Annotated in this window: 54 protein-coding genes; 26 read left to right on the top strand and 28 right to left on the bottom strand. The window is 69.2% G+C overall.

Annotated features, from left to right (window positions below):
* Positions 1–410: 410 nt before the first annotated feature.
* Complete coding sequence (purD, locus tag DQW50_RS13985) at positions 411–1,694, bottom strand: phosphoribosylamine--glycine ligase (protein WP_112079885.1); 1,284 nt, start codon at positions 1,692–1,694, stop codon at positions 411–413.
* 152 nt (positions 1,695–1,846) lie between these two features.
* On the opposite strand from purD, the gene DQW50_RS13990 reads away from it, so the two are divergent.
* The 4 genes from DQW50_RS13990 to DQW50_RS14005 all read left to right on the top strand — a co-directional run bounded on the left by DQW50_RS13990 (position 1,847) and on the right by DQW50_RS14005 (position 7,614).
* Complete coding sequence (locus DQW50_RS13990; protein ID WP_112079886.1) at positions 1,847–4,042, top strand: thioredoxin domain-containing protein; 2,196 nt, start codon at positions 1,847–1,849, stop codon at positions 4,040–4,042.
* 106 nt (positions 4,043–4,148) lie between these two features.
* Entirely contained in the window at positions 4,149–5,231 is a 1,083-nt protein-coding gene (locus DQW50_RS13995) for a geranylgeranyl reductase family protein (RefSeq protein WP_112079887.1), read from the top strand.
* Positions 5,232–5,308: 77 nt separating this feature from the next.
* The gene (locus tag DQW50_RS14000) at positions 5,309–6,322 is read left to right on the top strand and encodes a threonine/serine dehydratase (RefSeq protein ID WP_112079888.1); all 1,014 of its coding nucleotides are present in this window, start codon (positions 5,309–5,311) and stop codon (positions 6,320–6,322) included.
* A 53-nt stretch (positions 6,323–6,375) separates the two neighbouring features.
* The gene (locus DQW50_RS14005) at positions 6,376–7,614 is read left to right on the top strand and encodes a mandelate racemase/muconate lactonizing enzyme family protein (RefSeq protein ID WP_112079889.1); all 1,239 of its coding nucleotides are present in this window, start codon (positions 6,376–6,378) and stop codon (positions 7,612–7,614) included.
* Between the two features lie 55 nt (positions 7,615–7,669).
* Here the strand turns inward: DQW50_RS14005 and DQW50_RS14010 are convergent, their stop codons facing one another.
* The 3 genes from DQW50_RS14010 to DQW50_RS14020 form a co-directional block, all read right to left on the bottom strand.
* On the bottom strand, positions 7,670–8,464 hold the full coding sequence (locus DQW50_RS14010; protein WP_112079890.1) for a PHP domain-containing protein: 795 nt from the start codon (positions 8,462–8,464) through the stop codon (positions 7,670–7,672).
* A gap of 204 nt (positions 8,465–8,668) precedes the next feature.
* Complete coding sequence (locus DQW50_RS14015; protein WP_112079891.1) at positions 8,669–8,872, bottom strand: hypothetical protein; 204 nt, start codon at positions 8,870–8,872, stop codon at positions 8,669–8,671.
* A gap of 39 nt (positions 8,873–8,911) precedes the next feature.
* Complete coding sequence (locus DQW50_RS14020; RefSeq protein ID WP_241964439.1) at positions 8,912–9,256, bottom strand: co-chaperone YbbN; 345 nt, start codon at positions 9,254–9,256, stop codon at positions 8,912–8,914.
* A gap of 222 nt (positions 9,257–9,478) precedes the next feature.
* Between DQW50_RS14020 and DQW50_RS14025 the strand changes: the two genes are divergently transcribed.
* On the top strand, positions 9,479–11,533 hold the full coding sequence (locus DQW50_RS14025) for a glycoside hydrolase family 15 protein (protein WP_112079892.1): 2,055 nt from the start codon (positions 9,479–9,481) through the stop codon (positions 11,531–11,533).
* Between the two features lie 73 nt (positions 11,534–11,606).
* On the top strand, positions 11,607–12,023 hold the full coding sequence (locus DQW50_RS14030) for a DUF4112 domain-containing protein (protein WP_112079893.1): 417 nt from the start codon (positions 11,607–11,609) through the stop codon (positions 12,021–12,023).
* 85 nt (positions 12,024–12,108) lie between these two features.
* Here the strand turns inward: DQW50_RS14030 and DQW50_RS14035 are convergent, their stop codons facing one another.
* From DQW50_RS14035 to DQW50_RS14055, 5 genes are all read right to left on the bottom strand, one after another.
* On the bottom strand, positions 12,109–12,525 hold the full coding sequence (locus tag DQW50_RS14035) for a helix-turn-helix domain-containing protein (RefSeq protein WP_112079894.1): 417 nt from the start codon (positions 12,523–12,525) through the stop codon (positions 12,109–12,111).
* Positions 12,518–12,946 carry a helix-turn-helix domain-containing protein gene (locus DQW50_RS14040; protein ID WP_112079895.1) on the bottom strand — a complete coding sequence of 143 codons (429 nt, stop codon included), beginning with the start codon at positions 12,944–12,946 and terminating at the stop codon, positions 12,518–12,520. Before DQW50_RS14040 ends, DQW50_RS14035 begins: the two co-directional genes overlap by 8 nt.
* Positions 12,947–13,037: 91 nt before the next feature.
* Positions 13,038–15,551, bottom strand: coding sequence for a PAS domain S-box protein (locus DQW50_RS14045; protein ID WP_112079896.1), 2,514 nt, complete (start codon positions 15,549–15,551; stop codon positions 13,038–13,040).
* Between the two features lie 176 nt (positions 15,552–15,727).
* Positions 15,728–16,093 carry a DsrE family protein gene (locus tag DQW50_RS14050; RefSeq protein ID WP_112079897.1) on the bottom strand — a complete coding sequence of 122 codons (366 nt, stop codon included), beginning with the start codon at positions 16,091–16,093 and terminating at the stop codon, positions 15,728–15,730.
* Between the two features lie 212 nt (positions 16,094–16,305).
* Positions 16,306–17,712: an NAD(P)/FAD-dependent oxidoreductase gene (locus tag DQW50_RS14055; protein WP_112079898.1), complete on the bottom strand. Its 1,407-nt coding sequence runs from the start codon at positions 17,710–17,712 to the stop codon at positions 16,306–16,308.
* A gap of 315 nt (positions 17,713–18,027) precedes the next feature.
* On the opposite strand from DQW50_RS14055, the gene DQW50_RS14060 reads away from it, so the two are divergent.
* Positions 18,028–19,032, top strand: a complete 1,005-nt coding sequence (locus DQW50_RS14060) for an acetamidase/formamidase family protein (RefSeq protein ID WP_112079899.1) — start codon at positions 18,028–18,030, stop codon at positions 19,030–19,032.
* A gap of 185 nt (positions 19,033–19,217) precedes the next feature.
* Here the strand turns inward: DQW50_RS14060 and DQW50_RS14065 are convergent, their stop codons facing one another.
* From DQW50_RS14065 to DQW50_RS14085, 5 genes are all read right to left on the bottom strand, one after another.
* Positions 19,218–20,408, bottom strand: coding sequence for an MFS transporter (locus DQW50_RS14065; RefSeq protein ID WP_112079934.1), 1,191 nt, complete (start codon positions 20,406–20,408; stop codon positions 19,218–19,220).
* Positions 20,409–20,609: 201 nt separating this feature from the next.
* Positions 20,610–21,257 (bottom strand): hypothetical protein, encoded by a 648-nt coding sequence (locus DQW50_RS14070; RefSeq protein WP_112079900.1) that lies wholly within the window; start codon positions 21,255–21,257, stop codon positions 20,610–20,612.
* Positions 21,247–22,455, bottom strand: a complete 1,209-nt coding sequence (locus tag DQW50_RS14075) for a DUF3179 domain-containing protein (protein WP_112079901.1) — start codon at positions 22,453–22,455, stop codon at positions 21,247–21,249. The genes DQW50_RS14070 and DQW50_RS14075 overlap by 11 nt, the downstream gene beginning before the upstream one ends.
* A 53-nt stretch (positions 22,456–22,508) precedes the next feature.
* On the bottom strand, positions 22,509–23,063 hold the full coding sequence (locus tag DQW50_RS14080) for an MOSC domain-containing protein (protein WP_112079902.1): 555 nt from the start codon (positions 23,061–23,063) through the stop codon (positions 22,509–22,511).
* A 115-nt stretch (positions 23,064–23,178) separates the two neighbouring features.
* Positions 23,179–24,093, bottom strand: a complete 915-nt coding sequence (locus DQW50_RS14085) for a PLP-dependent cysteine synthase family protein (protein WP_112079903.1) — start codon at positions 24,091–24,093, stop codon at positions 23,179–23,181.
* Positions 24,094–24,267: 174 nt separating this feature from the next.
* On the opposite strand from DQW50_RS14085, the gene DQW50_RS14090 reads away from it, so the two are divergent.
* Positions 24,268–24,651 carry a thioredoxin gene (locus DQW50_RS14090; RefSeq protein ID WP_112079904.1) on the top strand — a complete coding sequence of 128 codons (384 nt, stop codon included), beginning with the start codon at positions 24,268–24,270 and terminating at the stop codon, positions 24,649–24,651.
* Positions 24,652–24,685: 34 nt separating this feature from the next.
* On the opposite strand, the gene DQW50_RS14095 is transcribed toward DQW50_RS14090, so the two are convergent.
* The 5 genes from DQW50_RS14095 to DQW50_RS14115 form a co-directional block, all read right to left on the bottom strand.
* Positions 24,686–25,384 carry a DICT sensory domain-containing protein gene (locus tag DQW50_RS14095; protein WP_112079905.1) on the bottom strand — a complete coding sequence of 233 codons (699 nt, stop codon included), beginning with the start codon at positions 25,382–25,384 and terminating at the stop codon, positions 24,686–24,688.
* Positions 25,385–25,406: 22 nt separating this feature from the next.
* Positions 25,407–25,796 carry an ArsR family transcriptional regulator gene (locus DQW50_RS14100; protein ID WP_241964440.1) on the bottom strand — a complete coding sequence of 130 codons (390 nt, stop codon included), beginning with the start codon at positions 25,794–25,796 and terminating at the stop codon, positions 25,407–25,409.
* Positions 25,797–25,910: 114 nt separating this feature from the next.
* Positions 25,911–26,438 carry a hypothetical protein gene (locus tag DQW50_RS14105; RefSeq protein WP_112079906.1) on the bottom strand — a complete coding sequence of 176 codons (528 nt, stop codon included), beginning with the start codon at positions 26,436–26,438 and terminating at the stop codon, positions 25,911–25,913.
* Positions 26,435–27,637, bottom strand: coding sequence for a glycosyl transferase family 2 (locus DQW50_RS14110; RefSeq protein ID WP_241964441.1), 1,203 nt, complete (start codon positions 27,635–27,637; stop codon positions 26,435–26,437). Before DQW50_RS14110 ends, DQW50_RS14105 begins: the two co-directional genes overlap by 4 nt.
* Before the next feature lie 124 nt (positions 27,638–27,761).
* Positions 27,762–28,934 (bottom strand): MFS transporter, encoded by a 1,173-nt coding sequence (locus DQW50_RS14115; protein ID WP_112079907.1) that lies wholly within the window; start codon positions 28,932–28,934, stop codon positions 27,762–27,764.
* Between the two features lie 200 nt (positions 28,935–29,134).
* Between DQW50_RS14115 and DQW50_RS18240 the strand changes: the two genes are divergently transcribed.
* On the top strand, positions 29,135–29,305 hold the full coding sequence (locus tag DQW50_RS18240) for an HVO_0758 family zinc finger protein (RefSeq protein ID WP_198664689.1): 171 nt from the start codon (positions 29,135–29,137) through the stop codon (positions 29,303–29,305).
* 52 nt (positions 29,306–29,357) lie between these two features.
* Here the strand turns inward: DQW50_RS18240 and DQW50_RS14120 are convergent, their stop codons facing one another.
* Positions 29,358–30,464, bottom strand: coding sequence for an aldo/keto reductase (locus DQW50_RS14120; RefSeq protein WP_112079908.1), 1,107 nt, complete (start codon positions 30,462–30,464; stop codon positions 29,358–29,360).
* Between the two features lie 341 nt (positions 30,465–30,805).
* Here DQW50_RS14120 and dacZ point away from each other — a divergent pair, with 341 nt between their 5' ends.
* The 5 genes from dacZ to DQW50_RS14145 all read left to right on the top strand — a co-directional run bounded on the left by dacZ (position 30,806) and on the right by DQW50_RS14145 (position 36,613).
* Positions 30,806–31,639 (top strand): diadenylate cyclase DacZ, encoded by an 834-nt coding sequence (dacZ, locus tag DQW50_RS14125; protein WP_112079909.1) that lies wholly within the window; start codon positions 30,806–30,808, stop codon positions 31,637–31,639.
* Entirely contained in the window at positions 31,639–32,481 is an 843-nt protein-coding gene (locus tag DQW50_RS14130) for a mechanosensitive ion channel domain-containing protein (protein WP_112079910.1), read from the top strand. The genes dacZ and DQW50_RS14130 overlap by 1 nt, the downstream gene beginning before the upstream one ends.
* A 117-nt stretch (positions 32,482–32,598) precedes the next feature.
* Positions 32,599–35,082: a DEAD/DEAH box helicase gene (locus tag DQW50_RS14135; protein WP_112079911.1), complete on the top strand. Its 2,484-nt coding sequence runs from the start codon at positions 32,599–32,601 to the stop codon at positions 35,080–35,082.
* A 55-nt stretch (positions 35,083–35,137) separates the two neighbouring features.
* Entirely contained in the window at positions 35,138–35,584 is a 447-nt protein-coding gene (locus DQW50_RS14140) for a phosphate-starvation-inducible PsiE family protein (protein ID WP_112079912.1), read from the top strand.
* 237 nt (positions 35,585–35,821) lie between these two features.
* Entirely contained in the window at positions 35,822–36,613 is a 792-nt protein-coding gene (locus DQW50_RS14145) for an SDR family oxidoreductase (protein WP_112079913.1), read from the top strand.
* A gap of 83 nt (positions 36,614–36,696) precedes the next feature.
* Here DQW50_RS14145 and DQW50_RS14150 read toward each other — a convergent pair whose 3' ends face one another.
* Positions 36,697–37,596, bottom strand: a complete 900-nt coding sequence (locus DQW50_RS14150) for a hypothetical protein (RefSeq protein ID WP_112079914.1) — start codon at positions 37,594–37,596, stop codon at positions 36,697–36,699.
* Positions 37,597–38,018: 422 nt separating this feature from the next.
* Here DQW50_RS14150 and DQW50_RS17910 point away from each other — a divergent pair, with 422 nt between their 5' ends.
* On the top strand, positions 38,019–38,186 hold the full coding sequence (locus DQW50_RS17910) for a hypothetical protein (protein WP_157964875.1): 168 nt from the start codon (positions 38,019–38,021) through the stop codon (positions 38,184–38,186).
* Between the two features lie 54 nt (positions 38,187–38,240).
* On the opposite strand, the gene DQW50_RS14155 is transcribed toward DQW50_RS17910, so the two are convergent.
* Together DQW50_RS14155 and DQW50_RS14160 are read right to left on the bottom strand one after the other, a co-directional pair.
* Complete coding sequence (locus tag DQW50_RS14155; RefSeq protein ID WP_112079915.1) at positions 38,241–38,813, bottom strand: hypothetical protein; 573 nt, start codon at positions 38,811–38,813, stop codon at positions 38,241–38,243.
* 6 nt (positions 38,814–38,819) lie between these two features.
* Positions 38,820–39,416 (bottom strand): hypothetical protein, encoded by a 597-nt coding sequence (locus DQW50_RS14160; protein ID WP_112079916.1) that lies wholly within the window; start codon positions 39,414–39,416, stop codon positions 38,820–38,822.
* 466 nt (positions 39,417–39,882) lie between these two features.
* Between DQW50_RS14160 and DQW50_RS14165 the strand changes: the two genes are divergently transcribed.
* The 3 genes from DQW50_RS14165 to DQW50_RS14175 all read left to right on the top strand — a co-directional run bounded on the left by DQW50_RS14165 (position 39,883) and on the right by DQW50_RS14175 (position 43,282).
* On the top strand, positions 39,883–40,458 hold the full coding sequence (locus DQW50_RS14165; protein WP_127341340.1) for a hypothetical protein: 576 nt from the start codon (positions 39,883–39,885) through the stop codon (positions 40,456–40,458).
* Between the two features lie 51 nt (positions 40,459–40,509).
* On the top strand, positions 40,510–42,000 hold the full coding sequence (locus DQW50_RS14170) for a deoxyribodipyrimidine photo-lyase (protein WP_112079918.1): 1,491 nt from the start codon (positions 40,510–40,512) through the stop codon (positions 41,998–42,000).
* 91 nt (positions 42,001–42,091) lie between these two features.
* Positions 42,092–43,282 carry a PLP-dependent aspartate aminotransferase family protein gene (locus DQW50_RS14175; protein ID WP_112079919.1) on the top strand — a complete coding sequence of 397 codons (1,191 nt, stop codon included), beginning with the start codon at positions 42,092–42,094 and terminating at the stop codon, positions 43,280–43,282.
* 54 nt (positions 43,283–43,336) lie between these two features.
* Here DQW50_RS14175 and DQW50_RS14180 read toward each other — a convergent pair whose 3' ends face one another.
* Positions 43,337–43,918: a nitrous oxide reductase accessory protein NosL gene (locus tag DQW50_RS14180; RefSeq protein WP_112079920.1), complete on the bottom strand. Its 582-nt coding sequence runs from the start codon at positions 43,916–43,918 to the stop codon at positions 43,337–43,339.
* A gap of 106 nt (positions 43,919–44,024) precedes the next feature.
* Here DQW50_RS14180 and DQW50_RS14185 point away from each other — a divergent pair, with 106 nt between their 5' ends.
* Genes DQW50_RS14185 through DQW50_RS14195 form a run of 3 tightly spaced genes read left to right on the top strand, consistent with a single transcriptional unit; the run spans position 44,025 to position 47,844 of the window.
* Positions 44,025–46,145 carry a NosD domain-containing protein gene (locus tag DQW50_RS14185; RefSeq protein WP_112079921.1) on the top strand — a complete coding sequence of 707 codons (2,121 nt, stop codon included), beginning with the start codon at positions 44,025–44,027 and terminating at the stop codon, positions 46,143–46,145.
* The gene (locus DQW50_RS14190; protein WP_112079922.1) at positions 46,142–46,945 is read left to right on the top strand and encodes an ABC transporter ATP-binding protein; all 804 of its coding nucleotides are present in this window, start codon (positions 46,142–46,144) and stop codon (positions 46,943–46,945) included. Before DQW50_RS14185 ends, DQW50_RS14190 begins: the two co-directional genes overlap by 4 nt.
* Complete coding sequence (locus tag DQW50_RS14195; protein ID WP_112079923.1) at positions 46,942–47,844, top strand: copper ABC transporter permease; 903 nt, start codon at positions 46,942–46,944, stop codon at positions 47,842–47,844. Before DQW50_RS14190 ends, DQW50_RS14195 begins: the two co-directional genes overlap by 4 nt.
* 5 nt (positions 47,845–47,849) lie before the next feature.
* On the opposite strand, the gene DQW50_RS14200 is transcribed toward DQW50_RS14195, so the two are convergent.
* The 3 genes from DQW50_RS14200 to DQW50_RS14210 form a co-directional block, all read right to left on the bottom strand.
* Positions 47,850–48,191, bottom strand: coding sequence for a hypothetical protein (locus DQW50_RS14200; RefSeq protein ID WP_112079924.1), 342 nt, complete (start codon positions 48,189–48,191; stop codon positions 47,850–47,852).
* A gap of 79 nt (positions 48,192–48,270) precedes the next feature.
* Complete coding sequence (locus tag DQW50_RS14205; RefSeq protein ID WP_112079925.1) at positions 48,271–49,065, bottom strand: MBL fold metallo-hydrolase; 795 nt, start codon at positions 49,063–49,065, stop codon at positions 48,271–48,273.
* Positions 49,066–49,122: 57 nt separating this feature from the next.
* Positions 49,123–49,554, bottom strand: coding sequence for a pyridoxamine 5'-phosphate oxidase family protein (locus DQW50_RS14210; protein ID WP_112079926.1), 432 nt, complete (start codon positions 49,552–49,554; stop codon positions 49,123–49,125).
* Between the two features lie 182 nt (positions 49,555–49,736).
* Here DQW50_RS14210 and DQW50_RS14215 point away from each other — a divergent pair, with 182 nt between their 5' ends.
* From DQW50_RS14215 to DQW50_RS14225, 3 genes are all read left to right on the top strand, one after another.
* Positions 49,737–50,240 (top strand): helix-turn-helix domain-containing protein, encoded by a 504-nt coding sequence (locus DQW50_RS14215; RefSeq protein ID WP_112079927.1) that lies wholly within the window; start codon positions 49,737–49,739, stop codon positions 50,238–50,240.
* Between the two features lie 90 nt (positions 50,241–50,330).
* Positions 50,331–51,194: a sulfite exporter TauE/SafE family protein gene (locus DQW50_RS14220; protein ID WP_112079928.1), complete on the top strand. Its 864-nt coding sequence runs from the start codon at positions 50,331–50,333 to the stop codon at positions 51,192–51,194.
* Positions 51,195–51,330: 136 nt separating this feature from the next.
* On the top strand, positions 51,331–52,029 hold the full coding sequence (locus tag DQW50_RS14225; protein WP_112079929.1) for an SCO family protein: 699 nt from the start codon (positions 51,331–51,333) through the stop codon (positions 52,027–52,029).
* 26 nt (positions 52,030–52,055) lie between these two features.
* Here DQW50_RS14225 and DQW50_RS14230 read toward each other — a convergent pair whose 3' ends face one another.
* The gene (locus tag DQW50_RS14230; protein ID WP_112079930.1) at positions 52,056–53,189 is read right to left on the bottom strand and encodes a serine hydrolase; all 1,134 of its coding nucleotides are present in this window, start codon (positions 53,187–53,189) and stop codon (positions 52,056–52,058) included.
* A gap of 133 nt (positions 53,190–53,322) precedes the next feature.
* On the opposite strand from DQW50_RS14230, the gene DQW50_RS14235 reads away from it, so the two are divergent.
* Positions 53,323–53,781 (top strand): pyridoxamine 5'-phosphate oxidase family protein, encoded by a 459-nt coding sequence (locus tag DQW50_RS14235; protein WP_112079931.1) that lies wholly within the window; start codon positions 53,323–53,325, stop codon positions 53,779–53,781.
* Positions 53,782–53,881: 100 nt separating this feature from the next.
* The gene (locus DQW50_RS14240) at positions 53,882–54,517 is read left to right on the top strand and encodes a DJ-1/PfpI family protein (RefSeq protein WP_112079932.1); all 636 of its coding nucleotides are present in this window, start codon (positions 53,882–53,884) and stop codon (positions 54,515–54,517) included.
* Positions 54,518–54,767: the final 250 nt, after the last annotated feature.

Consider the following 54,767-nt stretch of genomic DNA (forward strand, 5'->3'; position numbering starts at 1 on the left):
TCTCGATCTTGTGCTGGAGCGACGGGTAATCGCTCGGGTCCTCACCCTCGCCGTCGGTGTAATCGACCGTTACCGAGTCCGGGAAGTCTGCTGGCATACGTCTCCGTGACTCTCGACGGCAAGGAAAGTTAGTCCCTCGTTATCGGATCCGAGCGCGCGCCCCGCCGATTCTCATCGTGCGCCATCCCCGACGCCCATGGTGCGCCGTCCCCGACGCCCATGGTGCGCCGTCCCCGACGCCGGCGACGAGGGTTTAAACCCGATGGCGGGACCAGAGCCCCCACGACACGTCGACGGCTCACGGCAGGCCTGGGCGGGTGTGCGGTCGACCGCCGTGAGGAGACGATGACCGCCTGTTCGCCACGCGGCTTTCGCTCCAGTCTCGACTCCTCCCGTTCGGTCGCTCCGAGCTACTCCCGAAGCTCGGCCATGTGTTCGACGCGCTCCTCGAGCAGTTCCGGCGTTCCGATGTCGTGGCGGACCCGGACGCGGTCGCCGGCCGCCGACAGCGCTGTGTCCGCCTCGGCCTCGGCGGTTGCAATGGAGTCGCCGAGGCCGACCACCGCGAACGACCGCGACGTGGTGGTGTAGAGACCGTCCTCGCGCTCGTCGACGCTCGCGTAGTAGAGCAACGCGTCGCCGACGCTCTCCTCGTCGACCGCGATCTTCGCTCCGCTGTCCGGGTCGACCGGGTAGCCGTCGGGCACGGCGTACTTACACACCGTCGCCTCCCCCGAGAACTCGAGCGCCGGCAACGGCTCGTCGTCGCGAGCGGCGGTCAACACGTCGATGAAGGGCGTCTCGAGCACCGGTAGCGTGTTCATCGCCTCGGGATCGCCGAAGCGCGCGTTGAACTCGACGACCTTCGGCCCCTCGGCGGTCAACATGAACTGTCCGTAGAGGACGCCCTTGTAGTCGGGGAGGGCGCCGACGACGGCGTCGAGCACGTCGAGGGCGGCCTCGTAGTCACCCGGTTGCATGAACGGGAGCGAGGACCCGGTGTCCGAGTACGAGCCCATCCCGCCCGTGTTCGGCCCCTCGTCGCCTTCGTAGGCCCGTTTGTGGTCCTGGACGGCGGGCGTCGCCCGGAACTCGCCGTCGGCGACGAACGCCTGAATCGTGAACTCCTCGCCGACGAGCCGCTCCTCGAGGACGACCCGGTCGTAGTCGGCGTCGCGGAGGTACGCCTTCGCCTCCCCGGCGGTGACCTGGTCGCCGATCACCTTCACACCCTTGCCGCCGGTGAGGCCGGCGGGCTTCACCGCGAGGTCGCCGTCGTACTCGTCGATGTACGCGCAGGCGGCCCCCATGTCGTCGAACACCTCGAAGTCCGGACAGCCGGGCACGTCCGCCTCGCGCATAAACCGCCGCTGGTACGCCTTGTCCGTCTCCAGGCGGGCCTCCGACTCCCGGGGGCCGAACGCGTACACGCCGGCGTCGTCCAGGGCGTCCGCGACGCCGGCTTCGAGCGCCGACTCGGGGCCGATGACCGCGAGGTCCGCACCGATCTCGACCGCGAACGCGGTGATCGCGTCGGCGTCGGTCTCCTCGACCGTCTCGAAGCCGTCGGCGAGCCGGCGGATACCGGGGTTTCGGTTGCTCGCACAGGCGTACAGCGAACAGTCGTCGGCGAGCGCGCGGGCGATAGCGTGCTCACGGCCGCCGCCGCCGACGAGGAGTACGGTCTCCGTCATGCGCGACGGATATCCGCATAGGAGTGTAAGCCTTCCCCTCTCTGTTCGCCGTTCGATCCATCTCTATGGATCTGCTCGGTACGGCCCCGGTGTCGACTCGAGCAACGGTTCCGTACAGCGGGGTTTTTCCGGGACGCGATCCAACCCGGTCCATGTCACAGCCGACCGAACGGAACCGGCTCGCCGACGAGGCGAGCCCGTACCTCCAACAGCACGCCGACAACCCGGTGAACTGGCAGCCGTGGGACGACGAGGCGTTCGAGCGCGCCCACGAACACGACGTGCCGGTGTTCGTCTCCATCGGCTACTCCGCGTGTCACTGGTGTCACGTCATGGAGGAGGAGAGCTTCGCCGACGAGGAGACGGCGGCGCTACTCAACGAGTCGTTCGTCCCGGTCAAGGTCGACCGCGAGGAGCGTCCCGACGTCGACAGCACGTTCATGACGGTCTCACAGCTCGTCACGGGCGGCGGCGGCTGGCCGCTCTCGGCGTGGTGTACGCCGGACGGCAAACCGTTCTACGTCGGAACGTACTTCCCGCCGGAGCCGCGGGGGAATCACCCCTCGTTCCCCGGGTTGTGTCGCCGGATCGCCGACTCCTGGAGCGACCCCGAACAGCGCGCGGAGATGGAACGTCGCGCCGAGCAGTGGTCCGCGAGCGCGCGCGACGAGCTCGAGTCCGTCCCGAAGCCCGACGAGACGGTCGGGGATCGCGGCCCGCCCGGTTCGGAACTCCTCGAGGAGGCGGCCGCGACCGCGATTCGGAGCGTCGACGAGGAACACGGCGGGTTCGGCACGAGCGGACCGAAGTTCCCGATGCCGGGGCGGGTCGACCTCCTGTTGCGGGCGGCTGTGCGGGGTGGCCGCGAGGAACCCTTGCGGGCGGCCACGCGAACCCTCGACGGGATGGCAGGGGGCGGGATGTACGACCAGATAGGCGGTGGGTTCCACCGCTACGCCGTCGACCGCACTTGGACGATCCCTCACTTCGAGAAGATGCTGTACGACAACGCCGAGCTCCCGATGGTGTACCTCGACGCACATCGGTTCACCGACGACGCGGGGTACGCCCGCGTAGCCGCCGAGTCGCTGGCGTTCGTCGAACGCGAGCTTCGTCACCCCGAGGGTGGGTTCTTCAGTACCCTCGACGCCCGGAGCCCGCCACCCGCGAGCCGGGGCGGGGACGGTCCCGACGGTTCCACAGAGCGGATCGAGGGCGCGTTCTACGCGTGGACGCCCGAGGAGGTCGACGCCGTCTTGGACGAGCCGGCAGCATCCATCGCGCGATCCCGGTACGGGATCGAACCGGGTGGGAACTTCGAGCACGGAACGACGGTCCCGACGCTATCGGCCTCGATCGAGGATCTGGCGGCGGAACACGACCGTTCGCCCGCCGAGGTCCGGGAGGTCCTCGGGACCGCGCGGACGGCGCTGTTCGAGGCTCGCGAGGAGCGTCCCCGGCCCGCCCGAGACGAGAAGGTGCTGGCGTCGTGGAACGGCCGGGCGATATCGGCGTTCGCGGCCGCGGGAGCCGTGCTGGACGAGTCGTACGCCGATCTGGCTGTGGAGGCGCTCGAGTTCTGTCGCGATCGGTTGTACGACACCGAGGAGGGGCTACTCGACCGACGCTGGCTCGATGGCGACGTGGCCGGACCCGGATATCTCGACGACTACGCGTTCCTCGCGCGCGGCGCGTTCGACGTGTATTCCGCCACGGGTGACGTCGAGGCGCTCGCGTTCTCGCTGGAGCTGGCTGAGGCGCTCCTCGACGACTTCTACGACGCGGACGCGGGGACGATCTACTTCACCCGGGCGCCCGACACGGACGCCGACGGGACGGCGGGAGACGGGATGCTCTTCGCTCGGCCACAGGAATTCGCGGACCGCTCGCTCCCGTCGAGTCTGGGGGGCGCCGTCGAGATCCTCGCGATCCTCGACGGATTTCGGACGGACGACCGGTTCCGGTCGGTCGCCGAGACGGTCGTGGAGACCCATACAGATCGGATCCGCGCAAGCCCGCTCGAACACGTGTCCCTGGTCCGCGCGGCCGAACGCGTCGAGGGCGGCGGGATCGAGGTGACGATCGCGGCCGACGAAGTCCCGCCGCCGTGGCGGGAGGCCCTCGCGGGCCGGTACCTCCCGGGAGCGATCGTCACGAGGCGGCCGCCGACGTCCAACGGGCTCGACGGGTGGCTCGACCGTCTGGACCTCGCGGACGCGCCGCCGGTCTGGAAGGAACGCGACGCCGACGGCGACGAACCGACCGTCTACGTCTGTGAGGGGTTCGTCTGTTCGCCGCCCGCGACGGACATCGACGGCGCGCTCTCGTGGCTCGACGAACGGATGTGAGCCGGAGAGCGGAACGACCGAGCGTGTCGGGGACACGTCACGTCGGGCGGGGCGTCCGACGGGTTAGGGATCCGTTGTTTATATACCAGGACCGCCAACGCCGGGTATGTACGACTTCGTCGTCGTCGGTGCGGGCCCGCCGGGGTCGCGGTTCGCCCGCCGGGTTGCGGAGGAGGGATACGACGTGGTCGCGTTCGAGAAGGGGACGGTCGGCGAGCCGCTGGCCTGCTCCGGGCACGTCTCGACCGACCTCTGGGAGTACGTCCCCGAGGACGCGCGGGACGAGCTGTTCCAGAACGAGATATTCGGCGCGCGGTTTCACGTCGACGGGCCGGGGTCACAGCCGTACCGGTTCTATAAGCGCGAGGCGGTCTCGAACGCCATCGATCGGGTCGGGCTCGACCGCACGCTCGCCGAGTGTGCACGCGAGGCTGGCGCGGACGTCCGCGAGGGGCACACCGTCACCGGGATCGACGAGCGGGCGGACCGCGTCGTCGTCGAGGTCAGCGTCGCCGGCGGCGGGACCGAGACGGTCGAGGCGCGCATGGTCGCGGGGTGTGACGGGCCGACCTCGCGTGTGCGCCGCGACGTTGGGATCGACGAGCCAAACGAGCTCCTCCACGGCGTCCTGGCGTTCGACCCCGAGCCGGACGACCGCGACTACGTCGACGTCCACCTCACCGCGCCGCGCTTCTTCGCCTGGCGTATCCCGCGCGGCGACGCCGGCGTCGAGTATGGGCTGGCCGCGCCGCCCGGCGACGACGTGTCGGCTCGCTTCGATCGGCTGACCGACGCCTACGGGGCGGAGACCGAGGACTTCTGTTCGGGGGCCATCCCGATCGGCCCGCCCGACTCGGTGACGACCGACCGGGTCCTCCTTATCGGCGACGCCGCGGCCCAGACGAAGCCGTTCACCGGCGGCGGGATCCTCTACGGGATGACCGCCGCGGACGTCGCCGTCCGGACGGTCGACCCGACCGATCCGTCGACGCTCGCCGACTACGAGGCGGGGTGGCGCGAGGAGTTGGCGACCGAGATCCGCCTCGGGAAACTGATCCGGGCGTGTTACTCCCTGCCCGAGCCGGTCCAGCACCTCGGGTTGCGGGCGCTCTCGGGGGAGATCGGGGTCCACATGGACCGCCCGTCCTCGTTCCTCTCGCGGGAACACCTCCGGCGGTTGTTCTCCTAGCCCGTTCCGGGGGGGTCCCGGCGTGGCGAGCCGGCTGCCGCCGGAACCATTACTACGGACGGGGTGCTGGGCGACGTATGCCCGTATACGAACCCGTCGAATCCCCCGACGAGACGACAGTCTTCCCGTATCACGACCTGACAGCGCCGACGACGGCGGACGTCTACCGCGCCCGGAAGCGCATCGAAGCGTCCCTCCCGCGGACGCCGCTCGTGCGAAGCGAGCCGTTCTCGGCGGCGTTCGACGCCGACGTCTACCTGAAACGGGAGGACACGCTCCCGACGGGTGCGTTCAAGGTTCGGGGCGGGATGAACCTCGTCTCGGGGATCGACGAGTCGTTCGCCGATCCCGGCCTGATCGCGGCGAGCACCGGTAACCACGGCCAGTCGGTGGCGTACGCGGGCAGGGAGTTCGGGGTGCCGACGACGATCGTCGTCCCCGAGGACGCGAACCCGTCGAAGGTGACGGCGATGGAGCGGCTCGGCGCGGACGTCCGCCAGCACGGGGACGAGTTCGACGAGGCCCGGAAGCTCGCGGAGTCGCTGGCGATCGAGGAGGGGTACCGGTACGTCCACTCGGCGAACGAGCCGGACCTCATCGCGGGCGTCGCGACGGCGGGTCTCGAGGTGGTCGAGGACCTCCCCGAGATCGACTACCTGTTCTGTCCGGTCGGCGGCGGCTCGAGCGCGTCGGGCTACTCGCTTACCGTCGGGCGACTCACGGACGCGACGGTGGTCGGTGCGCAGTCGGAGGCCGCGCCGGCGATGTACCGAGCGTGGGAGGAGGGAAGCCTCGAGCCGCACGATCGGATGGAGACGTTCGCCGAGGGCATCTCGACGCGCGCCCCCTTCGCGTTGACGACCGAGATCCTCCGCGAGCACCTCGACGAGTTCAGGCTCGTGAGCGACGCGGCCCTCCGGGAGGGGATCCGCGACTTCTTCGCCGAAGAGACGATCGTCGCGGAGGGCGCCTCCGCCGCGAGCCTCGCGGCCATGCGGGGGATGGCGGACGAACTGACGGGACGGACGGTCGTCCTCCCGATATCGGGGCGGAACATGGACCCCGAACGGCTGTTGTCGATCCTGAAGTGACCGACGGCTGACGGAGGATAAACACTTACTATGATCCGAATTAAATCCCTAGTATGAGCCTAAATTACGAGTCGCTTCACGACCCGAACGCGGAGTACACGATGCGGGAGCTCTCCGCCGAGACGATGGACGTAACCCGGTCACGCGGCGGTGACCGTGACCTCGAGATCACGGACGTCCAGACCACGATGGTCGACGGGAACTTCCCGTGGACCCTCGTGCGCGTCTACACCGACGCGGGCGTGGTCGGCACCGGCGAGGCGTACTGGGGCGCGGGCGTGCCGGAGCTGATAGCGCGGATGAAGCCGTTCGTGATCGGCGAGAACCCGCTCGACATCGACCGCCTCTACGAGCACCTGATCCAGAAGATGTCGGGCGAGGGCTCCGTCGAGGGGGTCACCGTCACGGCCATCTCGGGGATCGAGGTGGCGCTTCACGACCTCGCGGGGAAGGTCCTCGAGGTTCCCGCCTACCAGCTACTCGGCGGGAAGTACCGCGACCGGATGCGCGTCTACTGTGACTGTCACACCGAGGAGGAGGCCGACCCCGAGGCGTGTGCCGACGAGGCCGAACGCGTCGTCGAGGAGCTCGGGTACGACGCGCTCAAGTTCGACCTCGACGTGCCGTCCGGGTTCGAGAAGGACCGCGCCAACCGGCACCTCCGACCGGGCGAGATCCGCCACAAGGCGGAGATCGTCGAGACGGTCACCGAACGTGTGAAAGACGAGGCCGACGTCTCCTTCGACTGTCACTGGACCTTCTCGGGCGGCTCCGCGAAGCGGCTCGCCGAGGCCATCGAGGAGTACGACGTCTGGTGGCTCGAGGACCCCGTGCCGCCGGAGAACCTGGAGGTTCAAGAGGAGGTCACGAAGTCGACGACGACTCCCATCGCGGTCGGCGAGAACCGCTACCGCGTCACCGAACTTCGACGGCTCATCGAGAACCAGGCGGTCGACATCGTCGCGCCCGACCTGCCGAAGGTCGGCGGGATGCGCGAAACGCGCAAGATAGCGGACGTGGCGAACCAGTACTACGTGCCGGTCGCGATGCACAACGTCGCCTCCCCGGTCGCGACGATGGCGGCCGCCCACGTCGGGGCGGCGATCCCGAACTCGCTTGCCGTCGAGTACCACTCCTACGAGCTCGGCTGGTGGGGCGACCTCGTCGAGGAGGAGGTCATCGAGGACGGGTACATCGAAGTCCCCGACCAGCCCGGACTCGGCGTCACCCTCGACATGGACGCCGTCGAGGAGCACATGGTCGACGGCGAGGAGTTGTTTGACGAAGCGTAGCGTCGTCAAGCTCGGAATTCTCCGATTTCCGGCGTCCGACTGAGCGGTAGCGAAGTCAGTCGCCCCGCGTCCCCGCGGTCGTGGCTTCGATCGCGACCGGGTCGAGCCCGCGCTCGGCGAGTTCCTCACGGATCCCGACCGCCCGCGGCTCGATCGAATCCGGCTCGTGGCTGTCTGTCCCGACCGTCACGCTCACGCCGCGGTCGACGAGCGCGTCGAGGAACGCCGGCGCGGGGTGGAACTCGCCGTAGTCGTCGAGGAGCCGGCCCGCGTTGACCTCCGGGACCGTCCGCGATCGCTCGAACGCCGCCGCGACCCGTTCGTAGTGGTCCGCCGTCGCGAACCCGCGAAGGTGCGGGTTCCGCTCGACCAGGTCGGGGTGTGCCGCGACCTCGAACAGCTCGGAGTCGACCAGCGCGACCAGCTTCTCGAAGTAGCGGTCGACGAGGTCGCGACGCTCCACCTCCGACCGGTCGGCGAAGTACGACCGGGCGTGGACGTTGACGCCCTCGAGGTCGTGGACGCTACCGATCGCGTAGTCGAAGCCGGCCTCCGCGAGGAAGCCCCCGATCGCCGCCTCGTGGTCGGGATGGTAGTCCATCTCGACGGCGTCGAAGACGGGGACGTCGACGCGTTCGCGGGCGACCGCGATCGCCTCTCGGCGTCGCCCGTAGGTCGCATCGAGGTTGAACCCGAGCAGTCGCTTCCGTCGTTCGGCGGTCCCGTCGGGGATCACGGAACAGTGGTCGGCGATCCCGACCCCGTCGAGACCGGCAGCCTCCGCCGCTGTGACCATCCGCTCCAGGAACGACCCGTCGGAGTAGGTGGAGTGGACGTGGTAATCGTACACACCGTGGGTCGGTCCGCGGGATTCACGTAGTTTGCGGTGGTCGAAGGCGGGCGGTCGTTCGACGTGATGGCGTCAGCGGATCGGGGGTCGGTGGCGAGTCGCTCGGTGAGGACGAGGGTGGTGGCGAGTCGCTCGGTGAGGACGAGGGCGGTGGCGAGGTGCTCGGCGAGGACGGGAGACGGGTATGGTCACGGGAGGGTGTCGTCACGGGGAGTGAACCGCCTCGGGGTCAAGCCCCGAGGCACTCGCCTTGCTTTCTCTGTAGAACGCCGGGATCACTTCTCTACGCAGGTCGGCGTCGGGGTCATCGGCGAACTCCGCGTCGACCCGGACGCGGGCGTCGTCGACGGCGGCCGCGACGTGCGGCGGGAGTTCGTACTCGTCGGTCACGGAGAGGTACGCGCGCATGAACGCGTCCGCGAGGCGGTCGGGGAACCGTGCCGTCTCCTACGCCAACGCCGCCCGTATCTCGTCCGCACCCGTGACGCCGACGAACCGCTCGACCTCCTCGCCGTCGCGGTATATCGCCACGGTGGGGATCGATCGGACGCTCGCCTCGGCTGCGAGTCCGGCGTGTTCGTCGGTGTCGACGCCGAGCACCGGGGCGTCGACGGTGCCCGCGAGCTCTTCGAGGATGGGCGTCTGCTGTTTACACGGCCCGCACCAGTCCGCGAAGTAGTCGACGACGACCCGCTCGTTCGCTGTGACGATCTCGCGGAACGACTCCGCGCTCTCCACGTCGACGATGCCGTTCGTGTCCGCACCGCCGCCGGAAACCGAGTCGGATGACATGGAGCTTCCTAGGCTCCGTGGAGGGATGTCCCTTCGCGAACCGCGAGGTAAGCGGGTTACCGTCCGGTCACCGCCGGGCAGTGCGCACGGGAGCGTCCCCCACGGGTTCCCCGGGCGGGTGGTGCCCCTGCGAGTGGTGTTCAGGCGGGAGGTGCCCCCGCGAGTGGTGCCGAGCGTACACGCCCGCCCCGGACTTATCAGCGTGGTAATCGTTTACTGCCCATGCCAGTCGAGTCGAACGCACCGTCGGTACCGAGCGACAAGGACGCGATCCTCAGCGCGCCGCGCGACGACGGTGCGAACGTCCTGTTGACGGCGAACAGCTACGACGACCCCGAACGCGGCCGTCACGGGGCGATCATCGAGGAGACGTCGGCGTTCCGGTCCGACATCGAGCTGTTCTACGACCTCCACACACTCGCGTGGAACGCCGACGAGGGACACACGCTGGACGCCCGCGACGACGCCGTCGCCGGTGACGTCTCGTACGCGTCGAGCCGTGTCCCCGAGATAACCCTCGAGAACCGCTTCGACGAGCCGGGGTCGACCGGGACCCTCACGCAACGGGTCGTCGCCAGCGTCGACACCTGCGGCCTCCTGATCCGCACCGACGCCGAGTTCGAGACGGTCGCGGAGCGGACCTTCTACACCGTCGCCGACCTCGGGATCCACGGTCACGACCACGAGGACCCCAACGCGGTCCAGGAGGCGTTCGTCACGGAGCGGGACGGCGCGGAGCTGGTGGTCGCGACGGACGGCGACCGGTGGCTGGCGATCGCACAGGACCGCCACGGAAAGCGCGGGTTCGACGGTCGCCGGATCGGTCACACCGGAGTCTCGACCGGCCCGGAACGGAGCGCGTGGGCCGACGTCTACGAGGGCAACGACGGCTTCGTCGCCGACGCCGAGCGGGCCGAGGGGAACCTCGACGTGGGCGTCGGGCTGTACGTCGGCGAGACCGACACGGCGTCGTGGCTCACGGGCGTCGGGTTCGGCTACGGCGAGGACGTGGCGGTCGAACACGCCCTGCGCCTCCTCGACCGGGGGTACGCAGCCGAACGGGAGTCGTTCGCGACGGCGTGGGAGGAGTGGCACGAGACGGTCTCGGACGGGCCGACCGACGACCCCGTAGCCGACGACCTCTACGAGCGGTCGTTGACGGCGATGAAGTGCGCACAGGACGGCTGTTGCGGCGTCATCGCCGGCGCGTTCAAGCCGAGCGATATGACGTACAAGTTCATCTGGCCGCGCGATCAGGTGATCATCACGCAGGCGCTGATCGCGGCCGGGGCCGAGCATGAGGCACGGCTCGCGCTCCGGTGGTTCGACGAGAACCAGATCACCGGCGACGTCGTCGACGACCGTGGGATCGACCGACACGGGACGTGGTGGCAGAACTACTACGTCACCGGCGAGCCCCACTGGCGGGCGCTCCAGCTCGATCAGGTGGGCGGCCCGATATACGCTCACTGGCTCGTCTGGCGGGAGACCGGCGACGACGACCTGCTCGAGACCCATTACGACATGTCGAAGCGAGCGGCGGAGTTCCTGCTCTCGTACGACAACGGCTACGGCTTCCCGGAGAAACACCAGGACCCGTGGGAGGAGATATGGGGTCACAGCACCGAGGGGACGGCCGCGGCGATCGCCGGCCTCCGTGCGATGGGCGAGCTCGCCGACGCGCGCGACGAGGATTCCTTCGCCGAGGAGTGTCGCGAGCGGGCCGCGGTGTGGGCGGACAACGTCGAGACGTACTGTTTCAAGCCGACGCCGTACGGCGACGCGCTCGTCACGGCGGACAGCCCGGAGACGCCGTCCGACCCGCCGGCCGACGCCCGACCGGACGCCGCGTCGTTCATGGCGGTCTGGCCGTGGAATGTCGTCGAACCCGAGGGCGACGCTGTCACCGCGACGCTCGCCGCCACCGACGACGAGGCGTGGGTCGCGGGCGACACGCCCTGCCTCGGTCGGTACCCCGGCGACCGCTACACGCCCACGGGGACCGTCGAGGACGGCGGCTGGCCGCTCTGTGAGGCGTACGCCGACGTCGCCCGCTGGCTCGGCGGAACCGACCCGGACGCCGTCGCGGACCACGTCTTCGAGGACGCCCACGAGTGGACGACGACCGCCGGCCTCCTCCCCGAGCGCGTCGACGGGAGCGGCGACGTCCGGTGGAACTCGAACCTCCAGTGGAGCCAGGCGACGTACCTGCTGCTCGTCGAGAACCACGTCCGCGACGAGGCGTTCGGGCTCGCGCCCGGCGGCCGCGCCGACTGAGACGTACCGACGCGCGTCGTCGCGTGCGACGCGTCGACACCACGGTTATCGGGCGGGGGCCCGTACGGAACCTATGACGGGTGAACGGGAGAGCGCCCTGCTGACCGAGTTCGACGAGCGGATAGAGCGCCTGCCGAGGTCGGTCGACCGGGCGGCGGTCGAGCGGATGCGGTTCGTGGCGTACGTCCTCGACGAGGGGATCCGCGTTCCGGGAGCGGACTACCGCATCGGTATCGATCCGTTGCTCGGCGTCCTCCCGGGCGCGGGCGACGTACTCAGCGGCGCGTTCTCACTGTACATCGTGCTCGAGGCGGCCCGCCTCGGCGTGTCCTACGCGACGCTGCTCAGAATGATCGCGAACGTCTCCGTGGACGTGATCGCGGGGACGGTCCCGGTCGCGGGCGACCTCTTCGACGCCGTCTGGAAGGCGAACAAGCGCAACTTCGAACTGGCGTTGGACGACCTCGCGACCGGAACACCCCGGAAGTAGCCGTCGGTGACGGGCTGTAGTCGAGGGCGAGCGGAGCCTTCCCGAGATTTCCCGGGCGCCGGCGCCGAGCCGAGCGGGAGGGTCCCTACTCCGACGCGGCCACGTCGAGCGCCGTCGACCGCCATCGGTCGACCGCCCGGGCGACGACGTCCTCGGTCGTGTGGTCCGAGACGACGGAGTACTGGTACACGTGCCCTCCGGAGTCGAGCAGTCGGCGCACTCGCGTCACGAGTCCGGCCTCCCGCAGCCGGTTCAACGACCGGTTCACGTTGCTACGGTCCCGGTCGAGGTGGTCGGCTAGTTCCCGGGTCGTCGAGCTCGGAACCTCGTCCACCGCGTCGTAGGTCCGGACGTCGGCGGCACCGAGCCCGAACACGGTCCGGAAGACGTCGTCCCGGGACGGCTCGGACACGGAGGGTTCCGTGCCACTGCCGCGCTCACCACGGAGCGTGAAGCCCCGGTCGATCGACCCCTCACGGGGCGGATCGGTGCGACTACTCATCGGCGACCTCCCCGCCGATCGCGCCCGAACGACGCAACGACGTTCGGGCGTCCGACCGAGCGATCGCCTCGCCGGCGAGGTGTTCGCGGCCCCAGCGAAGCATCGGGTCGAGGACCGCCTCGAGGTCGTGCCCGCGTTCGGTCAGGGTGTACCGGACCCGGACCGGCTTCTCGCTCACGACCTCGCGGTCGACGAGCCCCGCGTCCTGGAGCGTCGAGAGGCTGTCGGAGAGCATCTTGTTCGACACGTCGTCGATCGCTGAGCCGAGTTCGCTGAATGTGTGCGGTTCCCCGTTCAGCAACTGTGCGAGGATGACCGGGTGCCACTTGTGACCCAGGACGTCGGCGACCTCGATGAGGAGCCGTTGTGTCCGCTTGTGCGTGCCGTCGAGTCGGGATATCGGGATCGGTTCCGTGCTCATGGATACGTACTCGTGGGGCCTCGGTATGGTCACCCACGCTACGTGTCTCGGCCGGAGGGTACCGAGACACGTAGGTTCGCTCTCGATTCCGTCACGTCGACCCGTCGTCCACGAACGAAGAGACGAGGGCGCGTTCCGCCACGCGGAGGTGTTGGTGGAGCGTCGCGGAGGCGATATCGAGGCTCTCGGCGACCTCCTCGGCCGTGTGCTCCCGTGGCCAGTCGTAGTAGCCCTCCTCGTAGGCCGTCTCCAGCACCGACCGTTGTCGCTCGGTGAGGTCGACCGCGCCGTCGGCCGGGAACACGAGGTCCGCTCTGGGGGTCCGGGTCTGTCGCTTGGCGACCAACCCGACGTCGTCCCAGTGTTCGGCGAGCGCGTCGAGGACACGCGTGACGTCCTCGTCGCCCGGAACCCGGGCGATCAGCCTCGTTTCGCCGTCCACAGCGTACAGCGACACGAGACTGAAACCGACCTCGGCCAACAGCCGCGGCGGGGCACCGTCGACCGTTATCTCGACGAGACACGACCCGTCGCGACGCCCGACGAGCCGACATCCGCGAACCTCGGGATAGTCGTCGAGGAACGTTCGGATCGCCTCGAAGTCGTCGTGCGTGATCCGTACCTCGTAGGCGTATTCTCCCTCGCTGTCGCCGGCGCTCCCGAGGTGTTCACACCGGCAGTCGAACGCCGTAGAGAGGTCCGCGAGCGGGCTCGCAAAAGCGAACTCCAGTTCGACCGCGTCGCTCTCGCTCAGCGTGTTCCGCCGACGGTCCGCGACCATCGCGAAGCCGAGCGTCTCGCCGAGCAGTTCGAGGCCGCCCTGCGTCGTTTCGGCGAAGCCGCTCTCGTCGGTCCCCGCCACGGCGAGCACGCCGAACCGCTGTCGACCGCAGGCGACCGGGACCGCGGCGGCGATCGTCTCCACGTCGGCGTCCGGTCCGGCGTCCGGGTCGGAGCGCTCGGGGGCTTCGGGCTCCTCGTCGGAGCCGGAGGTCCCGCCGTCGACGTTCCCTGACTCGAACCGTCGGCGCTCGACGACGGCGGCGTCGGCCTCGTGGCTCTTCCGGACCAGCCGCTCTGCGAACGGGGACGTGACGAACGACTCCTCGTCGATTTCGACGAACGCGTCCGTCGCGACGGAACTGGAATCGATCGTCACGGCCTCGGCGTCCGCCTCGCCGTCCACGCTCGCGATCCACGCGGCACGGTACAGCGACGACCCGGCGAGGTCCTCACAGACTCCTCGCTTGACCTCAGGGACGCTCGTCGCTCGCAACACCGAGCGGATCACCTCCGTGACGAGCGTGTTGAACCGGTCCGTCGCCGCAAGCTCACCGCGGCGACGCTCCAGTTCGGTCCGCCGGGAGCGGAGCCGTTCCTCGCGCTCCGCGCGCGTGAACGCGGAACGGACGACGCCGGCGAACAGCTCGACCAGCTGGACGTCGAACGACGTCAGCGACTCCTCGCGTTCGAAGACGCTCAGGACGCCGAACTCGCCGAGCGGTACGTGAGCCTCGGCCCGACACGGGTCGGCGGCGTACGGGTCCGCCGCCGTCGACTCGTTTCGGACCGTCTCGCCGTTCCGGTACGCCGCGCCGGCGTTCGACGACTTGAGGTCGTAGGCGACCTCGGACCGGACGAGCTCCGCGGCCGCGTCGGTCGTGGCGGTCCGTACGAGCTCGTTGGCGTCGGCGTCGTACAGGCGGACACAACAGAGCTCGTGACCGAGGACGTCCGCGACCGTCCGGACCGCGATCCGGCCCACGTCGTCGCGGTCGACCGCTGTGAGGAGCTCACGGCTCGACTCCGTCACCCCCCTGAGGCGACGTTCCCGCCGACGCTCCTCGCTCACGTCGCGGGCGACGCAGACGAACTCGTCGTCCTCGAGCCCCGTCACGGAGGCTCGAACGGGCACGTCCTCGCCGTCGTCCCGCGGGACCGTGAGTTCCCCGCGCCACTCGCCCGATTCGACGACCGTGGGACGGCAGTCGAGTTCGAAGCGGTCGCTGCTCGCACACAGGTCGTCCCACGCCGCGCCGACGAGCGCGTCCGGGTCGTCGTACCCGAACAGGGAGGCGTACGCCGCGTTCGCGTGGACGACCGCGCCGGCGGCGTCGAGCACGGCGATGCCGTCGTGGGCCGCCGCCATCGCCGCCGACCGCCGACGAAGCTCCCGCTGTCGTTCCGTGCGCGCGGAGACGTCGCGCACGATGGCGAGGATCCCGTCGCGGTCGTCGAACCGGACGGTGGTCGCAGTGACGTCGACGGGGACGACGTCGCCGTCCCGCGTGTGACACGACAGCTCCGTCGTGACCCCGCCACCTCGGTCGCGAACCCGCTCGACGAACGCCTCGAACACGTCGTAATCCTGCGGGTGGATGTCCGGAGGGCCGAGCGACAGGAGCCGATCGCGGTCGTATCCTAAGAGCTCGCAGGCCCGGTCGTTACAGCGGACGATCCGGTTCGCCTCGGGGTCGACGACGAGGACCGCGTCGGGCGTGTGCTCGAACAGTCGGTCGATGACGGCCGGCGTGACCCGATCCGGTCCCGGATCGGCCCCCGCACTGCGGTCCGACGCCGCTCCTGGGTCGGGGGGATCGGTCATGTCGGGGCGTCAGGAAGGGACGGGAGGTGGTGGTCGGTCATTCGGGGGCGCGTTCTGGGGCTGTATTCGACGCGCAGGCTTAAGAATCCAACCGCGCACACGGGTCGTTTGCTCGATGACGGTCGCCGCGCCGAATCGAAGAACGGAACGCCACAGCCGGTGACGTACCGACCCGATCAGGACACCGTGAGCAGTTCGTACCCGTTCTCGACGAGCGCCGCGACGTCGGGACCGTGCTCCTCGCCGGCGGCGCCGAGCAGGGGGATCGCCTCCGAGCGGCAGCCGGCAACCGCGTCGAAGGCGGCCGCACAGTACGCGCAGGCGGCGATCTCGGCGTCGCCGTCCATCGCCCGGTCGAGCCCCTCACGGAGCGGGTGGTCGACCCGCGTCCGCAACTCGCCGGGCCATCGGGTCGCCGACCCGTCGAGGTACAGCCGCACGTCGTGGCCCGCGTCGGCGAGCCGGAGCGCGTACTCCACCCCGTTGAGCGCGCTCCCGGCTCGCTCCGGACCGGCAGTCATCAACACCGCGAACCGTCCCATACCGATCGACCGACGTGGATCAGATAAACGCTATCGGGGGCTGCGGTTACCTCGTTACGGTTCGGTTACCGTCAACGTCCCGGACCCACCGGACGCCATCGAAACGCAGTGGGGGAGTCGTCCGCTTGGCCAGCCCGTCGACGACGTGATCGCGGTGGCCGAACTAGACCGGCGAGAGCGTCGCCACCTTCGTCCCGGACGCCGGAGGCCTCCTATCGGTCCGAGAGTGCCGCCGTCGCCTCCCGGAACAGTCCGTCGAGTATCTCCGGCGTGGTCGGGTGGTACGCCCGGTCGGGGACCTCGCGGACGTCCAGTTCCATCTCGACGACGACCTGCATCGTCTTCGCCATCACGTCGGCGTGGTAGTGGAGGCCCTGATAGCCGAGGACCGTTCCGTCGGTGCCGACGACGAGGCGAGCCAACCCCTCGGGGACGTTCTTGGTCTTGAACACGCCGTCGTCGGCCGCCTCACGGGTGACGACGAGGTGGTCGACGCCCACAGCCTCGGCCGACACTGCCGAGTGACCGACGCGGGCGAACGGGAGGACCCCCAGCCCCGAGAAGACCACGTGGTGGTGAACGTTCGTGTACTCGACGAGCGGGTCGCCGTCGCGATGTCGTCGAACGTTCTCCGCGGCCGTCACCCCCTGTTCCTTGGCGACGTGGAGGATCGGCTCCTTTCCGTTGGCGTCGCCGACGACGAAGACGCGGTCGTCGTCCCGCGCCTGCATCGTGTCCTCGACCCAGCCCGGACCCGGGACGAGCGACGTCTCCGCGAGCCCCAGCCGGTCGAGCGTCGGGCGACGGCCGGTGAACGCGAACAGCTGGTCTGCTTCGACGACCCGCTCCTCGCCGTCCTCGACGACGTGGAGTTCGACGCCGTCCCCGTCGGCCGACGTGACGCGCTGCTCCTCGGTACGCGTGAGCACGTCGACGTCGAAGGCGTCCCGATAGTACTCGAGGAGGGCGTCCCCGAACGGGTCGTCGGCCTCGTCGAGCGGCCGGGCGTCGTGTTCGATGACGGTGAGGTCCATGCCCGCCGCCTCGCTGAGGTACGGCACGAGCTCCATGCCGACGTACCCGAACCCCATGACGACACCGGAGTCGCCGAACGACGTCGCGTCGAGCACGTCGTCGCTCGTCAGCACCTCCACGTCGTCGATGCCCGGGAGCGCCGGGACGTTCGCCGTCGACCCGGTCGCGATCACCACGTAGTCGGGCTCGAGCGTCCGACTGCCGACCGCGAGCTCCCCGTCGTCGACGAACGCCGCGGTGTCGTGAACGAACCGGACCCCGTCCCGCTCGGTGAGTCGGTCGATCGCTTTGCGGCGATGGGCAGCGAAGTTCGACGTGTGCTCGTTCTTCCGGTCGACGACCGCCTCGAGGTCGACGTCCGGCAACGGCCCCGAGAGCCGGTCGTCGTGACGCGCCGAAAATCGGTGTTCGGCGGCCGAGAGCACCTCCTTCGAGGGCATACACCCGCGGAGGATACACAGCCCGCCTCCCGGGTCGCCGTCGTCGATGAGCGTCAGCTCGATCTCCGGGTCCTCCGCGAGTCGATCGGCGACGGCGGCGCCGGCGCTCCCGTACGCGCCGACGATAGCGACGTGTGTAGACATGGGTAGTGGTTTCGGGTTCCGGGTATAAATCGACCCATTCCGTGCCCGAAGAAGCCAGTCGAGCCGGGCCTACAGCGGCGGTCCGATCCGTCCCGCGGGTCACGCCTTCGCGACGAGGGAGACGTAGCTCACCCGCCCTGCTTCGACGGCCTTCTCGAGCTCCTCGATCGCGTCCAGGGCGCGCCGACCGCGTTCGCCGTCGACGACGATGGCTACTGGATATACAGTCGGACGTAGGACTGCGAGACCGACTGTACCTAACGGCCGACGCCGGCCGACCGATTTTAAGTCGGTCGGCGACCACTTCAGTATCGTATGCCACACGAGGACGGTTCCGACGACGCGAGCGGCACGGCCGACCGACGCGAGTACACCATCGATCACCACCTCTCCGACGCCGAACGGAACGTCCACCGTGCCTGGGACAACTCGCTCGATCCGGTCCTCACCGTCGCCGACGGCGACGTGGTGCGGTTCGAGTGCCGCGACGCGGTCGACCGCCAGCTCGACACGGAGTCGACCGCGGAGGACTTCGCCAACGTGAGCTTCGACCCGGTCCACCCCCTCACGGGCCCCGTCGCCGTCGAGGGCGCGGAGCCGGGCGACGTGATCCAGGTCGACCTCCTGGACTTCCAGCACAAGGGCTGGGGGTACACCGGGTTCATGCCGGGCGAGATGGGGCTCGGCCTGCTCCCGGAGGACTTCCCCGACGCCGACGTTCACATCTGGGACCTCCAGGGCGACGTCGGCCACTTCGTGAACGGGATCGAGGTACCGCTCGACCCCTTCCCGGGCGTGATCGGGCTCGCGCCGGGCGAGGACGGCGAACACGACACGCTCCCGCCGCGGTCCGTCGGCGGGAACATGGACGTGAAACACATGACCGCCGGGTCGACGGTGTACCTGCCGGTCGAGGTCGACGGCGGGCTCTTCTCGACGGCGGACTGCCACGCCGCACAGGGAGACGGCGAGGTGTGTGTCACCGGGATCGAGGCCCCGATGTTCGTCACCGCCCGGCTCTCGGTCCGGTCGGACATGTCGATCGAACAGCCACAGTTCGAGACGACCGGGCCGTTCACGCCCACCGGCCGCGACGAGCCGATGTACGGCACGACCGGGATCAGCGACGACCTGATGGAGGCGACGAGGAAGGCGACCCGCCACATGATCGACCACCTCGCGGAGAACCGCGGGCTCACCCGCGGAGAGGCGTACATCCTCTGTTCGGCAGCGATGGACCTGAAGGTGAGCGAGGTCGTCGACACGCCCAACTGGACCGTCACGGCGTACATCCCCGAGAGCATCTTCCCGGAGGCGTAGTCGGGACGCCGCGGACGAGCGGGACTTCAGTAGCCGATCAGTAGCCAGTCAGTAGCCGATCAGTAGCCAGTCAGTAGCCGATCAGTAGCCAGTCAGTAGCCAAGCCAGTCAGTAGCCGATCAGTAGCCAGTCAGTAGCCAGTCAGTAGCCAGTCAGTAGCCAGTCAGTAGCCAGTCAGTAGCCGGTCAGTAACCGGTCCCGAGCGCCGCGTTGCCCGCGATCACGAGGAACGCGACGCCGAAGAGGCCGGCGAGGACGGCGAAGGAGACGCCCCACCCGAAGAGGTCGGCAGTGAGACCGGCCCCGACCGACCCGGCCGAGCCGATCACAGTGTAGACGGTTCGGACGAGCCCGAAGCCGGCGCCGCGCTCCGTGTCGCTCATCGCCTCCATGAACCGCGGGTCGATCGCCGAGAAGAAGCTGGATCCGACGCCGGCGAGGAGGACCGCGAGCGCGAGCCCGACGAGGTCGGGGACTACGACGACGCCGGGGAGGGCGACGACGCCGACGAGCCCGAGCGCGCCCGAGAGCATCGCTCCCCCGATCGCCGCGTCACGACCGAGTCGGTCCGAGAGCCGGCCGAGGCCGACCTGCGCGCCCGCGCGGACGACGAAGAACGCTGAGAAGACGCCGCCCGCGAACGAGGGGGAGTAGCCCCGGAAGTCGACGAGGAACGTGGGGAGAAACGAGATGATGCCCTGGGTGACGTAGGTCCCGATCGTCGCGACCACGAGCGGGAGGAGGACGCTCGGTCGCGAGAGGAGCTCGACGAGCGGCCCGAGCCGTAGCCGGTCCCGCATCGGCTGGTCGGGGCGACGCGGCTCGGTCGGACGGATCCGCCAGGCGAACAGGACGAAGATCGGGACTCCAACGAGCGCGGCGAGCGCCACACCGGGCCGCCAGCCGTACCGGACGCCGACCCACGCGGCGGCGACCGGCGCGACGAGCCCCGCCAGCGGGCCGCCGATCGAGTGGAGTCCGACGGCGGTGCCGAGGTCGTCGAACGTCCGCGAGAGCAACGTCGTCGCCACCGCGTAGTGGAGCCCGGCGACGAGCCCGAGGAGGAACGCGATCAGGACGAACGCGGGGAACACCGGGGCGAGCGCGAGCAGGAGGCTCGCAGCGGTCGTACCGCCGACCGCGACGAGGATCACCCGCCGCTCGCCGTATCGGTCCGCCAGGATCCCGCTCGGGAACTGTGAGACGCCGTACGCGAGCCACATCCCCGAGAGCGCCACCCCGACCGCGGTGTTCGAGACCGCGAAGTCGGCGGTGATGAACGGGACCACCGGGCTGATCGCCAGCCGGGCGAAGTACGTCACGAAGAAGGCGAGCATACACAGCGTCAGGACCGTGTGGCGGTACCGCCAGTTCACGCCGAGCACCGCCTCCCGTCCGGTCCGTGTCGTCGATCCGGTCGGTTCCGTCGGTCCGGTCCGTGTCGTCGATCCGGTCGGTTCCGTCGGTCCGACGGTTCGAGTGTACGGTTCACGCTCTACGTTGGTCGTACCGAGACGCAGTAATAAACCGTCGTCTACCGGCCGAACCGACCGTCGACCGCTCGACTCCGGGGGTGTTCACCGGACCGTGTCGGGGTCGACCCGGCTCCCGACCCACAGCAACGTGACGAACAGGCTCGCCACCGCCAGCGGGAGGAACCACTGGAGGACAGCGAGCACCCCGGCCGACGCCTGGATCCCGATCACGAGCAGTATCGTCGGCCCGCAACAGACGAACCCCGAGAGGAGACCCGGGAGCCCGGCGGCCGCACCCGCGCCGGCGCCGATCCGACACGCCGAGGGCCCGCGCCAGGCGACGACCGAAACCGCGAGGGTCACGCCGACGAGTCCTGCGAGCCCGAGACCGAGCACTGCGTTGACCGGGGCGAAGAGGTACTCGATCGGTCCGACCGTCAGCAACGCGACCGGTTCGTACTGGAACGGCGCGACCCGCCGGGTCGCGGTCAGGAGCGGGTCGCTCACGACGAACAGATCGAGGACGGGGGCCGAACCGCCCGTCCCGCCCCGGACGGCCGCACCACCGGCCCGTCCGAGGTGGCCCAGGCCGACGCTGTAGAGCACGAAGTAGGCCACCGCGACGAGTCCGAGCGTCGCCCTGCCGTCCCGACGCGAGAGCGAGACGCGGACCGCGAACGCGGTCCGGCGGACGAGCCCGGAGAGCCACGCCACCGGGCTCGCGGTCGGCGAGGCGGTCTCAGCGGCCATACCCGGCCTCAGTGTGTTCGCCGGCGAAGCCGGTGTCGGGGTAGAACCCGGCCCACGCGAACCACATCGCGTCGAACGCGAGCACCCGGTCGAGCGGCAGGTCGTCGGCGTCGAACCCGCCCCCGGAACCGGCCTCTCCTCCTTCCACTCGGTACCCGTTCCCGTCCGGTTCCACGGTCGCGTCCCCGGGCGTCCGGTAGACGTATCCGGTCGAGAGCGCCGGGTCCGCGACGGCCACCACGTCGTCGTCGGCCGGCTCGAGGCGCCCCTCGAGGACTCGTTCCGCGAGCAACGTCTCCTTGTCGAACGCGACCGCGCCGTCGGCGCTTCGCGCCCCGATCACGACCGACTTCGCGTGGCCCGCTTCGGGGGTCGAGAGCGCTGGGAACATCGTCTCGTCGGCCGCGTAGTACCCGCCGATGGGCGCGTAGACCCCGTACGGGTCGTTCCCGTATCGGCGCGCGTAGCCCGTGTCGTCGGTCAGGATCGCCGAGTCCGGACGTTCGGAGCGCCACTCGCCCAGGGTCGTCCAGACGACGGGGAACTCCCGGAGCGTCTCGCTGTACATCGACCCGTCGATCCCCGTCGCGAGCATCTGCGGCCACCGGCTCTCCGTCTCCCGGTCGTACATGATCAGGTTCGAGTTGACCAGCTGGCCGGAGACGCCGAACGTCGTCGCGCCGCGCTCGAACCCCTGTGTCGTACCGGTAAGCGGACAGTACGTCACCGCGACGGGGTCGCCGCCGAGCGTGTCGTTGACGATCTCGTGATGGACGAGCACGTGTTGGGGGTACGCCTTCGCCTCGCCGTCGCGAACGACCCCGAACACCGGTGCGTCGTCGACGAGGTTCGACTCGTCGATGGGGGCGAAGTTCGGGTCGTCGATCGAGGGGATCCCGTCGACGCCGACGCCGCCGCTCAGCGACTCCTCGCGGAGGTGATCGAGTTCGTACGCCAGATATCGGGAGCCGTCCGCGGTCGGCGGGACGGTCCCGTCCGACGAGCCGTCGTTCCCGTCCGCCGACCCCCCGGTCTCGCCCGTCGTCCCGGATCCTGCGCCCTCCCCTGCCTCACCACCCTCCCCTGCCTCACCACCCTCTCGGATGGAGCCGACGATCCCGCCGTCGAGACAGCCGGCGAGTCCCGCGATCCCGAGGGCCGTGAGGGAGCCGACGGTCGATCGACGCGTGCGTTTCATACCCCCTCTAGGGGTCCCGACCGAGTAAAGGGGCAAGCGCCGATGCGGCGAATTCACACACCCGGATCGTCGGAGCCGTCCCGCAACCGCTCGGCGATCGCTTCCCCCGCCCGTCCCGGGTCCGGCCGCTCGATCGCGACCGGGTCGCCGACGGCGATCGCTCCCGGTTCGACGACGTCACAGCAGAGTCCGCCGCGGTTCCGCAGGGAGGTCGCGAGCCCGGGCTCGCCGGCGACCGCCTCGACGTGCGCACACGGCGGCCGCCGCCGGGTCGGCCGGAGCAGGGCGTCGCCGACGCGGACCGTCGCGTCGAGCAGGTCGTCCATCCCCGTCCCGAACCCGCGGACGACGACGTTCCGCCGGTGGCGGCCGTCAGAGACGTCGATACCGGTCTCCTCGCGGACCGCGTCGACCGCCTCGCCAGCGACGAGCGTGACCGCACAGGCGTCGAGCTGGAAGTGACCCGACCCCCGCCGGTAGCGGTCGCCCTCGATCCCGCCGTCGACGACCTCGACCGTCTCCCGATCGATCGACTGCGCGCCGCTCTCGGGTGCGGTGAAGAGGGCTTCGACGCGCCCGGTTCCGTCGGTCGCCGCTCGTCCGTCCATACCACCGGGTCGTTCGGGAGGAGCATAAAGCGAACCCGGTCGTTCCCGATACGAAGCCCCAAGGAGGGCCCGTCGGCTTCGACCGCGTCGACACCGAGGGAGCCGACCCCCCCGCTCAGTCGAACGTCCCGGCCGTGAGGTACCGCTCGCCGCTGTCCCAGAACACGGTGACGACAAGCGGTTCCTCGCCGACGTACTCGCCGGAGTCGCGGAGTTCGGCGGCGACGTCCTTCGCTGCGAGGTTCGAGCCGCCGGAGGACTGCCCGACGAGGATCCCCTCCTCGCGCGCCAGCCGGCGACACTCCGCCTCGGCCGCCTCGAGGTCGACGACGTGGACGTCGTCGATCAGCTCGCGGTCGAGGTTCTCCGCGACGAAGCCGGGACCCATCCCCTGGAAGTCGTCGCCGGTGACCGCCTCGCCCGAGAGGACGGCGCTACCGGCGGGCTCGACGGCGTCGATCCGCACGTCGGGGAACGCCTCCCGGAGCCGGCGGCCGGTTCCGGAGAGCGTCCCGCCGGTGCCGACGCCGGCGACGAGCGCGTCGACGGTCCGGTCGCCCACCTGCTCGAGCACCTCCGGACCGGTCGTCTCGTAGTGCGCTCGCGGGTTCTCGGGGTTCTCGAACTGACGGAGCTGGACCATCCCCTCCTCGCGTTCGAGCTCGTCCGCGCGTGCCCTCGCGTCGGAGATGTCGCCGTCGACGAGCTCGACGGTCGCGCCGTACGCCCGCGCGAGCCGGCGACGCTCGACCGACTTCCCCTCGGGGATCACGAGCGTCACGTCGTACCCTTTCGCCGCGCCGACCATCGCCATGCCGATGCCCGTGTTGCCGGAGGTGGGTTCGACGAGGCCGTCGCCGGGCTCCAAGTCGCCCTCCCGCTCCGCAGCCTCGATCATGTACAGCGCCGGGCGGTCCTTCGCGGAGCCGCCCGGATTGCGCGACTCGACCTTCCCAGCGACCGTCGTCCCCGGAGGCGAGTCGACCCGGACCAGCGGCGACCCGAGCCCTTCCAGGATGTCGTCGTCCATCGGTTCCGAAGAAGCGCCGCCCACTCAAATGTCCGACGGACTCCGGCAAGGATCGCTGGTCGTCGTGGTCGGCCGTCCTCGCCGCCGCCGCGCGGTTGTTGACATCCTCCCCGCCCTGGAGGGCGGGGTTTGAGTCTTGTAACGTTCATAAGGACGGGCGCCCAAGTCGTGGGCATGACGCTCGAAACGCTCTCGCCCGACCCGTCGTTCGACCCCGATACCCTCGACCCGGCCGTCCTCGACGCGCTCGCGGGCGACTACCGGTACAAGGTGTGGGGCGGCGACTGGTGTGTCGACTGCAAACGACAGCTCCCGACGTTCGGGGCCGTGCTCGTAGCCGCGGGCGTTCCCGACGACCGGATCGAGGCGTTCCCCGTGACGAAGGGAGCCGATGGTAAGGAGGGCCCCGGCGTCGAGGAGTACGGGGTCGAACTGATCCCGACGGTCGTCGTCGAGGACGCCGACGGCACCGAACTCGCGCGGTTCGTCGAGGACGCGGACGTCTCCGTCGCCGAGGCGCTCGCACGTCAGCTGGCGGACGTCGAGGCGACGGCGTAGGGGAAACAGAGGGCGTAGGGGAGAAAGCAGGGGCTCAGCCGTCCGCAAGCCGGACCGAGACGTCGCGTACCGTGTCGGGGTCGTTGGTCCAGAAGCCCCGGTACCCGTCGGATCGTTCCCGTGCGACGAGCGCGCAGTTCTGTTCACCGTCGTCGCCGTCCTCGAACGCGAGCACCCAGTACCGGTCGTCCGTCAGCGGATGGGACGTGACTCCCTCGATAGCCTGCTCGATACGGGTTCCGACGCCGTAGAGGTGGATATCGAGGTCCGTTTCGCCAGCCAGCCGTCGGTAGACGTCCGCTTGCGGGTCGAACGTCGCCGGGGTCTGGAACGCCACCCGGAGGGTCCCCCTCCCGACGCGGTACGCCCGGTCCTCTATCTCCCGGCTGACCGCGAGGAGGTGACGGCGGTCCATCGAGGCGAAGACCGTGTCGTCGAGCGTCTCGAGGAGCACGCGATGTCCCGGGGAGACGTCCTCCCGCCCCGTCCGCGGAACCGCCGAGGGGTCGGTGAGTTCCTCGACGACGTCCAGTCCGAGCACGCCGACGAACTTCTCGTCCTCCCGGATCTCGACGAACGGCTCGGGTCCTCCGACCGGGATCGTCCGGCGGTCGACGGCGACGTTGCGGGTCACAAACAGTCCATCCGAGCCGTCCCCGTCCTCGGTTCGATACACTATCAGCCGGCGTCCACGATCCACGGTCTCGGCGAACAGGTCGTCGAACACGGTCACGGTGGTGCGCCGGCAGCGGTCACTACAGCGTCGACGGATCGGATCCGACGGTCTGCCGGATCAACGCTTCGACCGGCGGGTCGAGGGGTTCGAGTTCGACGAAGCCACCCTTCCGGTCGTACGAGACGATCCCCGCTTCCTCAAGGAGCGGGAGGTGGACGTGGACGAGTTCGATGACGAGTCGGCGGCGGTCCTCCGGGGTCTTCATCCCGCCGGCCGAGGATACGTCCCACCCGAGGAGGACGCTCACGGCCTCCTCGACCGGGTACCGTCCCTCCTCGAGCAGGAGCCACAACAGCCGTCGCCGCCGCGTCGAGGCGAGCGCGCGGTAGAGACGGTCGTCGGACAGCCGAACCGCTCCGGGCTCGGAACCGACATCGGCCTCCCTCGGCAGGTCCTTCCCGTCGTTCATTCGAGTTAGCTATCGTAGGTGTTGGATATTAAATCATGTTGACGACGATCTGTTCGTTCCCGCGTCCGGAACAGTATCCGATATCGATACGTTCGACGTTCACGGCGGGGTCGCTCATCCGTCCAACTCGGCCACGATCCGCTCACGGATCGGCCCGGCGTCGACGGGGGCCCACGCCTCGATGTCGTAAGTCACGTCCGCGAGGACCTCCAGCCGTTCCGCGTCGCCCCCGGTGATGGCGGCGACGGCGTCGGCGGAGAGCCGCTCCAGGGCGGCCTCCGAGAGCGCCTCCCGATCGACGTCGCGGTCCGGGACGTCGAGGATGTGCGGGAGGTCCTCGGCGCCCTCCGGGAGCGAGGGGAACGCCGCCGGGCCGACCGCGAGGGGGTCGGCGCCCTCCCCGAGTCCGTCGGTAGCCCCCTCGGTCGCGACCGCATCCGACGGGGCCGGGACCAGCGCGTACTCCGCGACCGCGACGTCGATGGCGTCGTCTATCGCGGCTGTATCCGCCTCGGCCCGGCGCTTGAAGGCGAGTTCGGAGACCGCCCGCGAGAGCTCCTCGCGGGTGAGCCAGTCGAAGAGGTCGACCACGCCGGCGAGGTCGTCACGGGCGGCGACGCTCGGGCCGGCTCCCTCGCTCATCGGTCGCCACCCCAGGTGGGCGAGCCGTCGCGTCGCGGAGGGACCGCACCGGACGTCGCGTCGGGACTCGGGTCCACGGACTGCTCGGCGTTCGTGGCTCCCTCGGCGTCGACGGCAGCCTCGAGGTCCGCCCGCGCCGCCGCCGCGACCGTCGCGGGTGAGAGGGTGGTATCCTCCCACGCCGGGAGACGGTCGTCCGGCCCGGGCTTCGCGACCGCCTCGGCGTACGTCGCCACCTGCTCGCGCTCGTCGGTGCGGTCGTACTCGAGCCCGTTGAACGCGGCGTCGGTCGCGTACCGGCCGACGAGTTCTCCCGCAGCCTCGCGGTAGCGGTCGGCAAGGGTGTCGTACTCGACGGCGACCCCCGCGTCGGCGGCGACGCGGAGGGTCGCCGCGCCGACCGCCCGGCTCATGTCGGCGAGGCCGGTCGGACCGTCGACGGACCGGTGGTCGTGTTCGTAGCGACCGAGGTCGACCTGTGCGCTCCCCGCAAAGCCCGCGTGGACGAACGCCTCGCCGAGCGTCCCGATCTCGAGACCCCAGCCCCGCTGGACGCGGAGCTTCGAGACGAGGTCCGACGTGGCCGCGAACTCGCCGGCGAGCGCGTAGCGGAACGCCTCGAGGTACTCGAGTACGTCCGCGTCGTGGACGCTCGCGAGCGCGCGGACGAGCGGCCGGAAGAAGAGCCTGAACAGTCGGCCGTACAGCGCGCCGTCCTCGACGCGGGCGTAGTACCCCTTCGAGAACTCGTGGCCGTGGGCGATCGGGAACAGAAGCCGGTTCACGAACGCGGGCGAGTACGTCGCCGTGTCGGCGTCGTGGACGACGACGAACTCCTCGTCGAGCGCCCGGCCGAGCGCGAGCCACACGTCCCGACCCTTGCCGCGGTCGCCGTCGAGGTCGTGGTCTGCGAGGCGGTCGGCGAGCCGTGGGCCGTCACACCACAGCGTCTCCACGTCGAGGTCGAACCCGTCGAGCCAGGACGCGAACGGTCCAGCCAGCTCCGGCGTGGCGCGCAGGGGGACGATAACCCTCGCGGGATCGACCTGCTCGAGCGAGGTGAGGACCCGTTCGGCCGCGAGCGTTCCGTACTCGCGTTCCGTCATCGGCACCACGACGGCCGCGCGCCCGGTCGGCGCGTCGGGGCGGTGGTCCGTCAGCGCGTGGAGCGTGGTCACGCGCTCTTGTACGTACTCCATTACCCGATCACACGGGAACGAGCCCCAAAATACGCACGATACCCGGGATCCGTGGGACCCGGGATCCGCGGGGCGGAATCTCGGGGGTACCGGCGGGCGAACCGGACCTCGACGAACGGGCGATTCAGTCGTGAGCGGCCCCGCCGGGGATCCGTCCGGCGGCGTTCAAGACGGCGTAGACGGCCACGAGAACGGCGAGTCCGCCCGCAGCGCCGAGGAAGACGGCGTCGTAGCTCACGCCGGCCTCGACCGTCTCGCCGACGACCCACGACCCCCCCGCCTGTGTCGTCATCATGCCGGCGGAGTAGACGGCGTACGCGGACGCCCGCGATCCGTCCGGCAACGAGCCGAGCAGGTATGTGTCGCCGGCCGGAAACAGCATGTGAATGGAGAACCCCACGAGCACGCTGGCGAGGACGACCGGGAGGGTTTCCGACGCGAGGACCACGAGAACGACGCTGACGAGGAAGGCCGTCACGATCCCGAGGAGGTACGGAACGCTCGGGAGCCGGTCCGCGATCTCGCCGGAGACGAGGAAGGCGGGAACGCCGGCCGCGAAGATCACGGTGAGCAGGTTGCGGGCGGTCGTCGGCTCGAGCCCCTTGTCGATCATGTACAGCTCGTAGAAGTTGAACAGCCCCTGCCAGACCAAGCCCGTCAGACCCATGAGCACGACGCCGGCGAGGACGAGCTTCCACTCCGAGCGCGCGCCGCCGAAGAAGTCCGTGTCGCTGCGGCCGGCTTCCGGAAGGTCGGTCCGGCGGGCCAAGACGACGACCAGCACGGTGGTGAGCGCGGCTGAGAGCGCGAGGCCGTAGAACGCGTACCGCCAGTCGTACCACAGCGTGACGGTGACCACTGGCGCGGCGATGACCGCCGAGAGCTGGCTCGCCATCCCGTGGACCCCCAGCACGCGGCCGACGCGGTCGGGGAACAGCTCCGAGACGAAGGGGTTCGCGGCGACGAAGTAGACGCCCGAGGCGCTCCCGACGACGAACGCGGCGACCATCAGCGTCGGGACGCCGGGCGCGAGCGCGACCCCGAGCGCGCCGACCGTGAGTATCGCTCCCGAGACGAGCACGACGGCGACACGGGAGGTCCGGGTGAGCACCCAGCCGGTCGGGATCCGTGGCGAGGCCGACCCGAGCCACGCGAGCGTGACGACGAGGCCGGCGGTCCCCTCGCGGATCGTGAACTCGTCGATGAACTCGCCGACGAGCGGCGCGAACACCACCCGCGCGAAGTTCACGAGGAACACCATCGCACACAGCGATCCGAACAGCCGGTTGCGGGACACGGTCGCCGTTTCCGGGGGGCGAGCACAAACGTTGCGGAACCGGCCGCACGCTCGCGGTCCGGTCGTCGTTCGAAGCCGTTTCCCGCCCGGACCACGCTTCCAGTCCCCGCCACGTCCGCCGTCCGAGGGGCCCACGTGGCGTCCGACGCTCGTCAGCGGCGTGCGGGGTTTTTATACCCACCGGCGACGAACGACGGGATATGAAATCCACGCGCAAGGCGCTACGTGACGGTGACCTATTCAAGGACACCTACGAGCGGCTCAACTGCGCGACCTGTGAGAAGGTACTCAAAAAGAAGAACGATCCGGACGAAGTGTTCTCGGTCCGGACGTGTCCCGAGTGTGGCGTCGAGTTCAAGGAGCTTCGGTAGGCGTCGACGGGCGTCCCGTCGTCGCTCGCTCAGGAGTTCCGCTCGGGCCCGTTCACTCGAAGACGGCGTCGAACGCCGACGCGCCGAGCGGGTCGAACGTCCCCCCAGCGACGTTCTCCCGCAGGTGGGCCGGGTCCGTCGTCCCGACGAGCGAACAGGTCACGCCCGGCGCGCTCCGTGAGAAGTTGAGCGCCCGTTGTGCGGGGGTGTCGCCCGCGAGTCGCGCGTCGACACCCGCCGGGATCGACTCGCCCGCCGTCAGTTCGCCCTGTCCGATGCTCGCGCTCGTGACCACCGAGAGGCCCGCCTCGTGGGCGAACCGCAGTGTCGAGATCGGCTCGCCGTCCGGGTCGTCGGGGGGTCGCTGGTTCGCCCGCGTGAACGCGTCGGCCATGTGGACGTTGAACGGGAGCTGTATCGCCGCGAAGCCGTGGTCGTCGTCGGGGCCGACCGCCTCGCCGGCCGCCACTGCGCGGGCGAGGACCTCGCGAAGCGAGAGGAACCGGTCCGCCCCCTCGGCGACGCGGAACCCGTCCCACGTCGCGACCCCGTACGCCCCGATGTCGCCCGCGGTCCGCCGACGTTCGAGCGTCTCGAATGCGACTTCTAGGGCGTCGTAGACCGCCTCCCGCGACCGCTCCGCGAGCTGTGTCTCCGGGTTGTGGACGTAGTAGCAGTCGACCGACCCGACGCCGAGCCGGTCGAGCGAGCGGTCGAGCGACCACTCCAGGTAGTCGGGCGCGAGGCTGTGTGCGCCGACGAGGTCGGCCGGGTCGACGATCCCGGAGTCGACGAACCGTTCCCGGAGGTAGGCTGTCGGGTCGTCGGGGCGTTCGTCGTCGAACGGGAGGAACCCGCCCTTCGTCGCCACCACGACCGCCTCGCGGTCGACGCTCGCGTCCCGGATCGCCTCGCCGACGACCCGCTCCGACCGCCCGCATCGGTAGTTGACGGCGGTGTCGACGTGGTTCACCCCGGACTCGATCGCGAGCCGGACGACCCCCCGGAGGGCGTCGTCGACGGCGTCGGTGGGGTCACCGAGGTACGTCCCCAGCCCGACGCTGGAGGCGACCCCCGGTCCGAACCGCCTGAAGTAGGTCCGTCCGAAGGCGTCGCCGAACGCGTCGCGGTAGCCCCAGAGGGCGTCTCGGGTGGCCATGATCGTTCGGACCGACGCCCGTGACACTTAAAACGTGTCCGACCGCCGCTCGACCGCGTCGACGGTAGGGGGACCTGCGAGACGATCGGAGACCTGCGAGACGATCGGAGACCTGCGAGACGATCGGGGACCTGCGAGACGATCGGGAGCCACCCGCACCCGCGGGCGTGAGCGGTGGATACGAAACTGGCGACGAGTCAGTACTGAACCGGCGACGAGTCAGTACCGAACCGGAGACGACCGTCCTCCGAACGTGACACGATAGTCGATCCCTCACGTGTCCGACGTCCGTACGACGTCGTCACAACGGTTTTACGTTCTCCCGGAGTCGTGACAGGACGATGGCGTCACTCACCGACCACCTGGCCGAACTCGTCGAGGACGCCGACGCGGTACTCCTGTTCTCGCCGACCGCCTCCTTTCACGATCGTCTCACCACCGCCGAGACGGACGATCGGAGGGGCGACCGGGCCGAGATCGTCGTCGTCGCGCCCGACAACGACGTCGACGCGGACCCGTTCGTCGAGCTACCGATCCCCTTCCGCGACGTACGCGACCGGATCCGGTTCGGGATCGAGGGCTCGATGGAGGCCGACCTCGTGACCGAGGGCGACGAGGTCGTCTGCGTCGTCTCCGTCTTCGAGGGCGAGTCCGACGCGGTGATCCGCGTCACGGTCGACGAGACCGCCCACACCGGCATCTACGACCTCTTCGTCGAGTCACGCGCCGACCCGGGCGTCATCCGCGACGTGCTCGACGTCGCCATCGAGCTCGGCAAGAAGGGCCAGAAGGGGAAACCCGTGGGCGCGCTGTTCGTCGTCGGCGACGCGGGCAAGGTGATGAACAAGTCCCGCTCGCTGTCGTACAACCCCTTCGAGAAGTCCCACGTCCACGTCGGCGACCCCATCGTGAACGTGATGCTCAAGGAGTTCTCCCGACTCGACGGCGCGTTCGTGATCTCCGATTCGGGGAAGATCGTCTCCGCGTACCGGTACCTCGAACCCGCCGCCGAGGGCGTCGACATCCCGAAGGGGCTCGGGGCCCGCCACATGGCCGGCGGCGCGATCACCCAGGACACCAACGCGACCGCGATCGTCCTCTCGGAGTCCGACGGCCTCGTTCGGGCGTTCAAGGGCGGCAAGCTCGTCTTAGAGGTCGACCCGGAGGAGTACTGATGCCGTCGGCTTCGACCCCCTCGATCGCGATATCGGCGGGTTCGACGCCCGTCGCGACGGCCACCACAGGGCGCGCCGGCGAGCTGTTGAACGCGGTCCCCGACCGCGTCTGGCTCGCGTTGTTCGTGCTCGCGATCGGGCTCGTCCTGGCCGTCCTCGTCGGTGTCGTCAACCGCCGACTGCTGGTCCGGGCGGGCGTCCCGGAGGCGATAGAGGGGACGACCTTCGAGCGCACCGCCCGCGAGTTCGACACTTCGACCGTCCGGATCGTCGCGAAGCTGTCGACGTACTTCATCGTCGCGGTCACCGTCCTCGTCGCGCTCACGGTCGCCGAGGTTCGGTACGTCGACCTCTTCTGGGCGGACGTGGCGGCGTTCGTCCCCCGCCTGTTCGTCGCAGTCCTCGTGGTCATCGTCGGCGTCGTCGTCGGCGACAAGGCCGAGCTACTCGTCGCCGAACGGCTCCGCGGGATCAAACTCCCCGAGGTGGGCGTGCTCCCGACGCTCGTGAAGTATAGCGTCGTCTACGTCGCCGCGCTCGTCGCGCTCGGACAGGTGGGCGTCCAGACGCTCGCGCTCGTCGTGTTGCTCGCAGCGTACTCCTTCGCGGTCGTCCTCCTGACCGCGCTGGCGACGAAGGACCTCCTCACGGCGGGCGCGGCCGGGGTCTTCCTCCTTCTGCGCCAGCCGTACGGGATCGGCGACGAGGTACGCGTGGCCGGCCAACGCGGGATCGTCCAGGAGGTCGACCTGTTCGTGACCCACGTCGAGACCGACGACGGCGAACACGTCCTCCCGAACCACGCCGTGTTCCGCGACGGGATCGTGTTGATCCGGGAGTAGCGTTACCCGTGTCTCGACTTCCCCGCTCCCCGACGTTCCCACGGCGTCGAAGTCGTTGGCGGTTCCTACCGACCGACCACAACCGTTAGGCTCGACCGCCCCCACGAGTCCGTAGACGTGGACGACGCCGTCGAGTGGCTCCGGAACCGGCCCTACTACGAGGGACAGATCGCCGAACACCGCCGGCTACCGGCCCGCGAGCCCGAGTATCGCGATATCGACCTCGAGCCCCGGCTCGCCGACGCGCTCGCGAAGGAGGGGATCGACCGGCTCTACCGCCACCAGGCGGAGGCGATCGGGGCGGTCCGCGACGGCGACGACGTCGTCCTGGCGACGGAGACCGCGAGCGGGAAGTCGCTCGCGTACACCGTCCCGGCATTCGAGGCAGGGATGGAGCGCGGCGGCCGGACCCTCTACGTCGGCCCGCAGAACGCGCTGATCGCCGACCAGGAGGAGTCGCTCTCGGCGCTCGCACGCGGGCTCGGCTTCGGCAGTCGGGTGTCCGTCGAGTCGTACACGGGGCGGCTCTCGCGGGCGGAGAAACGGGACGTTCGGGACGCCCGCCCGACGGTGGTGCTCTCGAACCCGGACATGCTCCACTACGCGCTGTTGCCGTACGCCGGACGGCTCTGGGAGTGGTTCTTCTCCTCGCTGGAGTACGTCGTTATCGACGAGGTCCACGGCTACCGGGGCGTGTTCGGCTCCGGGGTCGCGCTCGCGATGCGCCGGCTCGCGCGGACCTGCGAGCGGTTCGGGTCGGACCCACAGTTCGTCTGCTGCTCGGCGACGATCGGGAACCCGGTCGAACACGCCGCCGCGGTCACGGGACGCGACCCGTCGGGGATCGCCCTCGTCGACGAGGACGCCTCCGGGCGCGGCCCCCGCGACTGGGTGTTGTGGAACCCGCCGGAGTACGACGACGACTGGGCGGAACGCGGGGACAGCCGCCGAAAGTCGAGCCACACCGAGAGCAAACGGCTGTTCGTCGACCTCGTCGCGAACGGCCGCCAGACGCTGGCGTTCACGCGGGCGCGACAGACGGCCGAGCAGTACGCCACGGACAGCGCGAGCGACCTCCGCGAACGGGGCGAGCGCGACCTCGCTGGGAGGGTCGGCGCGTACCAGGCCGCCCTGAAGGACGACCGACGCCGAGAGATCGAAGCCGACCTCCACGCGGGCGACCTCCGCGGCGTCTGGTCGACGAACGCGCTCGAACTCGGCGTGGACGTGGGCGGGCTCGACGCCGTGGTCCTGGACGGCTACCCCGGCACGCGGATGTCGGCCCACCAGCGGGCCGGGCGCGCGGGGCGAGGGTCGGACCCCGCGCTCGTCGTGATGGTCGGCTGTGAGGACCAGCTGGACCAGTACCTGATGAACCACCCCGCGGACTTCTTCGAGGCACAGCCGGAGGACGCGGTCTGTGACCCCGAGAACGACCACCTCCTCCCGCGACACGTCGCCTGCGCAGCGGACGAGTCCTGGCTGTCCACCGACGACGAGCGCTTCTTCGGGGAGTCGTTCCCCGGCGTCGTCGGCGACCTGACGGAGGCGGGGACCCTCTCGCGTCGTGAGACCGCCACGGGGACCCGCTGGACGTACGCGGGCTCCGAGAGCCCGCAGCACGCGATGAACCTCCGGACGGCCGAAGAACGCGAGGTCGAGTTGATCGACGGCTCGAACGGGAACTCGATCGCCTCGCTCGGGTTCGCCGACGCGCTCCGGGACGCCCACCCGGGCGCGATCTACCACCAGCAGGGGCGTACCTACGAGGTCGCGGAGCTCGACCTCGACCGGAACGTCGCCGAGCTACGGTCGTCGTGGGCGGACTACTACACCCAACCGCTCACCGAGAAGTCGATCGTCGTCGAGGAGGACCTCGTGGAGCGGACGCTGTCCGCGCGCCCGGACGTCCCGGTCCGGTTCGCCGACGTGACCGTCACCGAGCGCGTCACCGGGTTCCGCAGACGGGACGCGGCGACCGGCGACTCGCTCGGCGAGTCCACGCTCGACCTCCCGGAGACGACGCTCGGAACCCGCGCGCTGTACGTTCCGGTCCCCGGGGACGTGGAGGCGGAGATGCGGACGATCGGGGCGGTCGACGGGGGCGACAGTGGGGGCGATGACGGTGACTCCGGCGACGACCCGGATGCGCTCGACGACGACGAGACGATTCCCGACGACGAGACGATTCCCGACGACGAGACGATTCCCGACGGCGAGACGATTCCCGACGGCGAGTACGCGTTCAACGGCGGGATCCACGCGGCCGAACACGGGATCATCTCGCTTTTCCCGTTCCACTTACTGTGCGACCGCGGCGACGTCGGTGGGATCTCGACACCGTACCATCCACACACCGAGGGTCCGGCAGTGTTCGTCTACGACGGCTATCCGGGCGGGGTCGGACTCACCCGTCGGGGCCACGCCCGGATCGAGGAGCTGATGGGCAGGACCGCACTGCTCATCGACGGCTGTGACTGTGCGGACGGCTGTCCGTCCTGCGTCCAGTCGCCACACTGTGGCAACGCCAACGAGCCGCTCGCGAAGGCGCCCGCCGTTCGCCTACTCGACGCGCTGACGGAGGGATCCGAATTCGAGTGATCCGTCCCGATCCGACCCCAAAGCCACTTGTCGGTCCAACCCGAACGACGCAGTCATGGGGGTTTCCATCGACGACGCCGCCGATCCGGCTGCGAGGTCGATGGAATGGCTGGTTTTGGGGGCAGCGTACTTCCTGTTGCTCCTGTTTCTCATCGGGGTGTTCGACCTGTTCTTCTCGCTCTATCGGTTGCTGGTCGCGGGGAACTTTACCGATCCTGTCGAGGTGGTCGCACTCCTCGACAGCGTCCTCCTGCTTCTCATCATCGTCGAGGTCCACCGGACCCTCGTGGCGTACGCTCGCGGTCAGGCCGTCCTCCGGATCGTCGTGAGCGCCGCGATCATCGCCGTCTCGCGGCGGGTGATCAGCTTCCGCCTGGAGGACTACGGCGGCGGGAACGAGGCGCTACTGGCCGCGTCAGCACTCGGAGTGTTGGTGCTCGCGCTCACGATCGGTTACTTCCTGCTCGACCGCGTAAGCGTTCCGGGACGAGTCGAACTCTGATCTCTCGGCGCGTCACGAGTTCCGACGATCGCACCGTGGTCTCGACCACGTGGGGCCCATGGAGCCGTTCCGGCAGCCACGTGGCTCGCTGACCGACGACGTCGACCTCGCCGGGATCCACGAAACCGGGCGTGAGGGTGGAAACGACCCTCGAGGAGCGAGACACGGAACACCCGTCGCCCGTTTCGGTCCGGCGCTGTGACGCACGCTTTTGTGCTCCCGGCGGGAAGCGTGGACATGGACCTGAAACTCGAGGGCAACGCGGCGCTGGTGACGGCATCGAGCAGCGGCCTGGGAAAGGCCTCGGCGAAGGCGCTCGCCCGCGAGGGGGCGGACGTGCTCGTCAACGGCCGCGACCCGGAGCGGCTGGAGGAGGCCGTAGACGAGATCGGGTCCGTCGCGAGCGGCGCGGTCGTCGGCCACACGGCGGACATCACCGAGAAAGCCGAGGTCGAAGGCCTCGTCACGCGGACCGTCGAGGAGTTCGGCCGACTCGATCACCTCGTCACGAGCGCGGGCGGTCCGGCGCCGTTTCGGCCCCTGGAGGCCGACGACGAGGAGTGGTACGCCACGTACGACCTGCTGGTGATGAGCGTGGTCCGGGCGGTCCGGGCGGCAGCCCCGCACCTCCGGGCCGACGGCGGCGGCACGATCGTCACCATCACGTCCAGAACCGTCAAGGAGGCCTCGCCGGGCAACGTCCTCTCGAGCTCCGTCCGCATGGGCGTCATCGGCCTCGAGAAGACGCTCTCGAAGGAGCTGGCACCGGCGGTGCGGGCGAACGCCGTCCTCCCCGGGTCACACGAGACGCCGCGGATCGAACAGCTGATCGAGTACGCCGTCGAGCGCGGCGAGATCGAGAGCTACGAGGCCGGTCTCGAGGACCGAACCGAGGACGTTCCGGTCGGGCGTCTGGGCGATCCGATGGAGCTCGGCGATCTGGTGGCGTACCTCTCTTCACCACGGTCGGGCTACGTCAACGGACAGGCCGTGACGATCGACGGCGGCGCGGGTTCCTCGACGCTCTGAGTAGGCAGGATCGCCGACGAGGATCGGGAGGTGCGCGCCGAAAACGGCGACCACTCGAACGGCCGTGATTCGCGTTTGAACGGCTACGCCTCGACAGCGGCGCGTTCGAGCGCCTCGGGGTCGACGTCGGCCTCGAAGAGTCGCGCGTCGCAGGCGTCACACGTCGCCGCGAGCACGTCGTACGTCCGGCAACACGACTCGACGACGGTCGTATCGAGCGTCACGCTCCCGTCACAGGTCGGACACGTCTCCAAGAACAGCCGGAGGCTACCGAGTAGCTCGCTCTGTTGTGCCGTCGAGAGGCCGTTCCACCCGGCCCAGCGGTCGTCGAGCACGTCTACGCCAGCGAGGTCGGCGAGGAACGCCTGTCTCGATTCCCACCGACCGGCCGGGTCGCCTTCGAGGTACGCGGAGTAGGCGTGGCCGCGGTCCGCCAACTCGACGGCGTCGGGACGGACGGAGAGGAACCGCGCCAGCGCCTCCTCGTCCTCGCTCGCGTCCGCCAGAGTCCGCGCCTCGCGTCGCCACGCGTCGCGGAAGCGCTCCTCGAGGACGAAGTCGTCGATCGTCGGATCCTCGAGGAGGACGCCGGCCTCGACGAGGGCGGTCGCGGGCTCGAACGGGAATTCACCCTCCACTCCCCCGTCGTCGGCCGATCCCCCGTCGAGGACCGTGTCGCCCACGGCGGTCGCTCCACTCGAGACGCTCCCACGGTCCGGCCCCTTGTCGAACCAGGCGAGCACCCGATCCGGGAGGTATCGCTTCGTCAGCGTCGGGGTTCCGGGAACGAGGTAGCCGCGAACGCCGATCGTCGCCACGGCGACGGCGAACGTCGCGAGCGCCCAGCCGACCGAGACCGTCGCGACGGCGAGCGCGAGCGCGGCGGCGATGGCGAGGTTGACGATCGTGCACGGAAGACAGCGGTTCGGTCCGGTGTACCGCGGGTTTCTGAGCCAGACGGGAAGTCGCGATAACGCGTCCATGCTTCAGAGGAGGCGACGAAGAGACATAGGTATGACACTCCTACCGGGTCGGACCGATCCGCGAACGGGTCGACGATCTCATTTCGAGGATCTCGACGCCGTCACCGAAAATCGTCGGTCGACTCGCGTTCAATCGGTGAGTAGTTTCGGGTTGATCGACGTCGAGACGCGTACGAGCGGAGCGGCCGACCCGACTCATCCGAACAGCGCGTTGAGGTACACCCACCGGTCCCTCGGACCGGTTCGAGCGCGGAGACGACGGGGACGCCGATCAGGGCGGCGAGGACGACGAGCAACGAATCGAGCGTCGATCGGGTCTCGGCCCGGATTCGCTCGGAGTCGGCGGGCCAGCCGAGCAGTGACGAGGGCGCGTCGTCCCCCGTCTGGAGGGCCCCACGGGATAGCCTCCCGGGTGAACGCCGATGACGCCGGACGAACCCTCCGACACTCCACACGATACTGGGATCGGTCGAGCACGGGTCGACGGTGGACGGATCGGTCGACAGTTGGTGACGAAACGGAACGTGCTCCGTCTGTTGTTCCTGCTTTTGCTCCTCGTCCCCGTCGTCGATTACCTGACGAGCCTGTGAGTTCGACGACCCGCCCGTCGGCGCGTGCGAGTTCGAGCGAGCGACCGCGTTCCGTCACTCCTCGTCGAGGTCGGCACCCAACCGGTTCCGGTTCGTCTCCCGGAGGTAGACAGCCGACGATAGCAGGAACGCGGAGACGATGAATCCCAGGAGGACGGCCACCGGGATCGAGTCGAACGGCGGGAGCGCGAGTGCCTCCATCACGAGGACAGCGGCACAGCCGAGCGAGAGCCCGAGGAAGTAGTAACTCCAGGGGATCCGGCTCTCGGGGACGGGCTCGAGGTAGAACTCCACCTGCCGGGCCCGTTCGGTGAGTTCGACCCGGCCGGACTCGTCGTCGTAGCGGATCACGTCGCGATCCTCGAGCATGGGGAGGTGCGTCTGTGTCAGGCCGGCGTACACCCGTTTGCGTTGCGTCGCGACGAGTTCCTCGGCCGGCACGTCGTTCTCGCGTATCGCCACGTACTCCAGGAGGTCCTCGAACGCGACCGGACCGCCGTCGTGTGCCTTCAGGTAGCTGAGGACGTGCCGTCGCCGTTCGTTACGGAGGATCTCGAAGACCGTTTCGCGGGACAGCGTCTCCTCGGTAGCCGCGGATCGGTCCAGACGACGGCGGAGCGGACGCATCCTCGATCACGCCGGTCGGGGTGTTCGGTGAACGTCGTTTCGGCGGGTTCGGTACGTGTGGACGCCCGAGGAGACGAGAAACGCCATGACGACGACCGCCGCGGCGGACAAACAGACGGCACCGCCGGTCGTGTCGACGAGCACCGCTGCGAAAGAGAGCACCGCCGCGAGCAGTGAGAGCCCGAGATAGTACTGTGCCCAGGGGATCTCGTGTTCGGGGACGTAATCGAGGTAGAGCTGGACGTCCTCCAGCCGTTCGGTCGGCTGTAACTCGCCGCGCCGACGGTCGTACTCGATCACCCCGGACTCGTCGAGTTTCGGGAGGTGTGTCTGTCGAAGCGCCGTATACACACGCTTTCGGTCCGCGTAGTCGGTCTCGACGATCTCCTTGTCGTTCTCCCAGGCGGCGATCGTCTCGACCATCTCGCCGAGATGGAGCGACTCCTCCGGCGACTCCCGAATGTACTCGAGCACGTATCGCCGCCGCTCGTTACAGAGGACGTCGAAGATCTCCTCGCGTGTCGGCCCCTCCGACCCGCTCTGACCGTCGTCTGTGGGGTCCATCGGCTCATCGGTTGCGCCGAGTTCGGTGGAGCCCCCCACCAACCCGGGGAGTACAGAAGACGCTTACAAAAAACTAATTAATTTCACATTAGTCAGACAATGAATCGTGTTAAGCAGCGCCGATCGGTGACGTGTCGAACACGCGAGCGGTCACGAGACCGTCTCGAATGCTACCGAGGAGCCGTCGATAGACGATTCGAAGTAGACGGATCGAACAGGGGTATACAAATCAATTATCCGAGAATAAATCTGATGGATGGAAAACGTTAATATGTGACGTGTTCTCTTCAGGCGTGATGGCACCGAGGTCGATTCCACGGATAGTGGGTGTTCGCGGGTCCGCTGTAGGGTCATACGGGAACGGAGACGCACCCGTCGATTCGACTTCCCGTAACGAGCGCTTAACTGTACGGCCGAAACGGCCTTTCCGCCTACCGGACGAGACCGATCCGACGTGGTCGGACCGATCGGACCCGACGGGCGAAAGGGAGACGAGTACCCCAAAATGAACCAGATATCAGCGGAAATAGAGAACCTCCGGGACGGCGACCGCGACGGATCGGCGGACGGTGATCCGAACCAGATCTCGACCGACGAGGTGTTCGCGCTCTTGAGCAACGAACGACGTAGACATGTCCTTCGGTTCCTCTCGGAGAACGGCGGCGAGATCAAGCTCCGCGAACTGGCGGCGGCCATCGCCGCCGAGGAGAACGGCGTCGATCCGGCGGAGGTGACCTACACACAGCGGAAGCGGCTCTACACCTCGCTGTACCAGTCACACCTCCCGCGGATGGAACGGAGCGGCGTGGTCGAGTACGACCGGAACAGCGGACTGGTGACGCTGTCGGCGTCGGCGGACAGCTTCGACGCGTACCTCGAGGTGGTCGACGAAAACGGGTTCACCTGGTCGGAGTTCTACCTCGGGTTGACGGCGCTCTTCGCCGCGATCACCCTAGCGTACGCCACCGGAACGCCCCCGTTCGACGTGTTCGACCCGGCCGTCGTGATGGCTGTGATGACCTTCCTCCTGCTCGTCTCAGCGGTCGCTCACGTGCGGTACACGCGCGATCGGCGACTGTAGGCGCGCGGGACACGACGGTAATTTCACGGTTCCGGCCGCCGTTGGATCCCCATGGAACTGTTCTGGCATCGACGGGACCTCCGGGTCGCCGACAACGTCGGGCTCGCTGTCGCGGCCGACCGTGACACGGTCGCGCCGATCTTCGTCTTCGACCCCGACGTGCTCGCACACGCGAGCGACGTTCGCGTGCGACGCCTCCTCGACGGGCTGACTGCGCTCCGAGACGCCTACCGCGACCGCGGGAGCGACCTCCTCGTCGCCCACGGCGAGCCGGCGAGCGTCCTCCCGGCCGTCGCAGCCGGCCTCGACGCCGAACGCGTGGTCTGGAACCGGGACTACTCGGGGCTGGCTCGCGAGCGCGACGCGGCGGTGCGACGCGTGCTCGACGAGGTTGGGATAGCCCGCGAGGCCCACCAAGACAGGGTATTGCACACGCCCGACGCGATCCGGACGAACGCGGGCGACCCCTACTCCGTGTACTCCTACTACTGGAAGAAGTGGCGGGACCGCGGGAAGGACGCGCCGGTCCGGACGCCCGAGGCAGTGGACCTGGTCGACGCCTCGGTCCTCGTCGACTCCACAGCCCGCCTCGAATCGACGGGGTCCGACGAGACGGCGGGTCACGTCGAGGTCGACGTCGGCGATCTCCCGACGCCCGACTCCCTCGGGTTCGCCGAGCCGGACGCCGCGGTCGGTCCCGCCGGAACGGAGGCGGCGAGAGAGCGGCTCGACGCGTTTCTCGAAGACGACGTCTTCCGCTACGGGGACGATCGCGACTACCCCGCCAGGCGGGTGACCTCACGGCTCTCGACGTTCCTGAAGTACGGCGAGATCGGGATCCGGGAGGTGTACGCCGCCACGGAGGAGGCGATGACTGCCGCAGCGGACCGACCCGACGAGGACGCCGAGGGAAGCGTCGAGGAGTTCCAGGCACAGCTCGCGTGGGGGGAGTTCTACACGCAGGTGCTGTTTCACAACCCCGAGGTCGTCACCGAGAACTACAAGACGTACGAGGCGGGGATCGACTGGCGCGACGATCCCGAGGAGATCACGGCCTGGAAGCGCGGCGAGACGGGGTATCCGATCGTCGACGCCGGGATGCGCCAGCTCCGCGAGGAGGCGTACGTCCACAACCGCGTCCGAATGATCGTCGCCTCCTTCCTCACGAAGGACCTGCTCGCGGACTGGCGGCACGGCTACGACCACTTCCGTGAGACGCTGGCCGACCACGAGACCGGAAACGACAACGGCGGGTGGCAGTGGGCGGCCTCGACCGGGACCGACGCACAGCCGTACTTCCGGATCTTCAACCCGATGACACAGGGCGAGCGCTACGACCCGGACGCCGAGTACATCGCCGAGTACGTTCCCGAACTGCGCGGCGTCGACCCGGCGGTCGTCCACGGGTGGCACGAGTGCTCGCCGACCCAGCGGGCGAACGCGGCACCCGACTACCCCGACCCGATCGTCGACCACGCTGTCCGCCGTGAGGAGGCACTGACGATGTACAAGCGCGCCCGCGGCGAGGACCCCGACGAGTAGGACTGGGCGCAAACGCCGACCGGAGAACCGAACGGATTCGAGGCCCCCGTGGGTCGCCGGAGTTTATCACACCGGGGCGACACTCGTAGCCATGACCGACGAGCGACGACCCGGACCGGCGGGAGACGGGCGGTTCGAGACGAGGGAGGTCCACGCGAGCGCGAGAACCGACAAGTACGGCGCGCTCGCGACGCCGATTTACGCCAACTCGACCTACGAGTACGACACGATGGACGGGCCGCGCGGGGGCCACCGGTACTCGCGGATCTCGGGGCCGACGAGGGACGAACTGGAGCGGGCGTTCGCCGACTTGGAGGGCGCCGACCACGCGAGCGCGTTCGCCAGCGGCATGGCCGCCATCGACGCGGTGTGTTCGCTGTTATCCGGCGATGACCACGTCGTCGTGGGCGAGAGCGTCTACGCCGAAACCCACGAACTGCTGACCAGGATCTACGCCGACTACGGGATCGAGACGACGGTGGTCGACTCGACCGACCCGGACGCGGTCGCCGACGCCTTACGGCCGGAGACCGCGATGGTCTACGCCGAGACGCCGACGAACCCGACGCTCCGGATCGTGGACATCGAGGCGACCGCAACCGTCGTCGACGGCCACCCCGGCGACCCCCTCCTCGTCGTCGACAACACCTTCGCGTCGCCGTACCTCCAGCGGCCGCTCGAGCACGGCGCGGACCTCGTCGTCGAGTCGCTCACCAAGTACGTCGGCGGCCACTCCGACGTGGTCGCCGGCGCGGTCGCGACCCGCGACGACGACCTCGCCGAGGAGATCGCCTACTACGGATACGCCCGCGGGGGGACGCCGGGGCCCTTCGCGTGCTTCCTGGCGCTTCGCGGGATCAAGACGCTCTCGGCACGGATGGAGCGTCACTGCCGGAACGCGACGGCGGTGGCGGCGCTTTGCGACGGCCACGACGCGGTCGAGCGGGTGTACTATCCGGGCTTGGCCTCGCACCCGAACCACGGAGTCGCCCGCGCGCAGATGGCCGACTTCGGCGGGATGGTGAGCGTCGACCTCGCCGGCGGACGGGAGGCGGCCGCCGCCTTCGCCGCCGACCTCGACGTGTTCGTCCTCGCGGAGAGCCTCGGCGGGGTCGAGAGCCTGGCCGAACACCCGGCGACGATGACTCACCAGGACTTCTCGCGGGAGCAGTTGGAACGGGCGGGGATCCCGCCGGGACTCGTCCGGCTCAGCGTCGGTACCGAACACCGCGACGACCTGCTCCGTGACGTCGAGGGTTCACTCGACGCGCTCGACGCGTGAAACTCGACGCGCTCGACGCGTGAAACTCGACGCGCTCGAAACCCGAACGGGTCGTCACAATCCCTCGAGCGTCCCCCGATCGACCGCCTCGGCGTCCAACGGCTCCCCGCCGTACTCGTCGACGAACGCCTCGACGTCGGCCGCTTCGCTGAACGGGATCAGCTCCGGGCCCATCGAACCGACGACGTCGCTGTCGGCGATCACCGTGAGCTCGGTCGACCGCGAGAACGCCGACGACTCGACGTGCGAGGAGAACATGACGTCGGAGCCCTCCTCGAAGACCTCCTGGTCGACGAGCGAGTAGTCCGTGAGGAAGGTCACGAGCGGGTCGCGGCCGGCGTCTTCGGCGTCGAACCGGTAGGTGTACGTACAGACGCTGCTACAGAAGTGCGCCGGCCTGCCGCCCTCTGGTTCGTCGTCCGCGAAGTGGACCTGCCCGACCGGACCGGGGTGGTCCCGGACGATCATCCCGCACTCGTCACAGGCTCGCTCCCCGTCGAGCGAGATCGGCTCGATCGAGTCCCGGTCGCCGTCCCCGCCGGCGCCCAGACAGCCCGCGAGCACGAACGGAACGCCGCCCGCGATCCCACCCAGAACCCGTCGCCGAGACGCCGTCGATGAGGTACGTTCCTTCATCGGTTAGACGTTCGTATTCGGCCGTCTTAGCCCCTCGGAACGGATCCGCTCCCCCGTTCGAGGAACGAACCAGATCGGCTATAACTCGGGGAATCGAACCGACAACGTGGCGCTCATCGACCCCTATGGCGACCGGTTCCGACGGCTTCTGGTCGCGGTCGCGGTCCTCGCGATCCTCGGTGGGATCGCGACGGCCGGCGCGTACGCGGCGGACCCCTCGACGGCGACCCCCGATCCCGTCGCCTACGACGACACCGTCGAACTCGGGCTCTCCTCGGAGACGGACGAGCTGATGGCGGGGTCGGCACGGGTCCCCCGCCTCCAGGTGTTCTACTCGCAGCTCCAGTACGTGGTCGGCTACAACGGGGTCGAGTCCTTCGTGGCGACTATCGACGACGGGCGGACGGAACGCCAGTTCGGCTACCCGCTCGTCGTCTACGTCGAGACGTTCGACGGGGGGAACCCGGGAGTGACGGACGACGGCCGCTTCGAGGCCGAGCGATCGACCGACTGGATCCCCGCGAACGAGGCGTCCTACGTCGTCGATAGCACGGCTCGAAGCCCCGCCGGCGAGACTGTCGTGCCGTTCGCGGAGCGGACGAACGCCGAGGCGTTCACGGCCGAACACGGCGGACACGTCCTCGATTGGGCGGCCGTTCGGGAACGGTCGTTCGACGTCGATTCCCCGGCGACCGTGCGCTCGATGGCGCCGGAACGCTGGGCTGAGGCCGACCGTCGGATCGCCGACGCGGAGACGTCGGCGACCGGCCAGTCCAGCAACGAGGTCGTCGTCGGCCGGGACGCGCCGACGATCGGTACAGCGATCGAGGCGGCGCCGCCGAACGCGACCGTCGTCGTCCCCGCGGGGACCTACGAGGAGACGGTCGTGGTGAACGAGTCGGTCACGATCGTTGGCGACGGGGCGCGCATCCGCGGCGACGGGAACGGCTCGGTCCTCACGGTCCGCGCGTCGAACGTGACGCTCTCCGGCCTAACCGTCGACGGCGTCGGCAACGAGACCCGCGACCCCGAAGCCGCACGCGAGTCGGCGGGCGGGGACGACGACGAGGGGTGGGACACGAACATCCAGCTCGGGTACGGCCACGGCGACGCGGGGATCCGCGCGATCGACGCGCCGGGCCTCCTCGTCGACGACGTTACCGTGGAGACGAACGCGAGCGGCGTGCTTCTCCGGGACGGCTCGGACGCGGTGATCCGCGACCTGCGCGTCGACGGCAGCGACGACTGGCGCGACGGGTTCATGGGCGTGGTCGGGATCGAGTCGCGCGTGACCGTCACCGACAGCCGGTTCGAGGGGGGACGCGACGGGGTCTACCTCCACCGCGCCGACGGGTCGGTGGTCCGGAACTCGACGTTCGTCGGCAATCGGTACGGGACCCATCTCATGTACACCGGGGACGCCCTGATCGCGGACAACCGCTTCCGGAACGCCGAGTTCGGCGGGATCACCGTGATGACCCGGCCGTCCGGGAACGCTATCGTCGGCAACGACGTGCGCGACTCCGGCGCGGGGATCCAGGCGTCCGGCACGCGGGCGTACGTCGGCTACAACACCCTCGCGAACGGCCGGCTCGGGTTCTCGACCAGCTCCCGCGGATCGCTGTACGAACACAACGTAGCCGTCGACAACGAGGTGGGCGCACACGCGACCACGGTGGTCCCCTCGAGCCGGGTGGTCGCGAACGACTTCGTCGGCAACGACCGTCACGCGAAGGCCGGCGCCGGCGCACTACGGGTCTGGGCCGATGACGGCCGCGGGAACCACTGGGAGGGGGCGAACGTCGGGCTCCACGAGCCCGGCGAACGTGCCTACCGCCCGACCGAACCGGTCGACGCCGTCCTTCACCACGAGACCGCGGCGGCGGCGGTTCGGGAGTCGCCGGGTGCCGTCCTCCTCGACCGACTCCACGGAACCGTTCCCGGCGCTCGATCCGGGAGCGTCGTCGACCCGTCGCCGGCGCCGGAGCCATACGCCCCCGAACGGATCGCCGCAGCGAGGGACCCGGACTCCGCGGTCCACCCGGACTGGCGGCGTGAACTCGGATCGACGAGCCCTCGACGGGGAGCCCTCGACGGGGGTTCGACGACAGGAGCTACCGACACGATGAACCCACACTATCGGCACACGACGGAGGCGACGGACGTGACCGAAGACCGGCGATCGACGATCCGGCTTCGAACCACCGACGCGGAGGGGATCCGATGACCGACGCTGTGGTCGCGGAGCTGACGGACGTCTCGCGGACCTACGGCGGGATCGCGGTCCTCGAGGGGGTCTCGCTCGCCGTTCGTCCCGGCGTGACGGCCGTGATCGGCCCGAACGGGTCGGGGAAGTCGACCCTGCTCGGTATCCTGTCCGGGGCGGTCGAGCCGACCGACGGTCGGATGCGGTACGTCGGGCCCGAGGCCCCTAGGCCGATCGGCTATCTCCCACAACGGGTCCCGTTCCGTGAGGAGTTCACCGCTCGCGAAACGCTCACGTTCTACACCCGGCTCGTCGCCTTCGACGCCGACGGCCCCGAAGATCGCATCGGCGCGCGAGGGGACGCGCCCGACCCGGAGGAAGCCCTCGAGCGGGTCGGCCTCTCGGACGCGGGTGGCAAACGGGTCGGGGCGCTCTCCGGCGGGATGCGTCGCCTGCTCGGGATCGCACAGGCCACCGTCGGCGACCCGCCGCTCGTCGTGCTCGACGAGCCGGCGAGCGGCCTCGATCCGGGCATGCGCGAGCGGGCGTTCCGGACCACAGCCGATGCGTCCGGCAACGGGACCGCCGTCGTCGTGAGCTCACACGACCTGGAACTCGTAGACGAGTACGCGGACCGCGTCGTGGTCCTCGACCGCGGCCGGGTCCGCGCGGCGGGTCCCCGCGAGCGACTGTGTTCGAAACACGGCGTCGAGGACGTTTCCGGCCTCTATCGGGCGGTCGTCGCCGGCGACGCGACCGAAACGGCGGACGGGGACGAGGAGGAGCCGACCGCGGTTCACGTAACGGGGGTTTCGGAATGACGGGCACTCCCGGTGAAACGGGTGGCATCGAACGCCTTCGAGGTCACTTCCTCGTCGTCGCCGCGGTGTTCCGTCGCGAGCTCGCCACGGTGCTCCGAACGCCGGGCTACGGCGTGCTTCCCGTCGGACTCCTCGCTCTCCTCGGTGGCGTGATCGCCGTCGGGGGAGGTGCCGCGACCGGGTTCGTTCCCGCGGTCGTCGACCTGCTCCTCGTGACGGAGGTCGTGGTCCCGCTCGTCGCGTTCGTGCTGGGATATCGTGCGTTGCTGGTCGACGCCGAGACCGGCGAACTCGCCGTGATCCGGACGTATCCCGTCGCCGTCGCTGGCTACGTCGCCGGGGTGGTCCTCGCGCGTGTCCTCGCGTTCCTGGCGGTCGTCGTCGTGCCGTACGCGGCCATCGGTGGCGTCGTCTGGGCTACCGCCGCCCCCGACACGACGATCTTTGCGACCCACTCCGGGATCGACTCGCCGCTTCTGTACGTCAGGTTCCTCGGACTGCTCGTCCCGTTCGGCATGGCGTACCTCTCGCTCGCGACCGCGGTGTCGGCCGTCGTCTCGAGCAGACGTGCTGCGGTCGCCGTCGGCGTCCTCGCGTTCGTCGTCGCCGTGCTCGGCAGTGACCTCGCGATCCTGCGGGCGCTTGCGACCGGCACCGCCCCCTCGGCGATCCCCGGACTGCTCGCGCTCACCCCGAACGGCGCGTTCCGCGGCCTCGTCTTCGAAGGAGTGATCGGCGTGGCGTTCGCGCCGGACGGCGGATTCGTCGACGTCGGCCGGGCGGTCGGGTCGCTTCTCGTCTGGACCGTCAGCGGCGTCGCCGTCTCGACCGCGACGCTGGCGTACGGCGATCGGCTCGAAGTCGTCATCGAGGCCGTCCGGACGCGGATCGTCGACTGACCCGATCAATCCGGTGCGTTCGAGAGCGACCCTGGCGCGTACGCGTACACCGCATAGAGGACGGTCGCGGCGATCAGGAAGTCGAGACTGTGTGCGAGGAAGTGATGGATCGGCATCGGTACGTAGCCGAGGACGGTCCCCGCGCCGATGACCGACCGCACCAGGAGCGCCCCCACGGCGACGCTTATCAGCAGGTGTCTGCCGGTCCGGCGGCGGCCGTACGCGACCGCGCTCACCAGAAAGAGGACGCCCGTTCCGATCCCCGCCACGACGACGACGGCCAGTATCGGGAGCGAGCCCTCGACGCCCCATCCGGTCGCGGCCAGTAGCGCGGTCGGCGATACCATGCCTTCGAGTTGGACCCGATAGATTATAAAAAGCGAGGCGGAGGCGAGCCGGCGGGGGCCACAGCGTCGGTCGGTCCGCTCAGAGTTCGACGGTGTCGCCACGCTCCGCGACACGAAACCCTGCCGACTCCAGCTCCGCACGCGCGTCCGACGCCGGATCACAGAGCGGGTTCGTGTGGTTCAGGTGGGTGAACCGGACCTCGGTGTCGACGTCGGCGAGGGCGTTCATCGAGGACCGGACCGTCGGATGGGGGACGTCCTCGACGCGGTCGATCTCGTCCCCGCTCCAGAAGGTCCCGTCGAGCAGCGCGACGTCGACGTCGCGAACGAGGGATTCGGCGCGCGGCGTCAGCGAATCGACGTCGGTCATGTACAGGAGCGACCGATTCGGACCGTCGACTCGATACGCCAGCGTTCCCGTCGAGAGCGATTCGCGGTGGTCGACGCGGATCGGCGTGACCGACGTGGACTCGAGGTGGACGGCGGAGCCGTCGGTGATCGACCGGAGGTCGACGTGCCGGTCCGACACGAGCGAACGGAGCGGGTCGTTGTCCCGGATCACGTCACCGAGTCCGGGCGTCGCGTACACCGGGAGTCCGTCCGTGTCGGCCGACTCACTGCCGAAGTAGGGGAGCCCGGCCAGATGCCCGAGATGGGCGTGCGTCAGGAACACCCCGTCGGGGACGTCCGGTATCTGAAACCGGACGTCGGGCGTCGCGTCGAACAGGTACCGGCCGGCGTCCTCGAGCAGGACGGCGCTGGCGTAGCGCGTCGGTCGGGTCCCTTCGCGCGCGGACTCACAGGTGTCACACCGACACCCGAGGTGGGGAACGCCGGCGTCCTGGGCGGTGCCGAGTATCTCGACGGTGCTCACGGTACCCGTATGTACAGCGGCAGTGTATCAATGTGCTGGCGTGACGAAGGGACGGAACTACTCGATCGTTTGCCGACCGACGACGGTCTCCATCCGTAGTTCGTACAGGGAGAACTCGATCTCCTGGACCGTTTCGTCGAACAGCCGAAACGGCGGAAACCACTCGTTGAGCGTCGTCTCGTCGACGTCGCCTTCCCACTCGCTAACCGATCCACGAATATGAATACTCCACGACTCGTCCGTCGATGCGTCATAACACACGAACGTGGCCGTCTCGGTCGTCCGTAGGAACCGTCCCTTCTCGCTGTCGTCGTCGTGTTCGCTCACCCGGAGGAGAAACCGATCGCCGTCGTAGTGGTAGCTCAGCGGGACCGCGTACGCGTCGTTCTCGTCCGCCAACCCGAGAACGCCGTGTTCGCCCGCTCGCAACCGGTCGTCGACGTCGGATTCGTTCATACCGCCGGTGTACACGTATTCGACGTGGTCCATGTCCAAGGGCACGCGACGAACCGTGAAATAGGCTCGCTGGCGTCGGACCGGGTTGACGCGGCGCTCAGAAACGACGCCATGCCGATCCGAACCCCCGACCGCTCCGGGCGGGGACTCCCTCCCAGCGAGAGGGAACACACGAGCGGTTTTTACCCGCCGCTCTGGTAGCGCCGATACCGACCATGTCGGACACCAGAACCAGGGTACTGAGCCACGTCCGGGAAACCCCGGGCGTCCACTTCAACCGGGTGAGTCGAGAGCTCGACATCGCCACGGGGCAGGCGCAGTACCACCTCCGGCGGCTCGTCCGCGACGACGAGATCGCCGTCGAACGCGTCGCCGGGCGCGCCCACTACTTCGATCCGTCGTTCGACCCCTGGGAACGGCGGGCGATCGCGTTCCTCCGCCGGGAGACCGCGAGGGGGATCCTCCTCCGGCTTCACGCGGAGGGACCGACACGACCGGCAACGCTCACAGCCGACCTCGAGCTCGCGCGGAGCACGATCTCTTGGCACGTCTCGAACCTCGTCGACGCCGGGATCGTCGAGAAGTCCGTGGACCGGCCGATGACGGTCGCGTTGGCACGCCCCGAACGGACCGCGGAACTGCTTGACGTCGTCTCGCCGTCGCTTCCCGACCGGATCGTCGACCGGTTCGTCCGGACCGTCGACAGCCTCTTCGAGTGATCCGTCCGATCCTCCCGGTTTCCGTCGGGTGGCTCACCCGTTCGTCGATCACACCAGATCGGTTAGGGACGACCGTCCGGAACGTCGAGCATGCGCGCGCTCCCGGTCGCGTTCGGTTCCGGACCGGCCCGAACGTGGCTCGACACCGTTCCGACGACCGCCACGACGACGTGTGAACCGGCCGGGTCCCTCCACTCGACCGAGCCGTTGAGCCTCGCCGTGTTCCTCCTCATCGGACTGCTCGGCGGGGCGCACTGTCTCGGCATGTGCGGGCCGCTCGTCACCACGTACGCCGACCGGATGCGGGAGGAAGGGCGCCGCAGCGACGACCTCACCGTTCGACAGGTCCGGCAGCACGCGCTGTTCAACCTCGGTCGAACGGCGAGCTACGCGGCGATCGGGGGGCTGTTCGGGACTGCTGGCAGCATCGCGTTCGTCAGCGGTCGAACCGTTACGACGCTCGCTACCGAGGTCCACGCGCTCACGGGGATCCTCGTCGGCGGGGTCATCGTCGCGCTCGGTGTTCGGTACGCGCTCCGGTTGGAACTCCACTCGCTACCGGTTCCCGGTGTCGATCGCCTCTCCGGGGTCGTCACTGGACGGATCGTCCCGCGCGTCGACGCGTGGGTCGGCGACTGGCGGATACTCGGACTCGGTTCTGCTCACGGCCTGCTCCCGTGTCCCCTGTTGTACCCGGCGTTCCTCTACGCGTTCGTCCAGGGAAGCACGGCCGGCGGCGTCGTCGCGCTCGGGACGCTCGGCGTCGGAACCGTTCCGGCGATGTTCCTCTTCGGGACGGTGTTTCAATCCGTGAGCACCGAGGCCCGGATCCGGCTTCACCGGGTCCTCGGCGTGGCGTTCGTCGTCCTCGGCTACGTGCCGCTCCAACACGGGCTGGCGACGCTCGGCGTGCCGCTCCCTCACCCGCCGATCCCGTACTACACGCCGTTTTGACCGGACGACTGTCGGCTGTGGACCATGTACGTTCGCCTCGGCCCGGTCGAACCCGGTTCGTTCTGGCACTGTCGAACCCGGTTCGTTCGAGTATCGCACCAGACCGGTTATGGCCAGGCCGTCCGTCGGATCCGACATGAGACGCCGAGCGTTGCTCGGGGGGTTCGCGGCGACCGCGATGGGGTCCGTCGCCGGCTGTACGACGGCACTGTTGAACGACGAGCCCGACGGAGTCGTCCTCGAACCCCAGGAGGACCAACTCGCCGACTCCGAGGACCTCGCGTATCCCGCCTACGGCCAGCCGCTCCCCGAGTTCGAACTCCGAGCGCCGCTCTCCGACGAGACGATCGACAGCGCGTCGCTCGACCGGACCGCGGTCGTCACGGCGGTGTTCACATCGTGTCCCGCGGAGTGCGGGATACTGCTTCGTCGCCTCGTCGGGGTTCAACGGCGCGTCGCCGAGTCGGGGCTGACCGATTCGACCGTCTTCCTCCCGATCACGTTCGATCCCGAGCGCGACGACGAGCGGGCGCTCCGCGAGAACGCCGAGTCGCTCGGCGTCGATCTGGAGGCAGGAAACTGGCACTACCTGCGGCCGTCGTCGCCCGATCGAGCCAAGGACGTCGTCGAGGACCGCCTCGGGATCGGCTTCGAGCGGACGACGGAGAGTGACCGTCTCGAGGGATACGACTTCAATCACGCCGTGGTAACGTTGCTCGCCAACCCGGACGGGATCGTCGAGCGAGCCTACCGCGGCGAGCGCGTCGATCGGGAGCGGGTCGTCGACGACATCGCCGCGGTCGCCGAGGCGTTCTCGACCGACCAGGGAGACTGAGCGAACGAGCCGTCGACCGGCTTCGCTCAGTCGAGGCCGGCGAGCAGTTTCGCGTAGAACGCGTCCTGCTCGCTCTGTGCGGTGGTCCCGTCGTCCTCATCGTAGTCCAGCCACCGGAGCACGACGACGACGTCGTGTTCGGGGTCGACCCAGACGGTGTTCTGTCCGTGCCCGAGCGCGGCGTACGCCGATTCTGGTGCGCTCGGCCACAGCGCCCGGTTCGTGTTGAGCCACCACAGGTATCCGTAGTTCTCGTTCAGGTCACACGGCTCGGTCGACGCGTCGACCCACGCTTCCGAGACCGCCCGTGTCCCGTCCCACACCCCGCCGTTGAGATACAACAACCCGACCCGGGCGAGGTCGCGGGCGGAGATCCACAGTCCGCCACCCCAGTGTCCCCCGCCGGAGACGCTCCGCATGGCCATCCCGTCGACGCTGACCATCGAGTTGTGGTAGCCGTGCCACTCCCACGTGTCGGTCGCGCCGACGGGTTCCATGACGTTCTCCGCGAGGACCCGGGGGAGCGGACGGCCGAGTGTCCGGAGCAGCGACAGCGCGAGGCGGTTGATCCGCACGTCGTTGTACTCCCAGAACGTTCCCGGCTCTCGGAGCGCTCGCGTCTCCGATTTATCCAGCGCTGCGGCGTCCTTTCCGACCGCTCGGTTCCGATCGACGGCGTCGGGCTTACCGAAGAGCGTCCCCTCCCACTCGCTGGTCTGTTGAAGCAGGTGTCGCCATCGAATCTCCCGGTTCCGCTCGCTCTCGAAGCCGCCGTCGTCGACGTACTCGCGGAGGTGGTCGTCGACGTCATCGATCCGGCCACGGTCCCACGCGACGCCCGCCACCACGGAGAGGAAACTCTTCGCGACGCTGAAGGCCTGATCGACGCGGCGGGTATCACCCCACTCCGCGACGAGGTATCCGTCCTTGAGAACCATCCCGGCGGGACCACCGCGACGTGCGGGGTGCGGCCCGATCCGTCGCCCGTCGGCTCCCTCAGCCTCGTCCCACGTCTCGTAGTTCGCGAAGTCGTAGTTGATCCGCTCGTGTGGCGTCCCGTGGCGTTGGTGATAGCTCACTGCGCTCTCGACCGCCTCCGGGTCGAGCCCGACCGTTTCGGGGTCACGCCGTTCCCACTCCGTTCGGTCCGGAACGTACATGCCGCGTGTTCGGTCCCGGCCTCGCTTAGTCGTTCGTGTGGGGTGAGGATCGGACGGTATACGGTCCGACCACGTCGTCAGACGGTCCGGGTCCGACTCGTAATTTAATGTTCTCGAGGGACAACCGTGTGCTATGTCAACAGAGGAGTTACTCGAGTCGAGCGCGACGACGATGGGCGACGACCGGATCCGGGAGTTCCTGACCGAGCAGGGCGTCGGGACGCTCGCGCTCCCCGACGAGGTCGCCCCCTACCTCGTGCCGCTGTCGTTCGGGTACGACGGGGAGTCGGCGCTCTACTTCACGTTCCTGTTGTTCGGCGCCGAGAGCCGAAAGGAGACATTGAGCGACCGTGCCTCCGGCGCACGGTTCCTCGTGTACGACGCCCGATCGCCGCACGAGTGGCGGAGCGTGAGCCTCCGTGGACGGATCGAGCCGGTCGAGGAGGGCGACTGGGCCGACCTCCGAGAGGCGATGGAGAACGCCTGGCATCCGGACCTGTTCAGTTCCGCCGAGCCGATGCGGGGCGTTCGGGGCTACCGGTTCCGGATCGACGAGTGGACGGGGATCCGACAGGGCGGACCCTCGGAGTGAGCCCACCCGACGCGTCCGGGGACTCGCCTCCTCCGCCAGCGCGGCCGAAGGGACCTGCCGGAGGGGGAACACACATGCCTCGCGGTGCCCTCCTGCCCGTATGGACGTCGACGTGCTGCTGTACGACGGCTTCGACGAGCTCGACGGGGTCGGCCCGTACGAGGTGTTCGATTACGCGCTCGAGTACGCTGAGGAGGGGGAAGGGGACCGGGCCGGCAGGGTCCGCTACGTCACCCTCGAGGAGCGCGAGACGGTGACCGCGAGCCACGGGACCCGCGTCGGCATCGACGGCGTCCTCCCCGAGCCGGGCGACGGCAACGTTCCGGACCTCCTCGTCGTCCCGGGCGGCGGGTGGAACGCGCGCGACGAGACCGCGAGCGCGTGGGCGGAGGCGAACCGGGGGGCGATCCCGGCTGTGCTCGCCGACCACCACGAGGCCGGGACGCGGATCGCGAGCGTCTGTACCGGGTCGATGCTGCTCGCCGAGTCGGGCGTCACCGACGGCCGAAGAGCGGTCACCCACGCGGGTGCGGTCGACGAGCTCCGGGAGTCGGGCGCGAACGTGATCGACGCCCGCGTCGTCGACGACGGCGACCTCCTGACCGCGGGCGGGGTCACCTCGGGGCTCGACCTGGCGCTGTACGTCGTGGAACAGGAGTTCGGCGAGGAGATAGCCGAGCGCGTCGCGACCGTGATCGAGTACGAGCGTCGCTACGAGGTGGCGGGTCGCGACTGACGGTCCACCGGTTTCATGATCCACCGAATCCCCTGGATTCTGGTACCATCACCAACGGCGCAAAGCGCCTTTCGGACGACGTCGCTCGCGGACGCTCACTACAGATGAGTACGCTATCGATCCGCGGTGGCGTCGCCGGCGCTTCGCGCCGGCTTCAAGCGAGAGCTTCGCTCTCGCCCTGCGCCTCCGAGTGCCCCGATAGTGATGGTCGAAAATTTTGTAATATTTGAGCAAGAGTATGAGGTATGCC

Source organism: Halorubrum sp. 48-1-W (assembly GCF_003287355.1).
In the GTDB taxonomy this organism is placed as follows: domain Archaea; phylum Halobacteriota; class Halobacteria; order Halobacteriales; family Haloferacaceae; genus Halorubrum.

Excerpts from the sequence above, each read along its gene's own strand:
- purD (WP_112079885.1), bottom strand. The coding sequence starts at position 1,694 with ATGACGGAGACCGTACTCCTCGTCGGCGGCGGCGGCCGTGAGCACGCT.
- DQW50_RS14215 (WP_112079927.1), top strand. The coding sequence starts at position 49,737 with ATGTCGGACACCAGAACCAGGGTACTGAGCCACGTCCGGGAAACCCCG.
- DQW50_RS14080 (WP_112079902.1), bottom strand. The coding sequence starts at position 23,063 with ATGGACGGACGAGCGGCGACCGACGGAACCGGGCGCGTCGAAGCCCTC.
- DQW50_RS14170 (WP_112079918.1), top strand. The coding sequence starts at position 40,510 with ATGGAACTGTTCTGGCATCGACGGGACCTCCGGGTCGCCGACAACGTC.
- DQW50_RS14075 (WP_112079901.1), bottom strand. The coding sequence starts at position 22,455 with ATGAAACGCACGCGTCGATCGACCGTCGGCTCCCTCACGGCCCTCGGG.
- DQW50_RS14030 (WP_112079893.1), top strand. The coding sequence starts at position 11,607 with ATGACGGGTGAACGGGAGAGCGCCCTGCTGACCGAGTTCGACGAGCGG.
- DQW50_RS14240 (WP_112079932.1), top strand. The coding sequence starts at position 53,882 with ATGGACGTCGACGTGCTGCTGTACGACGGCTTCGACGAGCTCGACGGG.
- DQW50_RS14140 (WP_112079912.1), top strand. The coding sequence starts at position 35,138 with ATGGGGGTTTCCATCGACGACGCCGCCGATCCGGCTGCGAGGTCGATG.
- DQW50_RS14005 (WP_112079889.1), top strand. The coding sequence starts at position 6,376 with ATGAGCCTAAATTACGAGTCGCTTCACGACCCGAACGCGGAGTACACG.
- DQW50_RS14100 (WP_241964440.1), bottom strand. The coding sequence starts at position 25,796 with ATGAACGACGGGAAGGACCTGCCGAGGGAGGCCGATGTCGGTTCCGAG.
- DQW50_RS14235 (WP_112079931.1), top strand. The coding sequence starts at position 53,323 with ATGTCAACAGAGGAGTTACTCGAGTCGAGCGCGACGACGATGGGCGAC.
- DQW50_RS14015 (WP_112079891.1), bottom strand. The coding sequence starts at position 8,872 with ATGCGCGCGTACCTCTCCGTGACCGACGAGTACGAACTCCCGCCGCAC.
- DQW50_RS14190 (WP_112079922.1), top strand. The coding sequence starts at position 46,142 with ATGACCGACGCTGTGGTCGCGGAGCTGACGGACGTCTCGCGGACCTAC.
- DQW50_RS14105 (WP_112079906.1), bottom strand. The coding sequence starts at position 26,438 with ATGAGCGAGGGAGCCGGCCCGAGCGTCGCCGCCCGTGACGACCTCGCC.
- DQW50_RS14040 (WP_112079895.1), bottom strand. The coding sequence starts at position 12,946 with ATGAGCACGGAACCGATCCCGATATCCCGACTCGACGGCACGCACAAG.
- DQW50_RS14020 (WP_241964439.1), bottom strand. The coding sequence starts at position 9,256 with ATGTCATCCGACTCGGTTTCCGGCGGCGGTGCGGACACGAACGGCATC.
- DQW50_RS14195 (WP_112079923.1), top strand. The coding sequence starts at position 46,942 with ATGACGGGCACTCCCGGTGAAACGGGTGGCATCGAACGCCTTCGAGGT.
- DQW50_RS14225 (WP_112079929.1), top strand. The coding sequence starts at position 51,331 with ATGAGACGCCGAGCGTTGCTCGGGGGGTTCGCGGCGACCGCGATGGGG.
- DQW50_RS14025 (WP_112079892.1), top strand. The coding sequence starts at position 9,479 with ATGCCAGTCGAGTCGAACGCACCGTCGGTACCGAGCGACAAGGACGCG.
- DQW50_RS14090 (WP_112079904.1), top strand. The coding sequence starts at position 24,268 with ATGACGCTCGAAACGCTCTCGCCCGACCCGTCGTTCGACCCCGATACC.
- DQW50_RS14110 (WP_241964441.1), bottom strand. The coding sequence starts at position 27,637 with ATGGAGTACGTACAAGAGCGCGTGACCACGCTCCACGCGCTGACGGAC.
- DQW50_RS14085 (WP_112079903.1), bottom strand. The coding sequence starts at position 24,093 with ATGGACGACGACATCCTGGAAGGGCTCGGGTCGCCGCTGGTCCGGGTC.
- DQW50_RS13990 (WP_112079886.1), top strand. The coding sequence starts at position 1,847 with ATGTCACAGCCGACCGAACGGAACCGGCTCGCCGACGAGGCGAGCCCG.
- DQW50_RS14200 (WP_112079924.1), bottom strand. The coding sequence starts at position 48,191 with ATGGTATCGCCGACCGCGCTACTGGCCGCGACCGGATGGGGCGTCGAG.
- DQW50_RS14070 (WP_112079900.1), bottom strand. The coding sequence starts at position 21,257 with ATGGCCGCTGAGACCGCCTCGCCGACCGCGAGCCCGGTGGCGTGGCTC.
- DQW50_RS14055 (WP_112079898.1), bottom strand. The coding sequence starts at position 17,712 with ATGTCTACACACGTCGCTATCGTCGGCGCGTACGGGAGCGCCGGCGCC.
- DQW50_RS14180 (WP_112079920.1), bottom strand. The coding sequence starts at position 43,918 with ATGAAGGAACGTACCTCATCGACGGCGTCTCGGCGACGGGTTCTGGGT.
- DQW50_RS17910 (WP_157964875.1), top strand. The coding sequence starts at position 38,019 with ATGACGCCGGACGAACCCTCCGACACTCCACACGATACTGGGATCGGT.
- DQW50_RS14045 (WP_112079896.1), bottom strand. The coding sequence starts at position 15,551 with ATGACCGATCCCCCCGACCCAGGAGCGGCGTCGGACCGCAGTGCGGGG.
- DQW50_RS14175 (WP_112079919.1), top strand. The coding sequence starts at position 42,092 with ATGACCGACGAGCGACGACCCGGACCGGCGGGAGACGGGCGGTTCGAG.
- DQW50_RS14220 (WP_112079928.1), top strand. The coding sequence starts at position 50,331 with ATGCGCGCGCTCCCGGTCGCGTTCGGTTCCGGACCGGCCCGAACGTGG.
- DQW50_RS18240 (WP_198664689.1), top strand. The coding sequence starts at position 29,135 with ATGAAATCCACGCGCAAGGCGCTACGTGACGGTGACCTATTCAAGGAC.
- DQW50_RS14060 (WP_112079899.1), top strand. The coding sequence starts at position 18,028 with ATGCCACACGAGGACGGTTCCGACGACGCGAGCGGCACGGCCGACCGA.
- DQW50_RS14155 (WP_112079915.1), bottom strand. The coding sequence starts at position 38,813 with ATGCGTCCGCTCCGCCGTCGTCTGGACCGATCCGCGGCTACCGAGGAG.
- DQW50_RS14150 (WP_112079914.1), bottom strand. The coding sequence starts at position 37,596 with ATGGACGCGTTATCGCGACTTCCCGTCTGGCTCAGAAACCCGCGGTAC.
- DQW50_RS14120 (WP_112079908.1), bottom strand. The coding sequence starts at position 30,464 with ATGGCCACCCGAGACGCCCTCTGGGGCTACCGCGACGCGTTCGGCGAC.
- DQW50_RS14230 (WP_112079930.1), bottom strand. The coding sequence starts at position 53,189 with ATGTACGTTCCGGACCGAACGGAGTGGGAACGGCGTGACCCCGAAACG.
- DQW50_RS14035 (WP_112079894.1), bottom strand. The coding sequence starts at position 12,525 with ATGAGTAGTCGCACCGATCCGCCCCGTGAGGGGTCGATCGACCGGGGC.
- DQW50_RS14000 (WP_112079888.1), top strand. The coding sequence starts at position 5,309 with ATGCCCGTATACGAACCCGTCGAATCCCCCGACGAGACGACAGTCTTC.
- DQW50_RS14130 (WP_112079910.1), top strand. The coding sequence starts at position 31,639 with ATGCCGTCGGCTTCGACCCCCTCGATCGCGATATCGGCGGGTTCGACG.
- DQW50_RS13995 (WP_112079887.1), top strand. The coding sequence starts at position 4,149 with ATGTACGACTTCGTCGTCGTCGGTGCGGGCCCGCCGGGGTCGCGGTTC.
- DQW50_RS14050 (WP_112079897.1), bottom strand. The coding sequence starts at position 16,093 with ATGGGACGGTTCGCGGTGTTGATGACTGCCGGTCCGGAGCGAGCCGGG.
- DQW50_RS14165 (WP_127341340.1), top strand. The coding sequence starts at position 39,883 with ATGAACCAGATATCAGCGGAAATAGAGAACCTCCGGGACGGCGACCGC.
- DQW50_RS14145 (WP_112079913.1), top strand. The coding sequence starts at position 35,822 with ATGGACCTGAAACTCGAGGGCAACGCGGCGCTGGTGACGGCATCGAGC.
- dacZ (WP_112079909.1), top strand. The coding sequence starts at position 30,806 with ATGGCGTCACTCACCGACCACCTGGCCGAACTCGTCGAGGACGCCGAC.
- DQW50_RS14210 (WP_112079926.1), bottom strand. The coding sequence starts at position 49,554 with ATGGACCACGTCGAATACGTGTACACCGGCGGTATGAACGAATCCGAC.